Raw genomic sequence first — 56,368 nt, forward strand, 5'->3', positions numbered from 1 at the left:
CCCTTGAGCTCCTCGGGGAAACGGTCGTAGAAGATGTCGTCGGCCACCCTCTATCCACCCGAGGGCTTCGGCGCCCCCAAGCACCGCAAGGGCCACGCTACAGGCGATTTCGGGCTGCCCGCCGGCACCGAGATCTTCTCCGCGGACAACCACATCTCGGTGGCCGACGACATCTTCTACGACCGTTTCCCCGAGGAGCTCAAGGGCGCCGCGCCGCGCATCTGGTACGAGGACGGCGCCTACATGGTCGGCATGAAGGGCAAGGCCTGGACGGGGGGTGACTTCGGCCGGGTGCTGATGCAGTACGACGACCTCGCCGGAGCGGCGTCGAACAACATCGAGGCCCGCGTCCGTGAGCTCAAAGAGGACGGCATCGACAAGGAACTGGCCTTCCCCAACGCGGTGCTCGCGTTGTTCCACTATCCGGACAAGGCCCTGCGCGAGCGGGTCTTCCGGATCTACAACGAGCACATCGCCGATCTGCAGGAGCGCAGCAACGGCCACTTCTATGGTGTTGGCCTGATCAACTGGTGGGACCCCAAGGGCACCAGGAGCACGCTGGAGGAGCTGAAGTCGCTGGGGCTCAAAACGTTCCTGCTGCCGCTCAACCCCGGGAAAGATGACGACGGCAACATCTACGACTACGGCAGCACCGACATGGACGCGGTGTGGGACGAGATCGAGGCCGCAGGCGTGCCGGTCAGTCACCACATCGGCGAGACGCCACCCAAGACGCCGTGCCAGCACAACAGCGTCGTGGTGGGCATGATGGTCAATGTCGACTCGTTCCGCGAGCAGTTCGCCAAGTATGTGTTCTCCGGCATCCTCGACCGCCACCCGACGCTGAAGATCGGGTGGTTCGAGGGCGGTATCGCCTGGGTGCCAACGGCTCTGCAGGACGCCGAGCACATGCTCGCGTCGTACCGACACATGTTCAACCACCAGCTCGAGCATCCCGTGCGGCACTACTGGGACAACCACATGTGCGCGTCGTTCATGGTCGACCCGCTCGGCCTGGAGCTCATCGACAAGATCGGCGTCGACAACGTGATGTGGTCGTCGGACTACCCGCACAACGAATCCACGTTCGGATACTCGGAGAAGTCGCTGAAGACGGTCGTCGACGCGGTCGGACCCGAGAACGCCGTGAAGATCGTCAGCACCAACATCAAGAACTTCCTGGGGATCTCGTGACCACATTCGCACCACAGTCGGCGTCGATCGACATTCCGGACCTTCCCGACCTCGCCCGGATGTACCGGGAATGCGGTGCCCGGCTGCGTGATTCGATGAAGGACAAGGGTGTCGCCGCACTGGTGCTGATCGGCAACGGCAACGTCGTGTATGCGACCGGAATCAGCTGGCCGCTGCTCGACGCCGGGCTCTCACACGTGGAACGCCCGGTGGCGATCGTGCTCGCCGACGACCCGCATCCGCACTTGTTCATGCCGCTGCGCGAGGGGTCGTCATCGCAGTGCGAGGTTCCCGACGATCATGTGTACGGCCCGCTCTACCTCGAATTCGACGAGGGTGTCGAACAATTCGCGAAGGTGCTGGCCGACCTGGTTCCCGCGGGCGGCAAGATCGCGGTCGACGAGCTGACCGGCGCCATGCGCCGCGCATCCGCAGCTCTGTTCCCTTCGGGTCCGCCGTCGGACGCCGCGCAGGTCGTCGGGCCGGCCAAGCTGGTCAAGACGCCCGACCAGATCTCGTGCGTCCGCCATGCCTGCCGTATCACCGAAGAGGCGATGGTCGACGTGCAGAAGGCGCTCGCCCCCGGTGTGCGGCAGGTCGACCTCTCGGCGGCGTTCGTCCGGCGCGCCTTCGAACTCGGCGCGACCGCCAACATGCTCGAGGCCATCTGGCAGGTGATGCCCACGACGAAGACCAGCGGTTCGGTCTGGACCACCACTGGAGATCTGGCGCTGCCCCTGCTGACCACCGAACGTGAACTCGAACGCGGCGACGTGCTGTGGACCGACATGAGCATCACCTACAAGGGCTACTGCTCCGACTTCGGGCGCACGTGGCTGGTCGGCGACGAGCCGAACGACCGCCAACACGCGCAGTTCGAGAAGTGGCGCGAGATCCTGTCTGCCGTGCTGTCGGTCACCAAAGCCGGTGCCACGAGCGGTGATCTGGCCCGCGCGGCGATCGCCGCCAACGGTGGAACCAAACCGTGGCTGCCGCACTTCTACCTCGGCCACGGCATCGGCACCAACGCCGCCGAAATGCCGATGATCGGAACCGATCTGGGCCAGGAGTTCGACGACAACTTCGTGTTCCCCGCCGGCATGCTGCTGGTGCTCGAACCCGTGGTGTGGGAGGACGGCACCGGTGGCTACCGAAGCGAGGAGATCGTCGTCATCACCGACGACGGTTACCAGTCCATCACCGATTACCCCTACGCCCCTTACGGACGGAACTGAATGGCACTCCAGATTCTCCCTGACGCAGCCGATCTGCGGCGGGGCCGCCGCGAGCGCGCGCTGGCCCAGATGGAGGAACGCGACATCGACATCCTGGTGCTGGGCCGGCAGGCCAACGTGCGCTACGTGACCGGCGCCCCGCAGCTGTGGGTGGCGGGCACCCGCCCGTTCGGACCGATTTGCGAGGTGATCCGCTCGACCGGAGAGATCCACCTCAACAGCACCTGGGACGAGGGCATCCCCGACGAGATCCCCCACGACCACCTGTACGGGCTGGCGTGGAATCCGATGACGCTGGTCGAGGTGCTCAAGGCGCTGCCCGGGGCCGCCACCGCCAAACGGGTCGGAACCGATTCGCTGACACCGACGTTCGCGCAACTACTGCCGATGGCGTTTCCCGCCGCAGAGATCGTCGACGCCGAACCGGCGCTGAGGGCCGCTCGCCGCATCAAGACACCGGATGAGATCGCCGTGTTGCGCGGTGCGCTGGGCGTGGCCGAAGCGGCGCTCAACGCGGCCCGCGCCGAGTTGGCGGCCGGAGCCACCGAGAAGTCGCTGACGGGCGCGCTGATGGAGGCGATGGCGGCTGGCGGTGTCTGCACACCCGCCACCCAGGACGGCGCATGGGTGACGAGCAAGGAACATCCGTGGCGACGCGCCCGCAGCAACGGCCACATCGAGGACGGTGACCTGGTGGCGTTCTCGGCCGGTGCGCTGGCCGACGGCTACGTCGGCGAAGTCGGCCGCACATGGCCGGTCGGAGAGGTCGAGGGGTCTGCGGTCCCACAGCTTTACGATCGCTGGAACCGTCTGTGGGACAAGCTTCTAGACGCTTGTCAGCCGGGTCGTCCCGCGAGTGGCCTGCTCGCCGCCTACGAGGCGGTCGGTGAGCCGCTGCCCGCGATGCCCGTCGCCCACGGCCTCGGTCTGGGCTACGACTCGCCCGTCGTCACCCCGGCCCTGCGGGCCACCATCGCCGACGAACTGCTCGAACCCGGCATGGTGCTCGCGGTCAGCGGCTATGTCTGGCAGGAGGGCGTGGGCGCGGTCTTCAGCCGCGACGCTGTGCACGTCACCGCCGACGGGGCCGAGGTGCTGACCTCCAGTCCGCTCTGGAGTGGTGCGGGCGTCGGAATCGGTTGACGCGCCATGTCGGACCTCGGGAGTCGGCCCGCGCCTGAGGAGATCGTCCTCTACGAGAAGGATCCGGCGACCAAGATCGCGACCATCACGTTCAACCGGCCGGAGTACCTGAACGCGCCGACGTCGGCTGCGCGGTTGCGGTATGCCGACCTTCTGCGTGGCGCCACCGTCGACGACGATGTGAAGGTCGTCGTGATCCGCGGTGTCGGCGAGAATCTCGGCAGTGGCGCGGATCTGCCGGAGTTCATGGACGGTGACGACGACGCGCGGCTGGCCGAGCTGCGGGTGGACGATCCGAATGTCACCTATCCGCCAAAGGGATCGTTCCGGCACGGCGCGACGATGGGGCAGTGGTACGCCAACGTCGCGGCGGGCAACCGGGCGTTGCAGGAACTCAAGAAGATCAGCATCGTTGAGGCCAAGGGGTACTGCTACGGCTGGCACTTCTACCAGTGCGCGGACGCGGACCTGGTGATCTCCAGCGACGACGCGCTGTTCGGTCATCCGTCGTTCCGGTACTTCGGTTGGGGCCCGCGGATGTGGACCTGGGTGATGACCATGGGGCTGCGACCGTTTCAGGAGATGGTGTATACCGGTCGCCCCTTCACCGCCGACGAGATGAAGGAGTGCAACTTCCTCAACAAGGTGGTGCCGCGTCACCAGCTCGAGGCCGAGGTCGCCAAGTACGCCCACGCGTGTGCACGGAACCGACCGGTGGACAGTGTGTTTCAGCAGAAGATGTTCTTCGAGGTGGTCAAGCAGTTCCAGGGCGAATACCTCGGCAGCCTGCTGTCGGCGATGTTCGAGTCGATGGGCGGCGCGGCGCGGCCCGACGGCGACGACTTCATGCTTGCCGACGCGATCGATGTGGGCCTCGCGGACGCCGTCAACGACAACGACGACAAGTTCCCGCCCGAGTTCCGGTTGAGCAAGGCCAACCGCAGAAAGAAGGATTAGTGCCGGCGCTGGACGAGTACACCGTCGTTGACCTGTCGAGCGGAATCGCGGGAGGCTACGCCACCAAAGTCCTCGCCGACGGTGGTGCCACGGTGGTCAAAGTGGAGTCGCCGCAGGGTGATCCGCTGCGAACCTGGTCCGCGTCGGGGGCACGCATCGAGCCGGAAACTGACGGGGCGCTATTCAGCTTTCTGGCCTGCTCGAAACACAGCGTCGTCGTCGACCCGGACGTCGCCGCCGACCTGGACATGTTGCGCGGGTTGCTGTCAGCCGCCGATGCGGTCGTGTGGTCGCGCGGATCGGCGGTCGCCGAACTCGACGAGTTCACCCCCGCCGCCCTCGCCGATGCCTACGGTCATCTGACCGTCACCGCGATCACCCCGTTCGGGCTCGAGGGACCGTGGGCGGACAAGCCTGCCACCGAGTTCACCCTGCAGGCGTGGTCGGGTGGCGTGATCGGGCTGGGCCGGGGTGCACCGGATCGCGCGCCGCTGTTCGTCGCAGGCCAGATCGGGGAGTGGCTGGCGGGCGCGTACGCGGCCGCAGGTACGACGGCGGCCCCGGGTCTGGTCGACGTCTCGATCCTCGAGGCCCAGATTCTCTGCCTGACTTACTATTCGGTGTCGTTCAACGATGCGCTCGGACGTCCGTTCCGGGACCGCCGCCGGTTGACCGTGCCAGGTGTCGCGTCCGCGGCCGACGGGCTGGTGGCGTTGGGGTGCGGCACCGCGCAACAGTGGTTCGACCTGTGCGCGATGGTCGGCCACGACGAATGGATCGACGAGGGCGGTGACCTGTCGATCACCGAACAGGCCAACATCCACGCCGAGCAGATCTACGAGTGGGTGAAAGAGAACCGCGTCGAGGACATCCTCGAGCTGTCCAGCGCCTTCCGGATTCCGAACGCACCGGTCGGAAACGGCGCCACTGTCACAGATTTCGACCAGTTCGTCGAACGCGGCACGTTCGTCACCAATCCTCGCGACGGCTTCACCCAGCCCGGGCCGCCGTACCGCACCACGCCGTCGCTGCTGCGCGCGCCGCTGCCCGCGCCCCGGCTCGGCGAGCACACCGCCCTGTATCGTTCGCGAACGGTACAACAGGGTCGCGATTCTGCCGAGATCACGACCCTGGGTGGGGTTTCGCGAACATCGTTCGAGGGGCTACGGGTGCTCGACATGACGAGCTTCTGGGCCGGCCCGTCGTGCACCCACATGCTGGCGTTGCTGGGCGCCGAGGTGATCCACATCGAGTCCACCGCGCGACCCGACGGCACGCGGCTCATCGCCGGGGTGCCGATCACCGAGGAGCAGTGGTGGGAGCGCTCGCCGATCTTCTCCGGCTTGAACACCAACAAGAAGAGCGTCACGCTCGACATCCGTTCCGAGCGCGGCGTGGAGCTGCTGCGCCGGCTCATCACGACCTGCGACGTCATTGTCGAGAACTACACCCCGCGGGTGCTCGACCAGATCGGTCTGGACTTCGATGCCGTGCACCGGCTGCGCCCCGACGCGATCATGATGCGCATGCCGGGATTCGGGCTCGACGGGCCGTGGCGCGACAAGCCCGCGTTCGCTTACGTGATCGAGGACTGCTCCGGAATCACCTGGCTGACGGGGCATCCGGATCAGAACCCGGTCGAGCCGTATTCGGTCGGCGATCCCAACGCCGGGGTGCACGGTCTCAACGCGCTGTTGCTCGCGCTGGCGCACCGGCGACGGACGGGACAGGGGGTGCGGATTGAGGCCGCGATGGTCGACGCCGCGCTCAATGTCGCCGCCGAGCAGGTCATCGAATACTCGGCCTACGGAAATCTCCTGCAGCGGCAGGGCAACCGCGGGCCGACCGCCGCGCCGCAGAACCTGTATCGCACCAGCGAGCTCGACGAGTTCGGCCGCCCCGACGACTGGGTCGCGATCGCGGTGGCCACCGACGAGCAGTGGGCAGGCCTGGTCGATGCCCTCGGGCGGCCGGCGTGGGTGACCGACGAGCTCGCCACGGCCGACGGCCGTCGGCGCAACCAGGACACCATCGATGAGCACCTGGGCGCATGGTGCGCCGGCCGCACCGGTGACGATATCGTCGAAACGCTCTGGGCGGCCGGGGTTCCGGTGGCCAAGGTGATGCAACCGCACCGCGTCGGCGACCTCGAGCAGCTGGTGCACCGCGGCTTCTACGAGGAGGTCGACCATCCCGTCAACCCGCCGGCCCGACACAGCACGCTGCCCATGCGTATCGCGTCCGTCCGGAGTTTTCATCGCAGCCCCGCACCGCTGCTGGGACAGCACAACCGCGAGGTACTGACCGCGCTCGGGCTCAGCGACGACGAGATCACGGCGCTCGAGGAGGAAGGGGTCATCGGAAACGCGCCCGCGGGTCTCACCATTCGCACAACCAAGACCGGTTGACGGGCGCAGGAATGACCGCAACCAGCGCCTAAGATTGCAGCCAGCGCTGTGGGCCTGTGAACGACCCTCACCGCAATGTCGGTGCTAGGCGCGTAGCGAGTCGCTAGCCTCGACCGATGGCCATCGATCCGTCGAACATTCTGCTCACCGGCCGCGTGGCGGTCGTCACCGGCGGTGGCGCGGGCATCGGCAAGGGAATCGCCGAAGGGCTCACCGCCTTCGGGGCGTCCGTCGCGATCTGGGAGCGCGACCCGGAAACCTGTGCGGCGACGGCCTCGACGATCGGCGCGCTGGGCATCGTCACCGACGTGCGTGACAGCGCTCAGGTCGACGCGGCGCTGCAGCAGACCGCCGATGCGCTCGGCGAGGTGTCCATTCTGGTCAACAACGCCGGTGGCACCTTCTTCTCGCCGATGCTCGAGACCACGGAGAACGGCTGGGATGCGCTGTACAAGGCGAACCTTCGTCACGTGCTGCTGTGCACCCAGCGGGTCGCGCGCCGTCTCGTGGAGGCCGGCAGGCCGGGCAGCGTCATCAACGTGACGTCGATCGAAGGTGTGCGCGCCGCACCGGGATACGCCGCATACGCCGCCGCCAAGGCCGGCGTCATCAACTACACCCAGACCGCCGCGTTCGAACTGTCCCCACACGGCATCCGGGTCAACGCCCTCGCCCCGGACCTCACCTTGACCGAGGGCCTGATGCAGATCTCCGGCGGCACGCTGAGCCCCGACGTCGCTCCCGGCATACCGATGGGCAGACCGGGGCATGTCGACGAAATCGCCTCGGCAGCAGTGTTTCTGGCCTCCGGCATGTCGAGCTACCTCACCGGTCAGACGATCCACGTCGACGGCGGGACCCACGCGGCGGGCGGCTGGTATCACCACCCGGACACGGGTCGCCCGACACTGGGGCCGGTCTAGCCCGGTCGCGTCGCGAGACTACGGTTTCTGACGAAATTCGCACGCTTTTCGTCAGAAACCGCCGTCTCGGCAGAGTTCCCGTCAGTGGGTCCAGCCCGCGGCGGACTGGTCGTCGAAGGTGCGGTCGATGCGCTCGAAGCGGCGTCGAATCGAGCCGCGTGCCGCGTTGTGTGGTAGCACGTAGAGCCGGTTGGCTTCGATCGCGTCGGCGGTCAGGCGCGCCACCTCGTCGACGTTGAGCACGGAGTCGTCGCTCGGATCCGACGCCAACTGCTGAACCGAGTTTGCGCCGGACGCGGTGGCCGGACCGTAATCCTCACTGCGCACGCGTTCGGTGTTGGCGAGCAGATTCGTGTCGACGATCATCGGGCACAACACCGTCACCCCGATGCCGTTAGCGCGCACCTCGCGCGACAACGTCTCCGCGAGCGCGACGACGCCGTACTTGGCGACGCAGTAGGGGCCCAGGCCGACGTTGGGAATCAGCCCGGCGAACGACGAGGTGAACGCGATGTGGCTGTCGGCTTCCTGGGCGATCAGCCGGGGCAGGAACGCCTCCACGCCGTGGATCGGGCCCCACAGGTCGACGTCGATGACGAATCGCCAGTCGTCGTGGCTGGTCTGCGCGATCGGGCCGGCGTAGGCGATCCCGGCGTTGTTGAACACCAGGTGCACGTCACCGAACACGCCGAACGCCTCGTCGGCCAACCGGTTGACGTCGTCGAACTTCCGCACGTCGCACACCACGCCGTGCGCGTCGACGCCATCGCCGCGCAGATCGGCTACCGCGCGGTCGAGCGCCGTCGAATCGATGTCGCTGAGCATGATGCGCGCCCCGCGTCGGGCGAACTCCTGAGCGGCGGCGAACCCGATACCGCTCGCGCCGCCGGTGATGACCGCTGCGCGTCCGTTGAACGTCTCCACCCGCCGAAGACTAGGCCGTCAGGACAGATCGCGGGGTCGATCCCACGCCGGCTCGCCCAGCCGGGCGCGGATCGCGCCCCACGGATCGGCGTAGGTTCCGGGTGTGTTCCGGTAAGCGCCGCGGCGTTCGAGGAGCGCGCGCAGTAGCGGCGCGAGCGGGGTCAGCAGACGCATCACATAACGCGTCCAACCGGCATTGGCGGCGGCCTCGGCTTGCATGTCGGGCCACGAATAGTGCTGGAACTGAAGCGCTTCCTGCGCGCGGGTGGTGTCCATCCAATCGGTGACGAACCAGGTGTCGTCGCGGTCGGGGTCACCGGGCCGACCGGGCGGCAGCACCCCGGGCAGGCCGCGGGCCGCCGCCAGCGCCGCGCCCACGTCGCCCTGGCGGATGCGGTGCGAGTCGTCGCCGGCGATCAGCAGGATCTCCCCGACGACGTCGGCGGTGGTCGCCGCGGCGAAGGCCCACGCGACATCGCGGACGTCGACGGTGTGCAGCCGGCCGTCGGTCGGTAGCAGGCTCTCGAAGTACAAGGCGTCGGCGCTCATCGGCATCGCGTTGGGATCGGTGCTCAGCACACCACCCAGGCGCAGCACCACCCACGGCAGTTTCGAGGCCCGCACGATCGCCTCGGCCTCCGCCTTGGTGCCGCTGTAGAGGTCGCAGGGCCGCATCGGGTCGTCAGCGCGCACGGGCGCCGCGGCCGTGTGCGGGTTGCGGGCACCGTAGACCGCGTTGCTCGATGCCTGGACGAAGCGCGGCGGCGCCGACTGCTGTTCGGCGATGCGCACCAGCGTCGCGGTGGCCTCGACGTTGACGCGCCGCGCCAGGCCCGGGTTCTTGTAGATCGGTGGCGGGATCACGGCGGCCAGATGAATGATCGCCTCGGGTGCGACGTCGCTGACCAACCGCTGCACCGCAGCCTCATCGGTCAGGTCGGTCCATCGCACGGTGACGCCCCGCGGCAGCTTCGCCTGTGCTTTCCTGTTCGCCGGGGTGTCCAGGTCGGCCACCACCACGGAGCGTCCGAGTTCGGCCAGCCTGCGTGCGGTCGCCGAACCGACCAGGCCGAAGCCGCCGGTCACCAATATCGCCCCCGCCATTACGCCTCCCACCTGCGAGTATGACATTCTCTTTTTGCGAAAGTAGCATATTCACGTGGCGGGGAGGGCGGGTGCGGGTATGACAGGTGCGACATGAGTAGCAATGGGGCGCAAAAGCCGGAAGTCGCGAAGTGGGACCCCGCGTTCACCCGGGGCATCATCAACACGGTCGGCCCACTCATCAAGCGATACTTCCGCGCCGAGGTGCGCGACCTGGACGCCATGCCCGCGGCCGGGGGAGCGTTACTGGTGTCCAACCACTCGGGCGGCATGCTCACTCCCGATGTGCTCGTCTTCGCCCCGGCCTTCTACGCAAAGTTCGGCTTCGACCGTCCCGTGTACACGCTCGGGCACGACGCCATCTTCGTCGGGCCCGTCGGCACACTGCTGCGTCGCGCCGGCGTCATCGGTGCCAACCGGGAGAACGCGGCGAAGGCGTTGCGCGAGGGTGCGGTGGTGCTGGTCTTCCCCGGTGGCGACTACGACTCCTACCGGCCGACGTTCAGCGAGAACGTCATCGACTTCGCCGGTCGCACGGGATACGTCCGGACCGCTGTCGAGTCCGGCGTCCCGATCGTGCCCATGGTGTCGATCGGCGCCCAGGAGACACAACTGTTCCTCGCGCGTGGCGACTCGATCGCCCGGCGCATCGGTCTCAAGCGTTTACGCGCCGAGATCCTGCCCATCAGTGTCGGATTCCCGTTCGGGGTGTCGGTGTTCTTCCCGCCGAACCTCCCACTGCCCGCCAAGATCACCACGCGGGTGTTGCCGCCGATTAATGTGGTCGAGCAGTTCGGAGAGGACCCCGACGTGAAGGAGGTCGATGCGCACGTGCGCTCCGTGATGCAGACCGCGCTCGACGAACTGGCCGCCGAACGCCGGTTCCCGGTACTGGGCTGACCGATGGCTGACGTTCTCGGACTCGTGCAGACGCTGTGGCGGGCCGGCTTGATCGCGCCGCTGCGGCCCGATAAGTACCTGCGGATGGGCGCGGCGATGCGGCGCGTGGGTATGACCGCGACGGTCGGCTTCGCCGCGGCCGCGCAGCGCTGCCCGGACCGCCCAGGACTCGTCGACGAGCGCGGCACCCTGACCTGGAAGCAGATCGACGATCGCTGCGACGCGGTGGCCACCGGGCTGCAAGCCCTACCCGGCGGCACGCCGAAAACCGTTGCCGTGATGTGCCGCAACCATCGCGGCTTCATCGAGTCCCTGGTGGCCTCGAACCGAATCGGCGCCGACGTGCTGCTGCTCAACACCTCGTTCGCGGGTCCGGCCATGGCCGAGGTGGTCGATCGGGAAGGCGCCGACGTCGTCATCTTCGACGAGGAGTTCGCCGAGATCGTCGACCGGGCCATGGCCGACAAACCCGACGCGACGCGGATCCTCGCCTGGACCGACGAAGCTACCGACGGGCTGACCCTCGATCAGCTCATCGAGTCCAATCTCGGCAAGCGGCCCGCCGCCACCGAACGCAACAGCGACATCATCCTGCTGACGTCGGGCACCACGGGAACCCCGAAAGGCGCCAAACGCGGTCAAGGCAGTGGCGGCGCAGGCGATCTCAAGGCGGTGCTGGACCGGACCCCGTGGCGCGCCGAGGAGGCCACCGTCATCGTCGCGCCGATGTTCCACGCGTGGGGCTTCTCGCAGCTGCTGTTCGCCGCGCTGCTCGCCTGCACCATCGTCACCCGCCGCAAGTTCGACCCCGAGGCCACGCTGGAACTGGTCGACCGGTACAAGGCGACCGGTCTGGCGGTGGTGCCGGTGATGTTCGACCGGATCATGGACCTCCCCGACGAGGCGTTGAACCGCTACAGCGGCAAGTCACTTCGCTTCGCGACGGCGTCAGGTTCGCGGATGCGGCCCGATGTCGTGATCAAATTCATGGACCGGTTCGGCGACGTGATCTACAACAACTACAACGCCACCGAAGCGGGCATGATCGCCACCGCGACGCCGTCCGACCTGCGAGCGGCTCCCGACACGGCCGGGACCCCCGCCGACGGCACCGAGATCCGCATCTACGACGCTGAATTCAACGAACTTCCCGCCGGGGAGACGGGTCAGATCTTCGTCCGCAGCGGCACGTTGTTCGACGGGTACACCTCTGGCCAGACCAAGGACTTCCGCGACGGTTTCATGGCGTCGGGAGACGTCGGTTACCTCGACGAAGCCGGGCGGTTGTTCGTGGTCGGCCGCGACGACGAGATGATCGTCTCCGGCGGAGAGAACGTGTACCCGATCGAGGTGGAGAAAACGCTGGCCCAGCATTCCGATGTCAAGGAGGCGGTGGTGCTGGGCGTCGACGACGAGCAGTACGGTCAGCGCCTCGTGGCCTTCGTCGTGCTCAACGAGGGCAAAAGCGCAGGCCCCGACGACCTCAAACAGCACGTCCGTGACAACCTCGCCAACTACAAGGTGCCGCGGCAGATCACCGTCCTCGACGAGCTCCCACGCGGCAACACCGGCAAGGTGGCTCGGAAGGACCTGCTCGACCTGGTCGACTAACGGGCCGCGGGGGCCGGTGCCATCGCCGTGCCCACCACGGACAACGCGGGAAGCCCTGCCGCGGAGCGGATCTCGTCGAGGCCGTGCACCATGGCGTCGGTGGCCTCGTGGATGTCGTCGAAGGTCACGTCGTCGGACAGGATCGAGATGTCCACCTGGTCGACGTAACTCCACACCGTCATGTTGAACGCGCTGCCGGCCGACAGCACGCCGATCGAGTAGATCTCGCTCACGGGGGCGCCGCCGATGTGGCCGCGGCGGCGTGGTCCGGGCACGCTCGACACCGCGACATTCATCAGGGGGTTGTGCTTGGCTCGTTGGCTCTGCCAGCGGAGGAGCGTCGGTGTCAGCGGGGGAGGGAGGTACTCCATCAACTGTCCCTGCAACTTGGGGCCGAGCAGTTCGTAGTTCTCCTTGGCTCGCGCCGTCGCCACGGACGTCAGCCGGACTCGTTCGAGCGGATCGTCGATATGAACGGGCAGCGATACCGACAGGCCACCGATCTCGTTGCCGGTGACCCGGTCCGGGGACAGATCGGTGCTCACCGGCACCGACGCCATCAGGGGCCGGTCAGCGCGCCCGTCGTATCGCAACAGCAGTTCGCGCAGCCCACCTGCAGCGGTGGCCAGCACGATGTCGTTGAACGTCACCTTCAGTTGTTTGGCCGTCTCCTTGACCTCGGCCAGCGACAGCGACGCCGTGGCGAACGTGCGCCCCGGCGAGACCACGTGGTTGAGGAACGTCGGCGGTGTGCGGAACATCTTCGCCAGGTCCGGTTGATCGGTGCGCTCCTTGGCACGGCGCCGCAACTTGGTGAACCCGCGCACCGCGTCGCGAGCGAGCGTGGGCAGCGCGGCGACGTTCGTGGCGTGGTCACGCACCGCGACCTTCACCAGATCGGATCGACCCGGGGCGTCGCACACGGCGTACTCCTCGCGCTCGTTCTGCGTGCCGTCCGCGAGATCCATCAGCCGCGCAAGCAGATTCGCCGACGCCACACCGTCGGCCAGGGTGTGGTGCACCTTCCCGATGAGCGCGAAGCGATTGTCGGCCATCCCCTCCGCGAAGTGGAACTCCCACAGCGGGCGGCTGCGGTCGAGCGGCGTGCTGGCGATCCGGCCGATGACCTCGTCGAGCTCGCGGCGACCACCCGGGCTCGGCACGTGGACGCGGCGCAGGTGGTAGTCGAGGTCCACCGGGCAGTCTTCCAGCCACATCGGGTGATGCAACTTCCACGGGATGTCGACGAGCCGGTAGCGCAGGGGGTCGAGCAGGTGCAGTCGCCGGGCGATGGTCCGACGGAACAGGTCGAAGGTGAATTCACCGTCGAAATCGGCGGCGTTGATGATGGCGACCTTCAACGTGTGCGTGTGGAGGTTGGGCGTCTCGCTGTAGAGCAACATGGCGTCCATGCCGTTGAGTCGCTTCACATCCCCACCCCCTGCGGACCGTCGGTGTCCAAGGGTCCATCGAACCACTCCGACGGCCATGATCGGGGGGTTTCGGTCGGCGGGAGCCAAGCGCGTGTCCCTGGCTATTGTTAGTTGGTCGAACGATTGGAGTGGGCCGATGAGGGCGATCGTGTGCCGGGAGTACTGCCAACCCGAAGATCTGGTGCTCGACGAACTTCCCGATCCGACACCGAAACCCGGTGAGGTTGTGATCAGGGTGCGCGCGGCCGCGGTCAACTATCCCGACGTGTTGTTGATCGGCGGCAACTATCAGGTCAAGGTGCCGCCACCGTTCAGCCCCGGCAGCGAGATGGCCGGAGAGGTGATCGCCGTCGGTGACGGCGTCGACTGCCGCGTCGGTTCCCGGGTGACGGCGACGACATTCGTCGGCGCATTCGCAGAGCAGGCGGTGGTGGACGCGCGCGCGGTGTCGCCGATTCCGGACGGCGTCGACTACGCCGAAGCCGCGGCGTTCGGTGTCACGTATCGGACTGCGTTCTACGCCTTGCGTACCGTCGCGCCGGTACAACCGGGTGACTGGGTCGTCGTGCTCGGTGCGGCCGGCGGCGTCGGAATCGCCGCGGTCGATATCGCGCGACTGCTCGGCGGCAGGGTGCTGGCGGCGGCTTCGGGTCGAGAGAAGCTCGATCTGTGCCGCGAGCGCGGCGCCGAAGCATGTGTGGACTACGACCGCGAAAACCTGCGCGACCGGATCAAGGAGATCACCGGCAAGGCCGGCGCACAGATCGTCGTCGACCCCGTCGGCGGACCGTACTCCGTGCCCGCGCTGCGCGGCCTCGGGCGGGGCGGAACCTTCGTCACACTCGGCTATGCGGCCGGCGAGATTCCATCTGTTCCGCTCAATCTGGTGCTGCTGAAGGGTATTACAGTCCGCGGCATGGAGATCCGCACCTTTGCGTCGGACTACCCGGAAGAGGTGGTACGCGACGACGAGGAACTACACGCCCTGTACGCCGAAGGCAAGCTCCGTCCCTACATCGGCGCCCGGTTCGCGCTCGACGACGCCGCGGCCGCCTTGCGTCACGTCGCCGAGCGCAAGGCGTTGGGCAAGGTCGTCATCGACATCTAGGTCGTGCGCCTAGTCCAGAGCCGCCAGCGCGGCGCGGGTGTCGAGGTCGATGAACGCGGCCGAATACCGTTGCGCCAGCGCCAGACAGATGTCGGCGCCTTGCCACGCGTCGCCGCCGGAGAGCGTCGCCATCCAGATGGCCAGCCCGTGTGCGACCGACGCGCGGTACCGCAGCCACACTTCCTCGGCCGACGGGAGTTCGGCGGCGGGCAGAGTGAGCGCTGCGCGGTACTCATCGAGCAGGTCGCGTTCGGCCCGCCTGCGGTCCTCGATCGTCAGCGCCCCCTGCAGGAAATAGCCGAGATCCAGGGACCAGTTACCGCGTCGAGCCATCTGCCAGTCCAGGAACCCCACCTCGTCATCGGGCAGCACATAGGTGTTGCCGATGTGCGGATCGCCGTGCAGCAGGGTCGGGGCGGACGTCGAAGATCCAGTCAGGGTGCCGATGTAGCGGGCCCAGATGTCGACGAACAGGTCGGTGCCGCTGAGGCCGAGTATCTGAGAGGAGACGGTGTCGCCCAGTCGATCTCGGGCGATGTCGAGTGGCGCATGCTCGAGTCCTTCGAAGGCGACGAACGGCTCGAGCCAGTCCAGCGCCGGGTTCGCGGTCAGCCGCTCACCCCAGAACTGGCTGTGCATGCGCGCCAGTCCGCGGACGCCCTTGGCAACCTGCTCGACCGACATCGGCCGGGTGGAGTCGCGTGGGTCGGCGCCGCGCGCGACGACGTCCTCCATGATCATCACAAAGTTCGAGCCGGGCTCGTCGATCAACGCGGCGTAGACGGTCGGATGGTCAAGCGGCAGCGACACACCCGAACTGAACAGCCTCGGCTCGTGGAACAGGCCGCTGGTGAGAGCGACGAGTTCGGCGTGGTCGGGATCGACGGCCTTGGCGAACACCGTCTTCGGACCCGACCCCGTCGAATACTTCAGCGCCAGCCGCGCCCGGCGATTGGTGCCGTCGTCGCGCAGCGCGACGCTGACGTCCTCGACGGTGGCTCCCGGGAAGTGCTTCCCGAGCGCCGCCGTCATCCACCCCGGTGTGATCTCCTCCCAGCTGCGCGGAACCGACAGCTCGGCAGCGGTCATCTGGGTGCCTACTTGAGGCAGCTGCCGCCGTCGACCGGCAGCGTCACCCCGGTGATGTAGCGGCTCTCGTCGGAGGCCAGGAACAGCACGGCGTTGGCGATGTCCTCGGGCTCGACCCAGCCGATCGGCAGCGTGTGCATCATCTGGCCGACGACCTTCATATCGTCGGGACCCGGATTCTCCAGGTCGGGACGGAACAGTTTCATGGTGCCCTCGTTCATGAACAACGGGGTGTTCACGTTGGTCGGGTGCACGGAGTTGACGCGGATGTTCTGGGCGCCGAGCTCGACGGCGAAGGTTCGCATCAGGCCCACCACACCGTGTTTCGCGGCAACGTAGTGGCCCGTGTGCGGGTAGGCCTTCAGGCCGCCGACCGAGCTGGTGAGGACGATCGAACCGCCGCGTCCACCGGCCAGGATGTGCGGCACGCCCGCCTTGACGGTCTTCCAGACGCCGGCGAGGTTGACGTCGATCATGTCGGTCCAGTCTTCTTCGCTGGTCTTGTCCAGCGTGGCACCGCCGTTGCCGATGCCGGCATTGGCAACGATGATGTCCAGCCGGCCGAGTTGCTCCACGCCGGTGTCGACGGCGGCCTTGAGTGCTTCGAAGTCGCGGGTGTCGACCTCGGCGGTGTAGATGCGGCGGTTGAGGCCCTTCACCAGATCGGCGGTCTCGGCGAGGTCTTCGGGGGTCGACAGTGGAATCTGCACGCTGTCGATCTGCTTGCAGATGTCCACGGCGATGATATCGGCGCCTTCCTGCGCCAGCCGTACGGCATGGGCGCGGCCCTGGCCGCGGGCGGCGCCGGTGATGAAAGCGACCTTGCCTTCAACGCGTCCGGTCATCGGTTACCTCAATTCGTTGTCGTAACAGGGGGTTTGGGTTCTATTTGGAGTTGACAAAGGTGGGCATGGTTTCCCAGCCGCGGACCGCGGTGGTCGGCGATGGGCGCGCGTTGGGCCAGTCGACCTCCCAGGTCGGGAATCTCTTGAGGATTTCCTCGAGCGCGATCCGGCCCTCCAGGCGTGCCAGCGCGTTACCCATGCAGAAGTGCGTTCCCGCTCCGAACGTCATGTGGGAGTGCAGCTCTCGGTGGATATCGAAGTCGTCGCCGTCCGGCGGGAAGCGGCGATGGTCGCGGTTGGCGGCGCCCACCAGCATCAGCATCGCCGATCCCTCCGGCACCGTCTGACCGTAGTATTCGACGTCGCGCGTCACGTACCGGGCGATCTGCAGCGCCGGCGGTTCCCAGCGCAGGATCTCCTCGATCGCTTGCGGGATGAGGGCCGGGTCGGCGACCAACTCGGCGCGCTGGTCCGGATAGTCGGCGAGTGTCTTTCCGGCCCAACCGATCAAGCGTGTCGTGGTTTCGCTGCCCGCGGTGGCGATGACCGTCAGGTACATCAGCAGTTCCTCGCGGCGCAGTCGGCGACGGGTGCCGGTCTCGTCTTCGAACTCGGCGTTGAGCAGGTCGGTCATGATGTCGTCGGAGGGATGCTCGGTGCGGTAGTCGATGAATTCGGCGAACACCTCACCGCTGGCCATCAGGTCGACTGAGTCGCTCTGCAACGTCGCCTCACCGTGCTCGGTGACGCGGCGCTGGTCGGCTTCCGGTATGCCCAAGAGCATTCCGATGACCCGCATCGGCATCTGCGCGCCGAGATCGTTGACGAAGTCGAATTTGTCCGTGCCGGTCAACGGGTCCAGGCATCCGGCGGTGAACTCGCGGATCTGGGGTTCCAGCGCCTGCACCTTGCGCGGGGTGAACACCCGGGACAGCAGGTTGCGGTGGATGTTGTGGATCGGCGGATCCTCGAAAATCAGTGTGCCCGGGGGGATCTCCATCCCCGACTTGATGATCTCGAGCAACGCGCCGCGACCCGAGATGAAGGTCTGGTGGTCGATGACGGCCTTGTTGACATCCTCGAACCGGCTCAACGCGTAGAAGTCGTGTTTGGCGTTGTAGTACAGCGGGGCCTCTTCGCGCAGGCGCGCGAAGACCGCGTACGGGTTCATGTTGAGTTCGATGCTGTACGGGTCGTAGTACAACTCGTCCTGTTCCGCATCGTGCACGTCGGGATTTTCAGCGCTGATCGTCACCGGATCGCCTCTCGCCGGTCAGGTCGCGTAAGACAGTGGGCTGGCATTTGTCTCACAACTCTGGCATTCGTCATGAAGGAGTGTCAACAAGGGATTCAAATCGGAATATTTAAGCTCTTCGCTCAGAAGAATACGATTCTCCGCACCGCTTGTCAGGCACCGTTCCGGGGCGCGGTGGGAGCGAGAACGCGATTCTCGCGCCAGAGGTGAGAACGGAGTTCTCCGCCTACTGGGCGGCAAATCCGTGCGAGACGAAGTCCCAGACCTCGTCGGCGGTGATCGGATGCGTGGTGCCGTCCTCGGCACCGTTGGACTGTGCCACGAACATGACCGTCTGCATGGTCATGGCCGCCATCCGCTTCGGGTTGATGCCCTCCCGCAGCTGGCCCGCCTCACCGGCCTCTTCCATCAGCTCGGTCAGCAGCGCGAGCAGCGGCGCGTGTGCGATCTTGACCTCGGCGGGGTGCGAGAGCAGGAGCCGAGGGGCGAAGTCGGTGAACAGCGGGCGCTTGGCCGTCGGGTCCGGACGCGAGGATTCGAAGAGCAACTGCACGGCGACCTTGAGTCGCTCGATCGGCTCGTCCTCGGTGGTGGTGGCGGCGCGGATCTGGTCTGCAGACCGACTCAGTGCGTCCTCGAAGAGGGCCAACAGCAGCTCGTGCTTACCGTCGAACTGCAGGTAGAAGCTGCGTAGCGACTGCCGCGAGCGGTCGACGACCTCTTGGACGGTGAAGTCGGTGCTGCCCTTTTCGATGATGATCGCCTGCGCGGCGTCCAGGAAGCGCTGCACGCGTTGCGCCGCCCGTAACTTCGCGGTTTTGATCGACCGTTCGACCGCGCGCTGCTTCCAGGCAGGCTCCTCGCTGGGGCTCGTCACCGGCGGCTCAGACGCCGGCCGGGTGGGGAGAACATGAACTGACTGTACCGGAGAACGTCTCGCCATTGCGGTCCTCGACCCCCTCGCGGCCAACGTGTCAGAGATTGTAACTTTCTCACGATGAGAATAGTATTCTCATTTTGGAGATAACAATAGTCCTACCAAAGATTTGATCCGGCGGGAGTCCCGTGCAGCTCACCTTCGATGCTGATGTCGAGGCGTTCCGCGCCGAATTCAACGCCTTCCTCGACGAACATCTTCCCTCCGATGCCGTCGCCCTGGAGCGGTCGCGGTCCAGCAGCGACGTGCCGGGCTGGGCCCGCGACTGGCAACGGCTGATGTTCGACAACGGATGGCTGCTGCCGGGCTACCCGCCGGAGTTCGGCGGGCGCAACGCGACGATCCTGCAGCAGTACGTCCATCAGGAGGAGCTGGCGCGCCGGCGGGTGTATCTGACCTACAACCCGCAGGGTGTTGGCATCATCTCGGCCTCGCTGATCTCGTTCGGCACCCCCGAACAGCAGCGCCGCTGGGCGGTCCCGATCCTGCGGGCCGATATCACCGCATCGCTCGGGATGAGCGAGCCGGGCGCCGGATCGGACCTGGCGTCGCTGCGTTCCACCGCGGTCGCCGACGGCGACCATTTCGTCGTCAACGGCCAGAAGGTGTGGACCTCGGGGGCACACGACGCCGACGTCCTGCTGACTTTCGTTCGCACGGATCCGAAAGCGCCCAAACACAAGGGCATCAGCGTGCTGATGATCCCGACGGACCTCCCGGGCGTGGTGCGGCGGCCGTTCGCGTCGCTGTGTGACGCCGACGACCTGGATTTCAACGAGGTCTTCTTCAACGACGTGCGGGTGCCCGCCGAGAACCTGGTGGGACCGTTGAACGAGGGCTGGCGGGTCGCCAACGGTTCGCTCGGACACGAGCGAAACATGTTGTGGCTCAGCTATGCGGACCGCCTGCAAGAGCTGGTCGAGGACTACCGTCCCACCTCGGTCCTTGATCGTGACCGGTACGCCGGGCTGGTGATGGACAACCAGGCGCTGCGCCTTCTCGGCTCGGTGGCACTGGCCCGCGCCGCGCGTGGCGACGAGGACGCGGCCGCGCTGTCGGTGCTCAAACTGTTCGGTTCGGAGGCGTCGCAGGCGGCGACCGAGTACGCGCTGGGCGCCGCGGGCGCCGACGCGCTGGATCACCCGACGTTCTCTGGGCCGTACAGCGCGCAGCATCTGGAGCTGTACCGGTGCGGGTGGTTCGAGCGGTACGTCCGCACATTCGGCGGCACCATCGCCGGTGGCACCTCCGAGATCCAACGCAACATCATCGCCCAGCGGTTGCTGGGACTGCCTCGAAACTAGAAGGACTGCAACATGTACATCGAGTACGAGGTCGCCGATCGCATCGCGACCATCACCCTGAACCGGCCCGAGGCCGCCAACGCGCAGAACCCGGAGCTGCTCGACGAACTCGACGGGGCATGGACCCGCGCGGCCCAGGACCCCGAGGTGTCGGTGATCGTGTTGCGTGCCAACGGGAAGCACTTCTCGGCCGGACACGACCTGCGCGGCGGCGGACCGGTACCGGACAAGATCACGCTGGAGTTCATCATCGAGCACGAGGCGAAGCGCTATCTGGAGTACACGCTGCGCTGGCGCAACGTGCCCAAGCCGTCGATCGCCGCGGTGCAGGGCCGGTGTATCTCCGGAGGGCTGCTGCTGTGCTGGCCGTGCGATCTGATCATCGCCGCCGACGACGCCCAGTTCTCGGACCCGGTGGTGCTGATGGGCATAGGCGGTGTCGAATACCACGGCCACACTTGGGAACTCGGACCGCGGAAGGCCAAGGAGATCCTGTTCACCGGCCGCGCGATGACGGCCGAGGAGGTCGCGGCCACCGGCATGGTGAACAAGGTGGTGCCTCGCGATCAGCTCGACTCGGAGACCAGGGCGATGGCCGAGCAGATCGCCAAGATGTCACCGTTCGCGCTGCGCCAAGCCAAGCGTGCCGTGAACCAGACGCTCGACGTGCAGGGGTTCTACGCCGCCATCCAGTCGGTGTTCGACATCCACCAGACCGGCCACGGCAACGCGCTCAGTGTCGGCGGATGGCCGGTGCTGGTGAACCTCGACGAGATGAAAGCCAGCATTCAGTAATCCTTTGTGCCGCGAGCGTGCGTGTTTGCACACAACATGCCGCCAGTTTTCGTCACTTTGCGCGCGCTCACGCGGCGCGAGCGTGACGAAGTTGTCGATCGACCCTCGCTACGAGATCCGATGGCCGGTGTCGCACATCGTCGAAGACGATCGCGATGACGGTCCAGCCGACGTCCTGCAAGGCGAGTTGACGCCGACGGTCGTTGCGCAACGCGTCGGGTTCGGTGTGCCAATCGATGCCGTCATACTCGACCGCGACGCCGAAATCGGGCCAGGCGAAGTCGAGACGTCGTAGCTGTCCGTTGCCGTCGACGACCTCGTACTGCAGTTCGGGCATCGGCAAGCCACCGTCGATCATCGCAAGTCGCGCTTCACTTTCCATCGGCGACTCGGCGCGCGCGTCGGCGAGAGGCAGAAGGTCGCGCACCGCGACGATGCCGCGCCGACCGGCCTGTCGAATTGCCGCGCGCCACAACTCCGCCCGGTTGCAGGTGCCTGAGCGGAGCGCGGCGTCGAGCGTTGCTAGCGCACGCGGCCGACGCAAGGCGCGGGCCACCTCGATCGCGGTCCACGCCGGGGACGTGGCGATCCGCCCGGCGGCCTGCACCAGCGGCGCGCCGTCGCGGCGGTGCACGACCAGACCGTCTGCCTTGCGCAGCTGGTGACCGGGCGGATTGAGGACGTGAAGTTCGTCGGGTTCCTCGGTGTCGAAGCCGAACAGAGCGGCCGCGGTCGACAGGCATACCGGGACCCTTGTGCCACACAAGAGGTCCAGGCCCCGCAACCGCATGTCGTCGGTCGGCTCGCCCAGACAGTAGATGCCGTGCCAGAGTCGCTCGAGATACTTGGCTTTCAGTACCGATTCGAACGTGTATCGAGGAATGATCGCCAGGATCTGGCCGCTGGTCGCCACTCCACCTTGCTCGTCGAACAACTGCCTCAGGGCGGTATCCATGACGACGATCGTCGCGCCGACGCGTCAACACCTCGGACGCGAAGAATGCCGTCTGTGGATGAATCTGATGTTGTGAACCGTCGCGGCTGCACGAGCGTGCGCAAAGCGTCGAAATTCCGCGGCGCGTCGTGTGCAGACGCGCACGCTCGCGGCAAGGGGAGCTAGAGGTGGGCCAGCCTCGGGACGGAGCCTCTGGCCCGCAGGCCGGCTCCGGCTCTCTTGGTGAGTTCGCGTGAGCTACCGAGCAATCCGTCGAGCACAAGTGCGCGTTTGATGTGCCGATGCAAATCGTGCTCGGCGGTGAAGCCGATGCCGCCGAGCACCTGCTGGCAGTGCTTGGCCGCCGTCATCGCCGCCTTGCCCGCCGCCGCCTTGGCCAACATCGCGGTGAGGTCCGCGCTTTCCGTCCCGGGTAGGCCCAGCGTCGCCTCGGCGCCTTCGATCGCCACGAGCGTCTCGGCCAGCCGGTGCCGGATCGCCTGGAACGACGCGATCGGCTTACCGAACTGGACGCGATCCAGTGCGTGCTGACGGGCCAGCGCCAGCATGCCCCTAGCCGAACCGACCAGCCACCAGCCCACCGCGCGACGGGCCTCGCCCATCCGCATCAACTCGCCGTCGGGCACGCGGCGAAGCGGCAGGTCACCCAGCGTCGGCTCGGCGTTCGCAGTGCGCTCCCACACCACCCAGCCACCGCCGGTGTACGGCATCGGCGGTGTGCCGCCGGGCAGTCCGCCGATGGTCTCCAGCAGCACATCGTTGAGAACAGAAGCGTGCGAACCGGTTTCACCCAACAGCCGGAACACCAGCGGAATCGCCTGGTCGGGCGTGTCGGCCAGCATCTCGGCCCAGCCGAGTTCCGCGAGTGCGGAATCCAACTCCGCCCCGGAGACCGACAGCATCGTCTTGCGCAGGGTGTCCTCGAGCATCGCCAGTGATTCGGCGTCCAAACCGGATTCCACTCCTCACTCCTTACCGAGATCGAGCAGGCGACGGGCGATGATGTTGCGTTGCACCTCGGCAGTTCCGCCGTAGATGCTCGCCGCCCGCGAATACAGGTACTCGGTCCGCCACGTGTTGTCTTCGAGTTCGATGCGCCCGGGCAGCAGGTCGCGCACGGTGTCGAAGAGCCGCTGTTCGGCGCCGGCCAGCAATACCTTGTCGATCGAGGTGTCCGCGCCCAGTTTCTCTCCCTCGCCCAGCCGGTGCTGGGTGGCGCGCGAACGGCAACGCACTGTGTGCAGCGCGAGGTACACCTCGCCGAGGTCGGAATCCGACGCGGTGCCAAGGCCTTTGACTTCGTTGACGAGATCGTCGAAGCGCGAGTACAGGTAGGCGATGCGCTGCCAGAAGCAGGTGGAACGCTCATAGGGGAGCAGGTCCATCGCCAGCTTCCAACCGTCCCCGGGATTGCCCAGCATGCGATCCGCAGGCACCACGACGTCGTCGAAGTACACCTCGCAGAACTCGTCGACGTCGTGCATCGTGCGCAACGGGCGCACCGAGACACCCGGGGAATCGAGGTCGACGAAGAACGCGGTGATCGCCTCGTGATTGGGCGTGTTCGCGTCGCCGGTGCGGGTGAGCAGGATGCACCGCGTCGCGTACTGCGCGAAACTGGTCCACACCTTCTGGCCGTTGATCACCCAGTTGTCACCCTGGGGCACAGCGCGGGTCGTCAACGACGCCAGATCACTGCCGGAACCGGGTTCGGAAAAGCCTTGGCACCATGACTCTTGACCCGACAGCAACCGCGGCACCATCTCGGCGGCCAGGCCGGGCCGCGCGTAGTCGATCATGGTCGGTGTCAGCACGTCGAGCATCGAGTACGGACCGGGGTGGTCGAGCCCTCGTCCGACGACCTCCTCGCCGACGATGGCGCGCAGGATGTCGGGTCCACCCAGCCCACCCGCCGTCTCCGGCCAGCCGTAGCGCATCCAGTCGGCGTCATACAACGCCTTGAGCACTCGCAGGTGCTGGGCTTGATGCGCGTCGAGCGAGTCGTCGTCGGCGGGCGGGGTCAGGTCGTTGGCGTCGAGCCATTCCCGCAGCGCCGTGCGGAATGCGGCGGGCTCGAAGAGCTCTGTCATCCTGCTTCCGGCCTTCCGATCGCATGGGGGCGGCCGGAGTCGTGGTCACCGCTGCGCCGAATGAACGTCATGGCACGGGTTTTCAACCGCCAGCCCTCATCGCTGCGGACGTAGGTGTCGTTGTAGTAACCGATGCGCATGTCGTGCTTGGAATGCTCGATGAAGCACAGCGGCTGAGTGCCCGACGCCTTGTCGGGGTCGTCGGGGTCGAGATGCACCAGCGACGTGCCGGTCATGAACAGGCCCTTGGGCGCGGCCTCGACGAGCTCGGGGAACCGGTTGAGCGTGTAGGTGGAGCCGAACGCGCTGTACGTCCCGTCGGGGGTGAACACCGATGTCAGGCCCTCGATATCGCCCTGGGTGATGGTGACGGCGTACTTGGCCAGCAGCTGCTGGATCTCGACGAGATCATCAGTTCGAGTCATGTCGGAAGACCTTACCGCCCTTCATTACAAACTTGACATCCCGTGTAACCCCGATGTCGGCGAGGGGATCACCGGGGACCGCGATGATGTCCGCGAGGTACCCCTCGGCGATGCGGCCCAGGTCGGTTCTGTCGATCAGATCGGCGGCGACGACGGTGGCCGCGCGCAGCACGGCGGCGGGTGGCATGCCCCAGTCCACCAACGTGACGAGCTCGTCGGCGTTCTTGCCGTGCGGAATGGCCGGAGCGTCGGTGCCGACCGCGATTTTCACACCCGCTTCGTATGCGGCTTTGATCGACGTACGCGCCTTGGGGAACATCTCGGCGGCCTTGTCCTGCAGCGCTTTCGGGGCCCGGGATACATCCATGGCCTCGGCGAGGCGACGCGTGGTCACCAGAAATCGGTCGTTGTCGACGAGCATCTGGATGGCTTCGTCGTCCATCAGGAAGCCGTGCTCGATACAGTCGATACCGCATGCGACGGCGTGCTTGACCGCCTCGGCTCCGTGGGTGTGCGCGGCCACCTTCAGTCCACGCCGGTGTGCCTCGTCGACGATGGCCTGCAGTTCCTCGTCCGAATAGTGTTGTGCGCCGGCCTCTCCGGTCAGCGACATCACACCGCCGGACACGCAGACCTTGATCAGCTGCGCGCCGTGCTTGATCTGGTAGCGCACCGCCTTGCGAATCTCGTCGACACCGTTGGCGATGCCCTCCTCGACCGTCAGTTCCAGCGCGCCGGGCATGAACGCGGCGAACATCGTCGGATCGAGGTGGCCTCCGGTCGGGGTGATCGCGTGGCCCGCCGGGACCACCCGCGGACCATCGATCCAGCCCGCGTCGATCGCCTTGCCCAGCGCGACGTCGAGCAGGTACCCGCCGGTCTTGACGAACAACCCGAGGTTGCGAACCGTGGTGAAACCCGCCCGCAAGGTGCGCCGGGCATTGCCGACGGCCCGCAGCACCCGCGTCGCGGGGTCGTCCTGGACCTGGGACAGGCCCGGGTTCTCGCCCCGGCCGCCCATCAGGAGGTTGACCTCCATGTCCATCAGGCCGGGCAGCAGGATGGCGTCACCGAGGTCGATGACATCGCCCTCGGCCGCGCCGCCGACTCCTGTTGAATTGTCGGCTGCGCCGACGCCTGCTGAATTGTCGGCACCGCCGACGGCTGCTGAATTGTCGGCACCGCCGACGCCGACAATCCGGTCGTCGTCGATCCGGACAATTCCCGGCCGGACGATTTCGCCGGCGTCGACGTCGAGCAGACCCGCGGCTTTGAGGGTCAGCATCGATGAGCCGCTTGCGCGAAGTGCATCTGCACCGTCAGACCACCGGCTCCCTGATGCAGGTGATGTAGGTGGCTCCGCTGTCGAGCACGCGGGGCTGCTTCCACACCTCGATCGGGAACGACACGTTGACCAGCGACTGCATCATGTGGATGAGAGCCTTTGCGTCCTCGGGCATTCCGTCCAGCGGGAAGCGGGCGTCGCAGTACTCCATGACGGCCTCGAGGCGCTCCATGCCGGCGTCGTAGAACTCCTGCATCTCCTCCATCGTCGAGGACAGGCGCTTCTGGTAGCGCTCCTCTTCGTTGGGCAGGCACCAGTCGGTGAACCGCTCCAGGTCGGCGAATTCTTCCGGCAGCTTAGGCATTGATCGCGTCCTTCTCGCTCGCGGTTGCGGCGGCCTGTCCGTTGGTGAGGCCCTTTTCCTTCTTATAGGCGTTCACGTGGTCCCACGCGGTCTTGTGCAGGTGACGCAGCAGCACCTCCTGGTCGCACAACGGGAAGTCCTTGACGACACGGGTGTTGATCATCGTCTGGGTGGCTTCGAGGGTGTTGGCGTCCTGGAACGCGTACTCCTTGAACGTCACGGCCGCAAGCTCGTGGGCGAGTCGCTCGCGCGTGTTCGTCGCGGGCACGAAGTACAGGGTGCACTCGAAGATGTGCTTGTCCACGTCGGTGGGCCAGTAGTGGTAGGTCAGGTACCAGCCCGGCGCCCACAGCAGCAGCGTGAAGTTCGGGAAGAACTCGAAGGAGTCCTGACCCCAGGCGTGGTGCCGCGACGGGTTGACCGCGGGCGGAAGTTCTTCGGGCAGAATGCCCTTGATCTTCGGCCGGTCCCACGGACCGAACAGGCCGCTGTGCAGGATCCGTTCGATGGGCTTGACCATGTTTATGTCCTTCGGCGGGCTCATCCCGCCCCACGAGGACACCATGGAGTGCCTGCCCTTGATGTCGTAGGCCAGTGCCTCGAAGCCGTAGCTGGCCAGCTTCTCGGCCTCCTCCTTGACCGCCTGCTTCATGTGCAGGATCGGCGCGTGATAGAACTCGACGAACGCGTCGATGAACAGCTTCCAGTTCGAGTTGACCTCGGCCCGATAGGAATACGTCTCGGTCATCTCGTGGAAGGGATAACCCTCCAGCCCCTTGGCGAAGTCGCCCAGGTATTCGGTGAGCGGTTCGGCGTCGTTGTCGAAGTTGATGAAGATGAAACCTTCCCACACTTCGCAGCGCACCGGCACCAACCCGTAGTCGGCCTTGTCGACGTCGAAGAACTCGCCCTCCTGCTGGATGAAGGTCAGATCACCCTTGAGGTTGTAGCGCCAGGCGTGGTACTTGCAGGTGAACTGGCGGCACGTGCCCGAGACCTCCTCGCCGGGGTAGTCGTTCCACACCAGCTTGTTTCCACGATGGCGGCACATGTTGTGGAATGCGCGCACCTCGTCGCCGTCCTTGACGATGATCACCGAGGTGCCCGCACCGGCCGACGGCATCTCGCGCGTGAAGTAGCTGCCCTTCTTGGGAAGCCGCTCCACTCGTCCCACGTTGAGCCAGCATTTGCGGAAGATGGCCTGCTGCTCGAGCTTCCACTGTTCCGGGTCGATCGAATCGGTGTAGTCGACCGGCGCGGTGCCCAACTCGGGCCAGTGCTCGGTCCAGCTACCCTCTTCTGGTTTCGGGAAAAATGCCACGGTGTCTACCTCTCTGCGAGATTTTCGGAGTCTGGTTCTACGCCGAAAGTGTTGATGGCCATGGCCAGTGCGCCATAGCAGCCGATGGTGAAGACGAGGTCCATCAGCTGACGTTCCTCGAGGTGTTCGGACAGGGCGGCCCACGTCGCGTCGGAGACATTGGCGCTGTCCTGAAGTTCGTCGACCGCACGCAGTACGGCCCGGTCGAGCTCATCTGACGCCTCACCGCGTTGGACGGCGTCGATGACCTCGTCCGTCAGGCCCTCGTCGCGGCCCATCTCGACGTGGTGGCGCCACTCGTACTCGCACGTGGTCAGATGCGCGACGCGTAGGACCGCCAACTCGCGCAGCCGCGGCGGCAGCGTCGACCCGTACAGCAGGTGGAAGTTGAACCGCAGGAAGGCGCGGGTCAACTTCGGATGGCGGACCATCGTCGCCAGCAGGTTGCCCGCCCGCTCGGGATTGCGCCGTTCGGGAGACATGCTCGACAGGGCCTGCTCGACGGATTCGTCCCACTCTGCTGCGGGCAGCGGCGGCACGCGCAAGGCGTCTCCTTCCTGTGTGCTCTCGATGATGAGAATCAGGTTCTCATATTTCGCCAATAGATTTCCACCTTTCTTGCCGATGGTCAACGTTCGAGGCCATCGGTGGTGGTCACACGGGTGCCCCGCAGGGTCTAACTGCCCTGACAGGAGGCCATAGGGTGGCTTTCGGACATTGATTCTCGTAGGGTGAGAAGATAGTTTCCTCACACTGAGCACAGTCCGGATAGTTAGCCTCGGGGGACGCGACGAAAGGAACGGGCATGAACAAGGACGACATGATCTTGATCAGCGTTGATGATCACATCGTCGAACCGCCCGATATGTTCAAAAACCACCTGCCCAAGAAGTACATCGACGAGGCGCCGCGGTTGGTGCACAACCCCGATGGTTCGGACACCTGGCAGTTCCGCGACACGGTGATTCCGAATGTGGCGCTCAATGCGGTGGCGGGCCGGCCGAAGGAAGAGTACGGCCTGGAGCCGCAGGGACTCGACGAGATTCGGCCCGGCTGCTGGCAGGTCGACGAGCGGGTCAAGGATATGAACGCCGGCGGCATCTTGGGGTCGATGTGCTTTCCGTCGTTTCCGGGTTTTGCGGGCCGGTTGTTCGCCACTGAGGATCAGGAGTTTTCGCTGGCGCTGGTGAAGGCCTACAACGACTGGCATGTCGAGGAGTGGTGCGGGGCTTATCCGGCGCGGTTCATCCCGATGACGCTGCCGGTGATCTGGGATCCGACCGAGTGTGCCAACGAGATCCGGCGCAACGCCGAGCGGGGTGTGCATTCGTTGACGTTCACCGAGAACCCGGCGGCGATGGGGTATCCGAGTTTTCACGATTTCGATCATTGGAAGCCGATGTGGGATGCGTTGGTCGACACCGAGACGGTGCTCAACGTGCACATCGGTTCGTCGGGGCGGTTGGCGATCACCGCTCCGGATGCGCCGATGGATGTGATGATCACGCTGCAGCCGATGAACATCGTGCAAGCCGCGGCCGATCTGTTGTGGTCGCGTCCGATCAAGGAGTACCCGACGCTGCGGATCGCGTTGAGTGAGGGCGGCACGGGGTGGATTCCGTATTTCCTGGAGCGGGTGGATCGCACCTATGAGATGCACTCGACGTGGACGGGTCAGGACTTCGGTGGCAAGTTGCCCAGCGAGGTGTTCCGTGAGCACTTCCTGACCTGTTTCATCGCTGATCCGGTCGGGGTGGCCACCCGCAACGCGATCGGGATCGACAACATCTGCTGGGAGGCCGACTACCCGCACAGCGACTCGATGTGGCCCGGCGCGCCCGAGCAGCTCGACGAGGTGCTCACGGCCAACAACGTGCCCGACGACGAGATCAACAAGATGACGTTTGAGAACGCGATGCGCTGGTATCACTGGGATCCGTTCACCCACATCAGCCGCGAACAAGCCACCGTGGGTGCCCTGCGCAAAGCCGCCGAGGGTCACGACGTCTCCATCCAAGCCCTGTCGAAGAAGGAGAAGACCGGCGCGTCGTTCGCGGACTTCGCGGCCAGCGCCAAGCAGGTGACGGGCAACAAGGACTAAAGAGGTCTGCAAGTATCGGAAGTTCCGGCCGCGGGGCCGGAAGGAGCGTCTTCCAGTGCGCCGGTGCGGAAGTTGCCTTCACGCGCCGGCGCACTGCTCTGCGAGACGATGACAAGAGGAGAACCACCGTGCCCGGCGGGATGAGTTTCGAGCTGACCGAGGACCAGGAGCTGATCCGCAAGTCCGTCCGTGAGTTGGCGAGCAAGTTCGACGACCACTACTGGATGGAAAAGGACCTCGCGCACGAATTCCCGCGGGAGTTCTACGACGCGATCGCCAAGGGCGGCTGGCTCGGGATGACCATCCCCGAGGAGTACGGCGGGCACGGCCTGGGCATCACCGAGGCGACGCTGTTGCTCGAGGAGGTGTCGCGCTCCGGGGCCGCGATGAACGGCGCCAGCGCCATCCACCTGTCGATCTTCGGGATGCAACCCGTCGTCAAGCACGGCTCCGATGAGCTCAAAGCCGAGACGCTGCCGCGGATCGTCAACGGCGATCTGCACGTCTGCTTCGGCGTCACCGAACCCGGTGCGGGCCTGGACACCTCGCGCATCACCACCTTCGCCAAGCGCGAAGGCGACAAGTACCGGGTGAACGGGCGCAAGGTGTGGATTTCCAAAGCGCTGGAGTCCGAGAAGATCCTGCTGCTGACTCGGACCACCCCGTTCGATGAGGTCACCAAGAAGACCGACGGTATGACGCTGTTCCTCACCGACCTCGATCCCGACCGCGTCGACATCCGGCCCATCAAGAAGATGGGGCGCAACGCGGTCAGCTCCAACGAGGTGTTCATCGACGACCTGATGGTGCCCGTCGCGCACCGGGTCGGCGAAGAAGGCAAGGGCTTCAAGTACATCCTGGACGGCCTCAACCCCGAGCGGATGCTGATCGCGGCCGAGGCGCTGGGCATCGGTCGGGTCGCGCTGGAGAAGGCCGTGAAGTATGGCAATGAGCGGCATGTGTTCAACCGGCCGATCGGGATGAACCAGGGCCTGCAGTTCCCGCTGGCCGACTCCCTGGCGCGCCTCGATGCGGCCGAGTTGGTGTTGCGCAAGGCCACCTGGCTCTACGACAACGGCAAAGCGTGTGGGCGCGAAGCCAATACGGCCAAGTACCTGTGTGCTGACGCCGGTTTCGGCGCGGCCGACCGGGCCCTGCAATTGCACGGCGGCATGGGTTACTCGGAGGAGTACCACGTCTCCCGCTACTTCCGCGAGTCGCGGCTGATGAAGATCGCACCCGTGAGCCAGGAGATGATCCTCAACTTCCTTGGCGAGCACGTTCTCGGGCTGCCGCGCAGCTACTGACGATGGAGTCCTGACTGATGGTCAACTATTTCGACTTGTCGGGCCGTTCGGCGCTGGTGACCGGTGCCGCCGGCGGTATCGGCTCGGCCGTCGCGCAGGCCCTGGCCGACGCGGGCGCCGCGGTGCTCGTCACCGACATCGACAAGGATGCCGCAGCTGCGGTGGCACAACGCATCTCAGCCGGCGGTGGGCGCGCCGAGGCCGCCGCGCTCGACGTCGCCGACCGGGACTCCGCCGATGCCGCTGCCGCACAGGCGGCCGCTCTGGCCGACGGTGCCCTGCACATCCTGATCAACAACGCCGGCGTGACCAAGCCGGCGATGTTCGAGAAGACGACGCAGGAGTCGTTCCGCCTGTTGTTCGACATCCACGTGATGGGCGCGTTCAACGTCACCCAGGCCGCGCTGCCGCACATCCCGACCGACGGCACCGGCCGCATCGTCAACGTCACCTCGGCGGCCGGCCTGACGGGCACGCTCGGCCAGGTCAACTACTCGGCGGCGAAGGCGGGCATCATCGGATTCACCAAATCCCTTGCGCGCGAATTGGCGACCAAGAAGATCATGGTCAACGCGCTGGCGCCGCTGGCAGCGACCCCGATGACCGAGACCATCCGCACCAATGAGAAGTTCTCGGCGAACATGATGAACCGCATTCCGATGAAGCGGTGGGCGCACCCGGAGGAGGTCGCCGGCGCGTTCGTGTTCATGGCGTCCGACGCCGCCTCCTACATCACCGGACAGGTGCTGCCGGTCGACGGCGGAATGGTGATGTGAGCGCCGCAGCGCCACTGAGCGGCGTCACGGTCGTCGCGATGGAACAGGCCGTCGCCGCGCCGATGTGCACCCGGGTGCTCGCTGACTTCGGCGCCCGCGTGATCAAGGTGGAGAACCCCAAGGGGGGTGATTTCGCCCGTGACTACGACGACGTGGTCAACGGCCCCGGTGGGTTGGCCGCACACTTCGTCTGGTGCAACCGCGGTAAGGAGTCGGTGACGCTGGACACCAAGGCGCCCGAGGGTATGGACCTTCTGCACCGCCTGCTGGATCGGGCGGACGCGTTCGTGTCCAACCTCGCGCCGGGAGCCACCGCGCGGATGGGTCTGGCCCCGGCCGACCTTGCGGCCCGTCACCCCAACGTGATCCCCGTCGAGATCGACGGTTACGGCCCTGGTGGTCCCATCTCGCACAAACGGGCCTACGACCTTCTCGTGCAGGCGGAGTCGGGATCGTGCGCGGTCACCGGCTATCCGGGAATGCCGGCCAAACCGGGACCCGCGATGGCCGACTTCTCGACGGGCCTGTATGCGGCGATCTCCATCCTGGCGCTGCTGGTCGGACGAGCCAGGGGCGATGCCGGGGCCGCGAGTCCGTCTGTCGCGCTGAGCCTGTTCGACGTGATGACCGACGTGATGGGTTATCAGTTGACCTACACCCAGCATTCGGGCATCGACCAGGAACCGCTCGGCGTCGGCTCACCGGCGGTCGCGCCCTATGGGGCGTTCCCGACGCATGACGGGCAGACGGTGGTGCTCGGCACCACCAACGACCGGGAATGGCAGCGGGTGGCCCGCGAGATCATCGACCGTCCCGACCTCGCCGAGGATCCCCGCTTCGCCACCAACCCCGACCGGTGCGCCCACCGCGAGATTCTCGAGGAGGCCATCGGATCCTGGTGTGCTCAACGTGATCTCGCCGAAATTCAGAAGATCGCCGACGACGCCGGAATCGGCAACTCGCGATACAACGTGCCCAGCGAGGTCGTCGTGCATCCCCACCTCGCCGCTCGGGACCGGTGGCGCACCGTCGCCACGCCCAAGGGAGACATCCGCGCGCTGCGCCCGCCGCCGGTGATCACCGGCTTCGAACAGCCGATGGGGGCGGTGCCCGGTCTGGGTCAGCACACCGACACCGTCCTCGGCGAATTAGGCCTCACGGCAGAAGATCTCGCGCGGTTACGCGCAGACGGAGTGATCGGACCCGCGTACTCGTGAGCGATGACGTGCTGTTGACCTCCGACAGCGGCGGGGTGCGGACCCTGACGTTGAACCGGCCTGACCGCAAGAACGCGATCAACGCGCAGCTGTGGGAGGAACTGGCCGATGCGCTACGGGCGGCCGCCCGCGACACCGCACTGCGCGCATTGGTCATCACCGGTGCGGGTGGGGCGTTCTGCTCGGGCGCCGACATCGGCGTACCCGAGGACATCCACCCGCGGCACAAGCTGCGTCGGCTCACCGACGTCGCGCTGGCGCTGCACGAACTGTCCGTGCCCACCATCGCCAAAGTGACCGGGGTTGCCGTCGGGGCGGGCTGGAACTTGGCGTTGGGCTGTGACTTCGTGGTGGCGACACCGGAAGCCCGGTTCTGCCAGATCTTTTCGAAGCGCGGCCTTTCGGTCGACCTCGGCGGTTCATGGCTGCTGCCCAAGATGGTGGGTCTGCAGCAAGCGAAGCGCCTGGTGCTGCTGGCCGACATGATCGACGCCGAGGAGGCCCACACGCTGGGATTGGTCACCTGGGTGAAGCCCACGGACGAGATCGACGGCTTCGTCGCGGATCTGGCGGCACGCCTGGCAGCCGGCCCACCGGTCGCGTTGGCGCAGAGCAAGGCGCTGCTCAACGACGGGGCCAACGCCACGCTGCGGGAGGCGCTGGCCAACGAGGCCCGCGCCCAACCGGGCAACTTCGCCACCGCGGATTCGACGGAGGCCTATGCCGCGTTCGCCGGGAAACGCGAGGCCGTATTTACTGGTCGATGGGCGCTCGGGCCCGGATCGGAGAAGAACAATGCGTGAAACCGTGATCGTGGAGGCCGTGCGCACGCCGGTCGGAAAGCGCAACGGCGGACTGGCGGAGATGCATGCCGCCGACCTGTCCGCGATCGTGCTCAACGCGCTGGTGGAGCGTGCGGGTATCGATCCCGAGATCGTCGACGACGTGGTGTGGGGTTGCGTGTCTCAGGTCGGCGACCAGTCCAGCAACATCGGCCGCTATGCAGCACTCGCTGCGGGCTGGCCCGAAACCATCCCCGGCACGACGGTCAATCGCGCCTGCGGCTCCAGCCAGCAGGCGCTCGATTTCGCTGTCCACGCGGTGATGTCGGGTCAGCAGGATGTCGTCGTCGCCGGCGGGGTCGAGGTGATGAGCCGGGTGCCGCTCGGTTCGGCTCGCGCCACCGGTATGCCGTACGGCCCCAAAGTCCTGGAGCGCTACGCCGATTTCTCCTTCAACCAGGGCATCTCGGCGGAGTTGATCGCCCAGAAGTGGGGTTTCTCGCGCACCCGGCTCGATGAGTACTCGGTGCGCTCACACGAATTGGCTGCCACCGCGCAGGACAAGGGTGCGTTCGAATCGCAGATCATGCCGGTGTTCACCGACGGTGAGCCCGTCGTGGCCGACGAAGGCGTGCGGCGGGGGAGCACGGTCGAGAAGCTCGCGGGGCTCAAGCCGGCGTTCAAGGACGACGGCGTCATCCACGCGGGTAACTCGTCACAGATCTCCGACGGTGCCGCAGCACTGCTGGTGATGGCCGCCGACAACGCCGTGGCGCTGGGCCTGAACCCGATCGCGCGCTACCGCGCTGGTGCGGTCACCGGCGCCGACCCGGTGCTGATGCTGACCGGTCCGATCCCGGCGACGGAGAAGGTTCTACACAAGGCCGGAGTAGCCCTCGACGAGGTCGGTGTGTTCGAGGTGAATGAGGCGTTTGCGCCGGTGCCGCTGGCATGGCTGGCCGAGACCGGCGCCGACGAAAACAAACTCAACCCGCTCGGCGGGGCAATCGCATTGGGACATCCACTCGGGGCTTCGGGCGCGGTGCTGATGACGCGGATGCTCAACCATATGCGCGACAACGGGATTCGGTTCGGCCTGCAGACCATGTGTGAGGGCGGCGGAACCGCCAACGCCACGTTGGTCGAACTCATCGCGTAGCGACCATCGCCGAGCGGCTTGATAGCACCCATCGCTGGCGATGGTGAACCAACACGTCGCCTGACTTCACGGGAGGACCCGCGTGCAAAGAAGCCTGTTCACCGACGACCATGAGGCGTTCCGCGAACTGGCCCGTGACTTCGTCGAAAAGGAAGTGGTCCCGCACTATCCCGAGTGGGAGAAGGGCGGCCGCATGCCCCGCGAGGTTTTCAAACAGATGGGGTCGCTGGGCATGCTCGGCATGGCCATCCCTGAGGAGTACGGGGGAGGTGGTACCTCCGACTACCGCTACAACGTTGTGCTGCAAGAGGAGGCGGCGCGCGCACTGGTCACGCTGTCGACCGTGCGCACGCAGCTCGAGGTGATCCTCCCGTACTTCCTGCACTATGCCAACGAGGAGCAACGGAAGCGGTGGTTTCCCGGACTCGCCGTCGGTGAGCTGCTGACCGCCGTCGCGATGACGGAACCGGGCACCGGATCCGATCTCGCCGGTGTGCGCACCACCGCGGTCCGCGACGGTGACGACTGGATTCTCAACGGCGCCAAGACGTTCATCACCGGCGGTATGCAGGCTGACCTGGTGATCGTGGTGGCGCGGACCTCGACCGATCCCGACAACCGGCGCAAGGGGCTCACACTGTTCGTTGTCGAGGACGGAATGCCCGGGTTCACCCGAGGTCGCGAGCTGGAGAAAATGGGCTGCAAGGTCCAGGACACCGCCGAACTCTCGTTCGTCGACGTCCGCGTGCCGGCAGCCAACATGCTGGGCGCAGAAGGCGAGGCCTTCAGCTACCTCGGCCACAATCTGCCCCAGGAGCGGCTCACCGTCGCGGTCGGATCGGTCGCGCAGGCGCGCTCGGCGATCGTGGCTGCGATCGAGTACACCAAGAGCCGCAAGGCATTCGGGACTCCGGTGGCGTCATTCCAGAATACGAAGTTCGAGTTGGCGGCCTGCTCGGCGGAGGTCGAGGCCGCACAGGCGATGCTGGATCGCGCGGTGGCCGTGCACGTCGACGGCGAGTTGTCGGGCGCGGATGCGGCCCGCGTGAAGCTGTTCTGCACCGAGATGCAGCAGCGTGTCGTGGACCGCTGTCTGCAGTTGTTCGGCGGCTACGGCTACATGATGGAGTATCCGATCGCGCGGTTGTACACCGACGCCCGCGTTGCGCGCATCTACGCCGGCACCAGTGAGGTGATGAAGGTGATCATCGCCAAGTCGCTGGGCCTCTAGCGATTTCGGTGCACTTCGGGTCGCTGAGCGATACGTAGTGCACCGAAATCACTAGGGAAGCTGCGGTTTGATCTCTTCGATGACCCACTGCGCGTAGTCGAGGTACTCGTCGACGCCGCTCACTGGCGGCAGGGGAACCGCACTGACGGTGACGCCTTGTTGCGCGAGCCAGCCCAAGCGGTCGACGATCTCGGCGGCGCTCATGCCCGGTCGGCCATCGGGGTCGTCCTGCACGGTGTGGCCTTCGCCCACCCGGTTCGTTCCCAGCCCGTGCACCACGTCGAACCGGCGTCCGTCGTAGCCCGGCTGGGACTTAATGAAGTCGAGGCGCTCGGCGATCTTGTCGGGCGGAGTGAGAAACGACCACCAACCCGACGCGTACTTCGCCGCCCTGCGCAGGGCCGCGTCGGCATCGCCACCGATCCAGATCGGCAGATGCGGCTTCTGAATCGGCTTGGGCTCGAAGGCGATGTCATCGAAGGACACATACGTGCCGTCGAAGCTGGGCGAGTCGCTGGTCCACAGTTCGACGATCGCAGCCAGATATTCGTCGGCGATGCGGCCGCGTTCGCGGAACGGCACACCGAGCAGGTCGAATTCGCGTCCCAGCCAGCCCACTCCGAACGTCACCATCATGCGGCCGCTGCTCATCCAGTCGGCGGTGGCCAGCGACTTCGCCAATACGATCGGATGCTGCAGCGGCAGCACCGTGATGCACGAATTAAGCATGATGCGCTGCGTGGCACCGGCGAGATACGCCTGCGCGACAGTCGACTGCAGATAGTGCGGACCGGACAGCTCGACGTGGTCGTTGGGGATCGCGAAATGCTCGGGCACCGCGATCATGTCGTAGCCCCACTCGTCGGCGCACTTGGCCATCCGCGTCTGGTCGGCACCCGTCACCGATGCTTCCCACGGCTGCATCATGGCCTTGAGCCGCAGCATGTGCGGGAGGTTGAACACAAGCTTCACACGGACTCCTATCACGGGATTTGGGTGCACTTCGAATCGCTGAGCGATACGTAGTGCACCGAAATCGCCCCGGGCTACTTGAGCATGCTGCCAGCGTCAATCGTCACGGGAAGGCCAGTGATGTAGCGCGACTCGTCCGATGCGAGGAACAAAACGGCGTTGCTGACATCCTCGGGCTCCACCCAGCCAACCGGTAACACGTGCATGAACTGGGCTGCGACGGCAAGATCGTCGGGTCCGGGATTCTCCAGATCGGGACGGAACAGCTTCATGGTCCCCTCGTTCATGAACAGCGGCGTGTTCACGTTCGTGGGACAGACGGCGTTGACCCGGATCGAGTGCTGACCCAGTTCGACGGCGAACGTGCGCATCAAGCCGATCACGCCATGCTTGGCGGCGATGTAGTGGCCGGTATGGGGGTAGGGCTTGAGGCCGCCGACCGAGCTGGTCAGGATGATCGAACCGCCACGCCCGCCGGAAAGAATGTGGGGGACCGCGGCTTTCACGGTCTTCCACACGCCGGAGAGGTTGACGTCGATCATGTCGCGCCAGTCGTCTTCGCTGGTCTTGTCCAGCGTTGCGCCGCCGTTGCCGATGCCGGCGTTGGCGACGACGACGTCGAGTCGGCCCAACTGTTCGACGCCGCCGTCCACGACCGCCTTGAGTGCGTCGTAGTCACGCACGTCGACCTCGGCGGTGACGATCCGGCGGTTCAGGTTCTTGACGAGATCGGCCGTCTCGGCGAGGTCATCCGGTGTCGCCCAGGGGATGTCGTCGTTGCTGGAGATCTGCTTGCAGACGTCCACGGCAATGATGTCGGCGCCTTCTGCGGCGAGGCGTACCGCGTGGCTGCGGCCCTGACCCCGTGCCGCGCCGGTCACGAACGCGACTTTGCCCTCGACTCGTCCACCCATGTGTCCACCTTCTGGCCGCTCGAAATATTGGTCGATCGATCAGGAGCGTGGCACCGATCGGCCCACGTGTCAACAGTCGGGCCTCATGAGAGGTCTTGCGCCCTGTGGATGCCGCGTCAGCCAGGCGGAGGCCGCGAGCCGCCGGTCGTCAACGATTCCGTCAGCGATTGCATCCAGCGCTGCATGAAGTCGCGCATCTCGTCGTGTCCGAGCGTGACGCCGACCGCCTCCTCGTTGCACAGGCTGCGCGCGATCTGCACGATCAGCATCGAAACGGCGACCGGCGGGTAGTCGTCGAGATCGACGCCGTGAGCACGCAGGGCCACGGTGACCGCGGCCGTCTCGATGTCGCGTACGCGCTCCGCATAAGTCTTCAGTTCGGCACGAATCACCTTGCGGTGGTTCGCCAATGCCATGAACTCGGTGTTCAGGCCGGTCCGACGCAGATCGCTGTTGATCAGCCACAGCGTGCGCAACGGGTCGTCGTCGGTGAGCGCCGCGCGCATGTTCTCCAGGGACGTCTCCGCGCCGGCCCGCAGCACCTCGACGAACAGGTCGTCCATCGTCGGGAAGTAGTAGTAGACCAGCGCCTGTTTGACCCCGGCTTCGGCGGCCACGCGTCGCGACGTCGCCGCGGCATAACCCTCGTCGCGCATGACCTTCGCCGTGGCCTCGATGAGGCGTTGCCGTGTTCCCGCTTCGACTGGTTTCACCTTCTCGGCGCGCGGCATCAACGACCCTCCGCCCGAATGCTTGACCCTCTGTCACGGCCCGTGATAGGCATGGCGCATCCTAACAGTTTGATCGATCGATCAGATTGATTGCGGGCGCCAGGACCGGAAGGACGGCCGTTGATGACCGATCTCGCCTCGGTGGACTACTTCTCCGACCATGCGATCAGTCAGGATCCCTACGACTACTGGGACCACCTTCGCGGGCAGGGCCCGGTGTTTCGGGAACCCAACTACGGCGTCGTCGCCGTCACCGGCTACGCCGAAGTGGTGGCGGCCTTCAAGGATCACGACTCCTTCTCGGCGGTCAACGCGATCGGCGGGCCGTTCCCGCCGCTGCCATTCGTCCCCGACGGCGACGACATCACCGAACAGATCGAGGCGCACCGCCATCTGTTTCCCATCCACGAACACATGGTCGTGATGGACCCGCCGGCCCACGAGCGGGCCCGGTCGCTGCTGACCAAACTCCTGACACCACGCAGGCTCAAGGAGAACGAGGACTACATGTGGGAACTGGTCGACAGTCAGATAGACCAGATCATCGGCCCGGAGTTCGGACAGGGGCGCTGCGAGTTCCTCTCCGAATACGCCAAGCCCTTCGCCACGTCGGCGATCATCGACCTGCTCGGCGTGCCCGAGGAGGACCGTCCGGAGTTTCTGGCCGCGCTCGGCGTCGAGGAGCGCTACGGCACGCGCGTCGGCGCGCTCGACGGCGCGCCGGTGGGGCGCGACCCGCTGCAGTATCTCGACGACAAGTTCGCCGGCTATCTCGCCGAGCGTCGCCGCGAACCGCGCGGCGACGTGCTGTCGGGGATGGCCACGGCGGTGTTCCCGGACGGCTCGACACCGGAGCTGATCGAGGTGGTCAAGCCGGCGACGTTCCTGTTCGCCGCGGGGCAGGAGACCGTCACCAAGCTGCTCAGCGCGGCGGTGCAGACCCTCGGGGACCGGCCGGACTTCCAGCAGATGCTGCGCGAGCACCCCGAGCGGATACCGGCGTTCATCGAAGAGGCGCTGCGCATGCACTCACCGACCAAGGTCGACTTCCGGCTCGTCCGCAAGAGCACCACGCTGGGCGGGGTGGCGCTGAAGGCCGGCACGATCGTGATGCTGTGCCTCGGCGCTGCCAATCGAGACCCACGCAAGTTCGACGATCCGCACGAGTTCCGACCGGACCGCAAGAACGTGCGCGAGCACATCGCGTTCGGTCGCGGGATCCACTCCTGCGCGGGCGCGCCGCTGGCTCGAGTGGAGGGCCGCATCACCGTGCAGAGGTTGCTCGAACGCATGCGCGACATCCGGATCAGCGAGTCGGCCCACGGTCCGGCCGGTGAGCGCCGCTACGCCTACGAGCCGACTTTTTTGCTGCGCGGGCTGACCGAGCTGCACATCGAGTTCACGCGCCGGTAGGAGGCGGGCGCGCGGCGGTGATGGCCGACGGTCGAAACAGCCCTTGACCTGCTGCTGTGATGGCCGTCTAAACCGATTTTGGCTGAGACGCTTGTCACAGCGCCCAAACCTACCTACTGTGTGTTCACTAGGTTGGTTGAACGAAGGAGTTCGGTGTCCGCCACGGAGTCCGCGCGGCCGTATGCCACGCTCCTCGCCAAGGGCGAGGATCGTCGTCAGCGCATCCTCGCGGTGGCCGAACGCCTGCTCGCGCGCAACGGGTGGCGCAACACGTCGCTGGCCCAGATCGCCAAGGAAGCCGGGGTCACGCCCGCCGGTCTGCTGCACCACTTCGAGTCCAAGGAGCAGCTCCTCAACGCGGTGCTCGACGCCCGTGACGCCGACGACGCCATCCACGCCGACTACCGCTCCGGCGACCTGGTCACCGAGCTCGGCCGGGTCCCCGAACGCTTCGACCGCGCGCCCGAACTCGTCGGGACCTTCACCGTGCTGCTGGTCGAGAACATCGCGCCCGACGCGCCTCTGCACGACCGCCTTGTCAAGCGTTACCGCGACGCGGTCGACATCATCACCGCGATCATCGAGCGCGGTCAGCGCAGCGGCAAGTACCGCCAAGACCTCGACGCGGCCACCAAGGCCGTGGAAATCCTCGCCTTCACCTATGGAATGGAGACCCTATGGTTACTCGACCCATCGATTCAATTGGCCGAGGTGTTCAAGGGGTACGCCGAGTCGCTGGGACGCGAATTGGCGCCGCGGAGCTCGACATGAGGTACCGGCTCGACATCGTCGCCCCGACGGTGACGGACGCGGTGAAGTATGCCGGCGGCTGGATCTACGACCGGGTGATGGCCGGGTGGGACGTCACCGTGCTCGTCGGTGGCGACGAAGACGTTCGCCCGTTGACGATCCTCGGAGCCGAGACCCTCGACCTGGAAACGGTTCTCGCGGAGTGGGAGGAACGGCCGCATCCGGCCACCGTCGCCGTCGCGGCCAACATGATCGACCGCGACGCGCGGGTTCTCCAGCATGTGCGCAACGCGCTCGATCAGGGTGCGACCGAGGTGACCCTGTGGGGTGAGCGGGTGCCCGCCGAGCTCGACAGCAGCGTCGATTCCGTCGAGCACCGCCTGAGCGCGGCGGCCAGAGCGTTCAAGGCCAAGGCGCTGGCCGCAGCCGGCGATCCCGGAGCCGCCGAAGTCAGCGGCTGCGAGATGTTCCGCTGCGGGATGATGGTCTCCGTCGCCGCGGATCTGGTGCCCGCCAGCTGATTTCGGCAGGCGCCGGCCGCGTCACCGATAGTCGCTGGATTCGGCCAACTCGGCGGCCGAGCGCATCAACTCGACGATGACTGGGCCGTACGCGAGCAGCTTCGGGTTGTCGCCCGCGCGCTGGAAACCCTGTTCGAGCACGATGGCGAGCTTCCACTTCGCCAGCACCAGGTAGTAGTCGAGGTCGTCGACCTGGCGCCCGGACACCTTCGCATAGTGATCGACTACGGCTGCGCGCGAAGGCATTCCGCGCATGTCGACATAACCCATTTCCGAATCCGTCGGCGCCGCGGTGTCCTCGGGCCAGCTCTGCACCATCCAGCCCAGATCCAGCTTCGGGTCCCCGACGGTGCCCATCTCCCAGTCGACGATCGCCGCGAGCCGCGCGGGAGCGCCGTGCCGATACATCACGTTGGCGAACTGGTAGTCGCCATGCATGAGCCCGGGGACGTAGTCCAGCGGGCGGTGCGTGCGCAGCCAGTCGGTGGCGACGTCGAGGCCGTCGATCTCACGGCCCTTGATGCGCTCGAAGAACGCGGTCCAGCGGTCGACCTGGCGTTCGTGGAAGCCGTCGGGCCGACCCAGATCGTGCAGACCCTTTGCCTTCCAGTCAACTTGGGACAACAGCGCGATGCCCTCGGCGAGTTGATACGCCAGGTCCCCGCGCGCAGACAAGTCGGAGTCGAACGGTTCGGGCCACTTCCGATCGTCGAGATCCATCGGCGACCACCCGTCAACGAAACCCATCAAATAGAACGGGCGGCCGAGCACCGCGGCATCCTCACACACCGCGACGGCCTCGGTATGGGGAACGTCGGTGCCGTCGAGCGCCTCGATGATGCGCCACTCCCGCAGGATTCCCTTGTCGCGGTCGGGCGGGGTGCCCGGCGGCGGCATCCTCAGCACACAGCTGTGTTCCCCGCGGCGCAACTCGTAGATGACGTTCTGGGTGCCGCCCGACAAGAAGCGGGTCTGCAGCGGCTCACCCTTGCCGGGCAGTTCGGCCGCGTCCATCCAATCGGTCAGCCGCGCAACGTCGATCGCGGTGTCGCTCACAGGTTCCCCACTTCATGGTCCAGATACTCGGCGAACTTCGCCCTGGCCTTCTCCCGCTTGGCCGGGATCCATTCGCTGGGCCATGTGTCACTGCTCGGCGCATAGTCGCGCAGCACCTGCTTGGCCACCGTCGTCTTGTGCACCTCGGTCGGCCCGTCGGCCAGTCCCATCACCGCGGCGCCGGTGACCATGCCCAGGAACGGCATCTCGTTGGTGACGCCCAGCGCTCCGTGGACCTGCATTGCGCGCCAGGCGATATCGTGCAGCACCGTCGGCATCACAACCTTGACAGCGGCGATGTCCTTGCGGACCTTCTTGTAGTCGTTGTACTTGTCGATCTCCCATGCGGTGTAGAGCACCATCAGCCGGAACTGCAGTAACTGTGCGTACGAGTCGGCGATGTAGCCCTGCACGAACTGCTTCTCAGACAGCCTGCTGCCCTGCGTCTCCCGGCTCAGCGCGCGTTCGCACATCATGTCCAGCGCTTTGCGGGACAGTCCGATCGTGCGCATCGCGTGGTGGATACGGCCGCCGCCGAGGCGGGTCTGGGCGATGACGAAAGCCTGGCCTTCGCCGCCCAGCAGCGCATCCGCGGGCACCCGCACGTTGTCGTAGTGGATCAGCGCGTGCGAACCTTCGTCGTCACGCTCGCCGTGCAGTCCGACGTTGCGGACGATGTTCACGCCCGGGGTGTCGGTGGGCACCAGGAACATCGACATGCCCTGGTAGGCGCTCACGTCGGGGTTGGTGACGACCATGACGATCAGGAACGAGGCGGTCCTGGCGTTGGAGGAGAAGAACTTCTGACCGTTGATCACCCAATCGTCGCCGTCACGGACGGCGGTGGTGTTGAACAGCGTCGGATCGGCACCAGCGTGTGGTTCGGTCATCGAGTAACAGGAGAAGATCTCACCCTCCAGCAGCGGACGCAGATAGCGCTCCTTCTGGGCGTCGGTGCCGTAGTGGGCGATGATCTCGGCGTTGCCGGTGTCGGGTGCCTGACAGCCGAACACGATCGGTGCCCACTGGGAACGGCCGAGGATTTCGTTGAGCAGCGCGAGCTTGAGCTGGCCGTGACCCTGTCCGCCGAGTTCGCGGCCGAGGTGGGTGGCCCACAGCCCTCGTCGACGCACTTCGTCCTTGAGTGGGTCGATCACCTTGCGGCGGTTGGCGTCCAGGGGCACGAACTGCTGGTCGGGAAACGCCAGGTCGAGCGGTTCGACCTCCTCCCTGACGAATTCGTCAGCCCAGTCGAGAACCTTCTGGTACTCGGGGTCGGTCTCGAAATCCCACGCCATCGTGGTCTCCTTTCGTGCTGGATCAATCTTGAGCTGAGTGCGGTGTCGGTGTTCTGGTGTTGAACCCGGCGATCAGCGCCGCGATGTCGTCGGTGACGACGTCGGCGAACGAGCGATCGCCGAAAGTGCCGCTCGCCCAATGTCGGACGCCTTCGCTGACGTGCATTCCCGCCAAACGGGAGAGGTGCTCGACGTCGACATGCGCGCCGATCTTTCCGTCCCGCTGCGCCCGGGTGAACAGTTCGCCGAACATGTCGGCGTCGGCGGTCCCGTCGACGGCCTCACCCGCGAGGATCCGGTGTTCATGCCGGTAGCCCTCGAGGATCGTCTGGATGATCAGCTCGCGCGGATTGCGCGCCATCGACCGTTCGAGGCTGCGCAGTGCCTCGCCAATGACGGCCTCGACGTCGTAGTCGGCGCGCAACAGCATGCGCACCTTGTTCTGCGCCGACCGGGTCGACAGCAGACCGACCTCGAAGAGGATGTCCTCTTTGCCCGGAAAGTAGAAGTAGAACAGGCCCCTCGACACGCCCGCGGCCCGGCAGATGTCGGCGACGGTCGTCTTGGCATACCCGTTCGTGCGCCACAACGCCATGGCCGCCTGTACGAGCGCGCGCTTCGTCTCATGCGAACGAGCCCGCTGAAATGACGCGCGTCGTTGACCAGCGTCAGCCATGACTTCGCCGCTGGACTTGGACACTCCGGCACTGTAACAGGGCACTTGAGGCTTGCAAATAGTTGACGTTTGTCCAACTATCTAGTGATGGTCGCGACACTGGACGGCAGGCGCATCTTGGTGACCGGCGGCGCCACGGGCATCGGCGCGGCCGCGGTGCGCGTGCTGACCGAGGCTGGCGCACGCGTAGTGGCCACCCGCCACACCACGGCGCCACCCGACGTGCCCGGCGTGTCCTGGGTGCACTGCGACGTGCGTGACGCCGAAGCGGTCGACCGGACCGTGCAGGCCGTCGCCGACGAGATGGGTGGACTCGACGTACTGCTCAACGCGGCCGGACTGTGGCAACCGGGCATCCCCGGTCAGATCACCACCGACGATATCGAGATCCTCTTCGACACCAACGTCAAGGCCACGATCCTGACCAATCAGTCGGCGTATGCGGTGATGCGGGAGAACGGCGGCGGGCGCATCATCAACTTCGGATCCGCCGAGGCGGTGATGGGCAGTCCGCTCTCGGCGGTATATGCGGCGACGAAGGGGGCGGTGGCCGCGTGGACACGCTCGGCGGCCAGGGCATGGGCCGCCGAGAAGGTATCGGTGATCGCGCTGGCGCCCGCGGTACAGACACCGGGCGCCGACCGGCTGCGCGAATTCCTCGGACCGGCAGCCGAGTTCATGGATGAGCAGCTGAAGACCTCGATCCCGCTCGGCGGAGCGCTTGGTGACCCCGTTCGTGATCTCGGCCCCGCGCTGGTGTTCTTCTGCAGCGAGGGGTCACATTTCATGACAGGACAACTCGTCGCCGTCGACGGCGGCCTGAACATGCTGGGGTCGTAGACCCACGAAAGGCGAGACATGCCCAACCTGCACCACGTCGTCATGCGCAGCCATTCCGCGCACACCTTCACCGCGTTCCTGACCGAGGTGATGGGGATGGCGGTGCAGTTTCGGATGCACGTCCCCGGTGAGGTGCTGCAGAAGACGCTTGGATGGCCGGCGTCGGACGGTGCGGAGGTCACCATGCTCGGCACCGGCGACACGGGGCTCATCGAGGTGCTCGACGTTCCCGAGCACCTTCGTGAACTCGTGCCCGAGGGGTTGGCAGCACTGTCGTTCATGGCACCCGACTTCGCCGAAACACGCGCGAAGGCCGGCGCTTTCGTTGACAACGTCACGATGCTGGACACCGGTGTGCCTGGCGTGGACCTGTTCTTCTGCACGATGGGCGGGGTGCCTATCGAGTTCATGGGAAGCTATGTCCCCGAGGCGAACTCCGAAGCCAGCGACGCGACGAACTCCTGAGTGCGCCTGCGCGACGCCTGGCGCTGGGCGGCATCCCGTCCGAGCGGAACCACGCGCGCTGCCAGATCGGTGACGCCGGCGTCGCGGTAGCGGCGCAGCCGGGCCTCAACGGTCGCCTCGTCGCCCGCCGCCATGGTGTCGCCGACGTCCTCTGCGTCACCCTGTTCGAGCAGGCGTACGTAGTTGGGGGAGAAGTCGGCGTGCCCCAGCACCTCGCTCGCGTACGCCCGGGCATCGTCGACTTCACCGTCGGCGCACAGCGCGACGGGGACACCGGCCACGATGCGGACACCTTCTCGGCCCGCCTCTTTCGCCGCTGCGGTGATGCGCGGCGCCACGTAGTCGCCGATCGCGCGTTCGTCGGCCATCCACAGGATGGTTCCACCGGTGCGTTCGCCGGCGATCCGGAGCATCGTCGGGCCGAGCGCCGCCACCAACACCGGCACGGTGAAGGCATCGGTGACGTCGACGGGGCTGTGTATGTGGTAGGTGTCGTTGTCGACGGCGATCGCGCCAGGTCCGCTGAACGCGGCGTCGAGCACCTCGAGGTAGTCGCGCACCAGCCGCGCGGGTTTGTCGTACGGCAGGCCGAGCTGGTCGGCGATGATCCAGTGGTGCGAGGGACCGATCCCCAGCGTGAACCGTCCCTCGCAGGCGATCTGAGTGGTCAGTGCCTGTTGGGCCATGATGAGCGGATGGCGGGTCTGGATCGGCACCACGGCGGTTCCGATCTCGATGCGGTCGGTAGCGTTTCCGAGTAACGCCACGGCCGTCATCGCGTCGAGATAACCGGGCACCTGCGGCATCCAGAAGGTCGCGAAACCCTGCTTCTCGGCGGCTCTTCCGTCGTCGATCAGTCCACTGAGCCGATCGCTGCGTGGGCGCTCCTTGTCGGACCATCAATCCGATGCGCATTCATACCTCCGGTCACGGCACATAGCGGTCCCATTCGTAGGGGACGACGGTGTGAAACGGTGCGGCGAAAAGCGGTTCGACGCCATCGCCGTCCCATCGGACCTGCAGCACCGGTCGGAGCCGCTCCGCGACCGCCACGGGGTCGTCGTCGAGGAAGCAGTACGTAATCGTCTGCCCGGCAGGGGCACTGGCCAGACGGCCCTCGACGGGCAGCGACGTCGCCGCCCACGCGCCCGCCACCCCGTCGACGTCCACCAGTTCGTCCGGAGAAGCTGCGCCTCGTTCCAGCAGTAGATACACGCCTCGACTCGGCCACCACGGCAGCACGTCGGCGCCGGCCTTGATCCGTGGCGCTGCGGCGCGCCGCCGGACGTCGTACACACCGCGTTCGACGGGCGGCAGCAGCGGCAGTTTGCGGCCCGCATCACCGAGCGCCTTGGACAGCGCGAGGAATGGTTCCATGCCCTCGACCCCGGTGAAGAAGTACGTCATCACGTGATCGATCTCGTCGTAGGGAGTTTCACCGGTTTCGCGTGCGGCGCGGCACTGCGGGGTGGACACCAGGCGCAGGGATGCGCGCACCGCCGGCATTCGGTGCTGTTCGGGCCGATGGTCCAGGGTGTGCCAGCGCAGATAGTCCGCGTCCGCGCCGTCGGGATGGCGTCGCGCCATCGAGACGAACACGGTGGTGATATCCCCGTCTCCGTTGGCGAGCACCTCGGGAACCTCGTCCGACGGTCTGCCCGGCAGTTGCATCGACGTCTCCTCTACACCGAATCCGGCTGTGGCAGCGGGATTTCGGGGTGGCGGGCCTCGATCATCCGGCGGAAACCGTCGCGCCAGCCGACCGTCGTGCGCCCCAGCACCTCGTGCATGCGGTTGACGTCGGGCCACAACGGCGTGTGGGCCTCGGACGTGTACTCGAAAATCGGATCGACGCCGACCAGTTCTCCCATGTACGCGCAGTACTCCTCGACGCTGACCGTCTCGCTGCCGGCCCAGTTGACCACGACCGGTGGCGTGTCGGCTGCCTCCATCGCCCTGATCCCCAGCGCGACGTAGTCGTCCTCGTAGATCGGGTTGTAGTTGTTCGGCCGGTCCGGGTGCAGCCTTATCGGTCGCCGAGCCAGCATCGCGTCGAGACGGTCGGCGGGGGCGCCGCCTTCGGGCCCGTAGGTGGAACAGATCCTGATGATGGTCAACGGAATCTCGTACTGTCGGGCGACCCACGTGCAGACCGCCTCGGCGGCGACCTTGGAGAAGCTGTAGTTCGCCCGCAACGGCACCCCGGGCGGATCGGATTCGATCAGCGGCCGCTGACCCTGGTACGCGTAGATCGAGCCGGTCGAACACAGTACGAAGCCTTTCGCGGCGCGGTACCGGTGCAGCAGGTCGCCCGAACGCTGAGCGTTCGTCTCCAGGCAGCGCGTCCAGTCCTCGGCTCCGGGATCGACCGCGGCGTGGAAGACATAGGTGAAATCCTCGGGCAGCGCGGAGAAGTCGCCGTCGCCGATGTCGAGGGCGACCGGAATGACACCGGCGGCGCTCAGCCTGTCGCGGCCGGCCGGCTCGCGCAGCCGGGCTGCACCCCACACCTCGTTGTTGCGTGCCAGCTTCCGCGCCAAGGGGAACGCGATCTTGCCGGTGGCGCCGGTGATCAGGATCTTCTCGCCGTCGAGCATTCCTTAAGTCTTAGCGCACCGCGCGTCAAATGTTAAGTACTTGATATGTTGGCGGGATGCAGCTCACCTTCGATGCCGAGGTGGAGGCGTTCCGCGCGGAGTTCGTCGCCTTCCTCGACGAGCATCTGCCACCGCAGGCCGAGGCGGCGGAGCGGTCCCGATCGACGGCCCATGTGCCGCAGTGGGCACGCCGTTGGCAGCGGCTGCTGTTCGATCACGGATGGTTGCTGCCGGGAAACCCGCCGCAGTTCGGTGGCCGCAACGCGGGCGTGCTCGAACAGTTCGTCCACCGCGAGGAGCTGGCGCGACGTCGGATCTACCACGCGTTCAATCCGCAGGGCGTCGGGATCATCGCCGCGTCGCTGCTGTCCTTCGGCACCGAGGAGCAGAAGCAGCGGTGGGCGGTGCCGATTCTGCGTGCCGAGATGACCGCATCGCTGGGCATGAGCGAACCCGGGGCCGGTTCGGACCTGGCGGGCCTGGCGACACGAGCGGTGCGCGACGGTGAGAATTTCGTCGTCGACGGGCAGAAGGTCTGGACTTCGGGCGCACACGACGCCGATGTCATCCTCGCGTTCGTGCGCACCGACCCGGATGCGCCCAAGCACAAGGGGATCAGCGCGCTGTTGATCCCCACCGACCTACCCGGAGTCGAGCGCAGGCCGTTCGCTTCGGTGTACAGCCGTGAGGACCTGGACTTCAACGAGGTGTTCTTCTCCGGCGTTCGGGTGCCCGCCGAGAATCTCGTCGGTCCTCTGCATGAGGGTTGGCGTGTGGCCAACGGATCGCTGGGCCACGAACGCACCATGATGTGGATGGCGTTCGCCAATCGGCTGGATCAACTACTGCAGGACTTCCGCCCGGCGGGAGCGGTGAACCAGGACCGCTACGCGACCATTGCGATGGACTATCAGGCGCTGCGCCTGCTCGGATCCGTCGCACTGGGGCAGGCGGCGCGGGGTGAACGCGACATCCCCGGCGTCTCGGTGTTGAAACTGTTCGGATCGGAGGCCGAGCAGAAGGCGCTCGGGTATGCGCTCGACGCCGCCGGCGCAGAAGGCTTACGCAGTCCGGGGCTCACCGCGCCGTACAACCCCTACAGCCCAGGCCTTTTCACCGCCGACTGGTTCACCCGTTACATCAGCACCTATGCCGGGACCATTTCGGGCGGGGCGTCGGAAATCCAGCGCAACATCATCGCGCAGCGGGTGCTGGGGTTGCCTGCCCGCTGACGTCTCCCGGAAGAAAACCGGCGCTCAGCGCGGTGCGGGGGCCGCCAGCTCCCGCAGTGACGCCATGAACAACTCGTCCATCCGCGGGCTGAGCTCCGCCAACGAGGCGGCACCGGCATGGCCGACGGAACCGAAGACGCGGTCCAGCGCATCGGCACTCGCTGAGGAACCGATCGAAAGGCACAGGCATGCAACGCCGTCGGCGCGCAGTTCCTCGAGGGCCTTGTGCGCGTCGGCCTCCGCATAGCGGCCTTCGTAACCGTCGTCGTAGGGGTGTCCGTCGGACAAGACGAGCAACAGCTTGTTGGGGGTGCCCGCCTCTTCCTTGAGGATCTCGGCCGCGCCGCGGATCGCCGCGCCGAGGCGGGTGTAGCTCGACGGTTGCAGTTGGTTGAGACGAGCGCGTCCGACCGCCCCGAAGCGCTGATCGAACTTCTTGATCGCCGGAAGGTGGACCGCATGGCGGCCCCGGGACCGGAACGCGTAGACCGCGACCCGATCGCCGAGGTCCTCGAGCGTGGCCGCCAGTGTGGCGGCCGCTCGCCGCTGGTGCTCGTGTACGGCCAGGCCGTCCGGGTCGGCGTCGGTCACCGAACCGGACGCGTCGAGCAGGATCAGCACCCCGAGGTTCCTGGCGACCTTGCGGTGCTCGGTGAAGATGTGCTCAGGCGGGGAGAATCCGGAACGCAGGTCGACGGACAGGTCGACGAGGGCTTCGATGTCGAGTTCGTCGCCGTCGGGTCGGCGCCGCAACACCCTGGGGCCCAACCCGATCCGGGAAAGCCTGCGGCGCAGGGCGTCGTCGCGGGCGACGGCGGCAGCGGTGACGTCGGCGGGCGTGGTCAGGGGGTAGTCGATCACCCGGCACCAGTCCGGCCGGTACCGGCGGCGGAAGACGTCCCACTCGGGATGCAGCGCTCCGCCCACCCCGACGGCGGCACCTGGGCGTTCGTCGTCGGTGAAGTGGATCCGGTGGGGCAGCGGCCTGGCGTGCGGGCCGCCCGCGCGGACCCGCCGCACGGCTTCGGCCTGCGGATCCCCGCCGGCACTGTTGCCGGACGATCCCGATGTGCCGAGCAGTTTGCGCAGGAAATCCCCGACCGTTTTCGAGTTGAACAGCGGGTTGTCGAACATCTTGAGGATCTTGCTTTCCTCAGACGGTCCCTCGTCGTCGTCATCGTTTCCGTCGTCCACCGGTATGGCGGCCGGATCGGGTGTGAACCGCAGGTCGGCGTCGGAGGCACGGGCGCCCGGTTCGGCGGCCGTGCTCAGCAGTGCCGACGGTTTGAGGAGGCCGAACCAGTCGGGCGCTTCGCTGACTCGTGTTCGGCTACGCGCGATTTCGAGGGACTCGGCGGCCGATGTGGAGCCATGCGGATCCTCGGGTTCCAGGGCCGCGGCCAGCGGCAGCCGCCGGGCCAGGTCGACGAGCACCCGGCGTCCCTCGACCGCCAGGTAGCGACGCGCGAGGGCCGGACGCGTACGCAACGGACGGATCAACGGCTCCTGCAGGCTGCCCGCCCCGATGAGCGCGCTGTGCAACAGCACTTCCCGCCGAATCTGCTCGTCCGAACCGCTGCCGGTGACGAAGATGGCCGTGCCGTTGGTGTGGGCGGGTTGGCCCTCCGGCGCAGCCGCGACGTCGATCGACCGACCGGCGACGAACGTCGCCAGAAACCGGAACCGATCGAGTTCGGCTGCGCCCGAGGCACTCACGGGCTCGGTAGCAGCGCATCGACGAGTTCACCGAGCGCGCGCACGACGTCTCTGTCGTCGGACAGCGCCTCCACGATCGCGGCCTGCACGGCGCGCCGCAGACCGAGCCCCTCGGCAGCCAGGCCGCCGGCCAGGATGAGCATCCGCGTCGAGGACGCCTCGCGTAGCGGTGAGCCGTCGATGCCGCGGATCGCGTTGCCGATCGCCACCAGGGTCCGTGCCGTGTCGGCGTCGATTCCGGCCTCGTGCGCGACGATCTCGGTTTCCACCTCGGGCGGAGGGAAGTCGAGTTCGATCGCGATGAATCGTTGGCGCGTCGACTCCTTGATGTTCTTCAGCACGCTCTGGTAGCCGGGGTTGTACGAGATCACCAGTTGAAACCCGGGCGCCGCGGACAGGGTGGTACCGAGCCGGTCGACGGGCAGTTCGCGGCGGTGGTCGGCCAGTGGGTGGATCACGACGGTGGTGTCCTGGCGTGCCTCGACGATCTCGTCGAGGTAGCAGATCGCCCCTGTCCGAACGGCTCTGGTCAACGGTCCGTCGACCCAGACCGTCTCGCCGCCCTTGAGCAGGAACCGGCCCACCAGATCGGCCGACGTCATGTCCTCGTGGCCGGCGACGGTGATCAACTCGCGGCCCAGTTCGTGCGCCATCGCCTCGACGAACCGAGTCTTACCGCATCCGGTGGGACCCTTGAGCAGCACCGGCGAACCTCGCCGCGCCGCGGCACGAAACACCTCGACCTCATCGCCGATGGGCCGGTAAAACGGTGCCCGCGACCGGTTTTCGAGCATCGGAGCGTGGTTGTTTGCCGACACCTCATTCGCTCCGCTCGTGCGGTATGACGGCGGGCATCTCCACGCCCTCCGGCAGCACGAATTCGCCGTCGGTGTTGATGTAACCCGAGTGTCTGGTCGGGATCGGCAGCGACGGGTCGGGGCACGGCCGGTCGGTACCTTCGCCGCACAAACCTGAGGTGAAGTAGGAACGCTTCTGCACATCCTCGGGCCACGGGTCGGCATGGGTCGCCATGAATTGCGCGGGGATGATGTAGAAGACGAAGAACGATGCGCTGATGGCGGCAAAGATCGCGAGGAAACGCACGAACTGCTGTTTGGCGAATCCGCCCCGGACGTTGTCCAGGCCGCGCTCGACGACCGTGCGGCCGCGGTCGTCGGTGAAGAACCGCAGGCAGCACAGCGCGGCCTGCACGCCGCCCCACATCAGGCCCTCGTAGATCGGCCACTGGTAATAGGTGCCCGCGTTGATCGACAGCGCCTGGATGGCACCGGGGAACGTGTACATCCCCAGCGGCATCAGGACCAGGCCCTCCATGACGAAGTCGAACACGAAACCCCACGCAAAGGCGACGCCGATCAGACCCTTGGTGCCGAGATTCGGCCACCGCTGCTGGGCCTTTCGCATGACCCAGCAGCCCAGGATCGTGCACAGCAGCACGCCGTATGCATATCCGGAGACGTTGATGCCCAACGGTTCTGCCACCTGGGCGCCCGGCCTCTCGGGTGAGAGCCATCCCGGAACGTGCGGAGCCCACGACCCCATGTTGAACGCCCACGCGTTGTAGGTGCACCACGTGTTGATGTAGTTCAGCAGCGGGTCCTGGAAGAAGAACAGGCCCGTGGACACCATGATCATGCCGTCCAACGTGATGCGACGTTCGCGTCGCCAGGGCCGGATGATGAACCACCAGATGGCGACCGGGAAGAGCACCGGTGAACCGATCTGCCACATCATCAGTGCGACCTTCATGAAGGTCGGCGGCTCCGTCGGACCGGGATCGACCGGCGTGAAGTACGGGCCGGTGATCCACCGGATCCAGACGTAGATCTGGAGGACCAGGATCACGCCGCCCAGGGTCGCCCAGATCTTGACCCGGTTCGACGGCCGTGGCGACGCCTCTTCGAGTCGTCCCACTGTGCTGAGCGACTCAGCGGATGGCTTGTTCGACAGTTCGCTCACGACGCCTCCTCGATCGCGCCTCGTCATCGCGATCTCGAGAAATATACCGGTCGGTATCTGGAGAACTCAATGGGATCTTAGATTCTTGTGGCAGAATTCCGGCATGGCGGAGCGGTGGACCCGGGAGCGGCGGCTCGAGCACACCCGGTCCCTGCTGCTGGACGCGGCCGAGAACGTGTTCGCCGAAAAGGGTTTCACGGCAGCCACTGTCGACGACATCGCCTTTGAGGCCGGTTATACGAAGGGCGCCATATACAAGCACTTCGCCACCAAAGAAGAGCTGTTCTTGGCCGTCAGCGACCGCTACTGGCGGCGCTACTTCAACAACTTCGCCGAGGTGATGTCGTCGTCGAAACAGGTGGGAGCCCGCGAGCGCGACGACATCGCGCAACGGTGGCGTCAGCTGAGCCAGGACCGCGGTGCCGAGCATGCTGCCCTCGGCCACGAGTTCACGTTGTACCTGCTGCGCAATCCGGATGCGCGAGAACGCGTGGTCGGCAAGCGCGCGGAGGTGGTCGAGGCGTTGGCGAAATTCATCGTCGACGGCATCGATCGGCTCGGCGCAACCCTGGTGATCCCGCCGTTGACGTTCGCCCAGGTGCTGATCGCCACCAGCGACGCCATCGTGCTCGGCAGTGAACTCGACGACGTCGACCTGTACCGGCCGATCATCGACATGTACGTCTCGGCGATCAAATTCCCATGACGTGAGCCGCCGAACGGACCGAAACCTAGGCTGTGGCAATCGATATGGATTTGGTGTCGGTGTACCCGTCGATGCCCTCGCGTCCGAGTTCGCGGCCGTATCCGCTGTCCTTGACGCCGCCGAACGGGGCGAACGGATCCATCGTGTAACCCTGGTTGACGCCGAACGTCCCGGTGCGGATGCGCTCGGCGACGGCGACTCCGCGCTCGGTGTCGGTCGTCCACACCGATCCGGCCAAGCCGTAGTCGGAGTCGTTGGCCACCGCCACCGCATCGTCCTCGTCGGCATAGGCGATGACGGTCAGGACGGGCCCGAAGATCTCTTCGCGTGCGATGGTCATGTCGTTGTCGGCGTCGGCGAACAGCGTCGGCTTCACATACCAGCCACGGTCGAGCCCGTCGGGCATGTCGGCGCCCCCGACGACGAGGCGCGCGCCTTCTGACCGGCCGGTCTGGATATAGCCCCGCACGCGCTCCTGCTGACGTTGTGCGACGAGCGGTCCGACCTGTGTGGCCGGATCCGTCGGATCCCCCACGATGAGCGTCGTCATCTCGGCGGCCAGGGCATCGGTGAACTCAGCCGAACGTGCCGCAGGCACCAGAATCCTGGTGAGCGCGTTGCAGATCTGACCGCTGTTGGACAGGCTTGCCGAGCGGACGCCTGCGGCGACGGCCGCGGGATCGGCATCGGAGAGCACGACGGCCGCCGACTTGCCGCCGAGTTCGAGGCTGACGCGGCGCAGATCGACGGCGCACGCGGCGGCCACCGCCTTGCCCGCCGCGGTCGACCCGGTGAACGAGACCTTGTCCACCCCGCGGTGTTTCACGAGGTACTCGCCCGCGGACCGGTCACCCGGCAGCACGCTGACCACGCCGTCGGGCAGCCCGGCCTCGGCGATCATGTCGGCGAGCAGCAGTGCGTCCAGCGGTGATTCGGCCGCAGGCTTGAGCACGACCGTGCAGCCGGCGAGCAGCGCGGGGATCAGCTTGGTGACGATCAGGAACTGCGGCATGTTCCACGGCACGATGGCGGCGACGACACCCACCGGCTCGCGGCGGATACGGATATCGGTTCCATACATCCCCGGGCGGGATTCCTCCCACGGGTACGTGTCGGCCATATCGCAGAACGCCGACATCATCATCGTGGGCAGTCCTACCTGCGCGCGCTGGGCGAAGCTGATGGGCGCCCCGATCTCGGCGGTGATGGTCTCGGCCATCTCGCCGCGCCGTTCGCCGTACCGCTCGGCCAGCCGGCGCACGGCGGCGATGCGTTCGGCGGGGGTCAGGCGCGGCCACGGACCGGAGTCGAACGCGGAGCGTGCGGCGGCGACGGCCCTGTCGATGTCCGCGGGCCCGGCGGCGGCGACACGCGCGACGGGTTCCTCGGTGTGAGGGGAGACGACCTCGATGTGGTCTCCGGCGCTCGCTGGCGACCATTGGCCGCCGATGAACAACTCGTCCGATCGCATTGTCTGCTCACCCTTCCGCGCCGATGTCTGCACCACGGTTGTGGTCCGAATGGGAGCCCGACCGCGGTGCGGAAATCGGTGACGCTGCCCGGCCCCGGCCGGTCTGTATCAACTACTTGCGATTGTGACATGGAGCATATACCGTCGGCGCTGCAGCTCCCGGCACGGTCCAGGCCGGGCGGACAGGAGTAGGCAATGGCTCGCTTTCCCAAACCGCCAGAAGGAAGTTGGACGGAGCACTATCCCGAACTGGGAACCGATCCGGTCTCCTACGAGGACTCCATCAGCCCGGAGTTCTACGAGAAGGAACGCCACGCGATCTTCAAGCGCGCGTGGCTGAATGTCGGTCGGACCGAACAGGTTCCGCGCAAAGGCAGCTACTTCACCAAGGAGTTGAAGGTCGCAGGCACGTCGATCATCGTGGTGCGGACCACCTCCGGTGAGGTCAAGGCGTATCACAACATCTGTCGGCACCGCGGCAACAAACTGGTGTGGAACGACATGCCGCTCGAAGAGACCAGCGGGGTGTGCAGGCAGTTCACCTGCAAGTACCACGCCTGGCGCTACGACCTCGACGGCAACCTCACCTTCGTGCAGCAGGAGGGGGAGTTCTTCAACCTCGACAAGAGCCGCTACGGGCTGGTGCCGGTGCACTGTGAGGTCTGGGAGGGGTTCATCTTCGTCAACTTCGCCAAGGAACCCGAACAGTCGCTGCGCGAGTTCCTCGGTCCTATGATCACCGACCTGGAGGGCTATCCGTTCGACAAGATGACGTCGCGGTTCCACTACCGGTCCGAGGTCAAGGCGAACTGGAAGCTCTACATGGACGCCTTCCAGGAGTTCTACCACGCA

Annotated in this window: 53 protein-coding genes and 1 pseudogene (1 of these 54 cut by a window edge); 26 read left to right on the forward strand and 28 right to left on the reverse strand. The window is 66.3% G+C overall.

The features are described from left to right. The first annotated feature begins 33 nt into the window (after positions 1 to 33). The 6 genes from A5790_RS14205 to A5790_RS14230 all read left to right on the forward strand — a co-directional run bounded on the left by A5790_RS14205 (position 34) and on the right by A5790_RS14230 (position 7,860). Positions 34 to 1,194, forward strand: coding sequence for an amidohydrolase family protein (locus A5790_RS14205; protein WP_066845191.1), 1,161 nt, complete (start codon positions 34 to 36; stop codon positions 1,192 to 1,194). Positions 1,195 to 1,253: 59 nt separating this feature from the next. Then, positions 1,254 to 2,429, forward strand: coding sequence for a Xaa-Pro peptidase family protein (locus tag A5790_RS14210; protein ID WP_197696789.1), 1,176 nt, complete (start codon positions 1,254 to 1,256; stop codon positions 2,427 to 2,429). Continuing rightward, the gene (locus tag A5790_RS14215; protein ID WP_066845199.1) at positions 2,430 to 3,572 is read left to right on the forward strand and encodes a Xaa-Pro peptidase family protein; all 1,143 of its coding nucleotides are present in this window, start codon (positions 2,430 to 2,432) and stop codon (positions 3,570 to 3,572) included. It abuts the gene before it with no gap. Between the two features lie 6 nt (positions 3,573 to 3,578). Then, entirely contained in the window at positions 3,579 to 4,529 is a 951-nt protein-coding gene (locus A5790_RS14220) for an enoyl-CoA hydratase/isomerase family protein (protein ID WP_066845202.1), read from the forward strand. Continuing rightward, a complete protein-coding gene (locus A5790_RS14225; protein WP_066845203.1) occupies positions 4,529 to 6,937 on the forward strand; it encodes a CoA transferase in 2,409 nt (802 codons plus the stop codon). The genes A5790_RS14220 and A5790_RS14225 overlap by 1 nt, the downstream gene beginning before the upstream one ends. A gap of 116 nt (positions 6,938 to 7,053) precedes the next feature. Next, on the forward strand, positions 7,054 to 7,860 hold the full coding sequence (locus A5790_RS14230; RefSeq protein ID WP_066845205.1) for an SDR family NAD(P)-dependent oxidoreductase: 807 nt from the start codon (positions 7,054 to 7,056) through the stop codon (positions 7,858 to 7,860). 81 nt (positions 7,861 to 7,941) lie between these two features. Here the strand turns inward: A5790_RS14230 and A5790_RS14235 are convergent, their stop codons facing one another. Both A5790_RS14235 and A5790_RS14240 read right to left on the reverse strand, forming a co-directional pair. Then, positions 7,942 to 8,784 carry an SDR family NAD(P)-dependent oxidoreductase gene (locus A5790_RS14235; protein ID WP_066845209.1) on the reverse strand — a complete coding sequence of 281 codons (843 nt, stop codon included), beginning with the start codon at positions 8,782 to 8,784 and terminating at the stop codon, positions 7,942 to 7,944. Positions 8,785 to 8,802: 18 nt separating this feature from the next. Further along, complete coding sequence (locus A5790_RS14240; protein WP_066845212.1) at positions 8,803 to 9,888, reverse strand: NAD(P)-dependent oxidoreductase; 1,086 nt, start codon at positions 9,886 to 9,888, stop codon at positions 8,803 to 8,805. A gap of 93 nt (positions 9,889 to 9,981) precedes the next feature. Between A5790_RS14240 and A5790_RS14245 the strand changes: the two genes are divergently transcribed. Together A5790_RS14245 and fadD12 are read left to right on the forward strand one after the other, a co-directional pair. Beyond that, positions 9,982 to 10,788 carry a lysophospholipid acyltransferase family protein gene (locus tag A5790_RS14245; RefSeq protein ID WP_066845214.1) on the forward strand — a complete coding sequence of 269 codons (807 nt, stop codon included), beginning with the start codon at positions 9,982 to 9,984 and terminating at the stop codon, positions 10,786 to 10,788. Between the two features lie 3 nt (positions 10,789 to 10,791). After that, complete coding sequence (fadD12, locus tag A5790_RS14250) at positions 10,792 to 12,399, forward strand: acyl-CoA ligase FadD12 (protein ID WP_066845217.1); 1,608 nt, start codon at positions 10,792 to 10,794, stop codon at positions 12,397 to 12,399. Here fadD12 and A5790_RS14255 read toward each other — a convergent pair. Continuing rightward, positions 12,396 to 13,829, reverse strand: coding sequence for a wax ester/triacylglycerol synthase family O-acyltransferase (locus A5790_RS14255; protein ID WP_066845220.1), 1,434 nt, complete (start codon positions 13,827 to 13,829; stop codon positions 12,396 to 12,398). The two genes, fadD12 and A5790_RS14255, sit on opposite strands and share 4 nt — an antisense overlap. A 139-nt stretch (positions 13,830 to 13,968) precedes the next feature. On the opposite strand from A5790_RS14255, the gene A5790_RS14260 reads away from it, so the two are divergent. Next, positions 13,969 to 14,940: an NADPH:quinone oxidoreductase family protein gene (locus tag A5790_RS14260; protein ID WP_066845223.1), complete on the forward strand. Its 972-nt coding sequence runs from the start codon at positions 13,969 to 13,971 to the stop codon at positions 14,938 to 14,940. A 9-nt stretch (positions 14,941 to 14,949) separates the two neighbouring features. On the opposite strand, the gene A5790_RS14265 is transcribed toward A5790_RS14260, so the two are convergent. The 4 genes from A5790_RS14265 to A5790_RS14280 form a co-directional block, all read right to left on the reverse strand. Then, a complete protein-coding gene (locus A5790_RS14265) occupies positions 14,950 to 16,029 on the reverse strand; it encodes a phosphotransferase (protein WP_066845226.1) in 1,080 nt (359 codons plus the stop codon). 8 nt (positions 16,030 to 16,037) lie between these two features. Next, positions 16,038 to 16,874: a mycofactocin-coupled SDR family oxidoreductase gene (locus A5790_RS14270; RefSeq protein ID WP_066845228.1), complete on the reverse strand. Its 837-nt coding sequence runs from the start codon at positions 16,872 to 16,874 to the stop codon at positions 16,038 to 16,040. A gap of 40 nt (positions 16,875 to 16,914) precedes the next feature. Further along, positions 16,915 to 18,045 (reverse strand): cytochrome P450, encoded by a 1,131-nt coding sequence (locus tag A5790_RS14275; RefSeq protein WP_231987791.1) that lies wholly within the window; start codon positions 18,043 to 18,045, stop codon positions 16,915 to 16,917. 310 nt (positions 18,046 to 18,355) lie between these two features. Next, positions 18,356 to 19,072, reverse strand: a complete 717-nt coding sequence (locus A5790_RS14280) for a TetR/AcrR family transcriptional regulator (RefSeq protein ID WP_082961723.1) — start codon at positions 19,070 to 19,072, stop codon at positions 18,356 to 18,358. A gap of 122 nt (positions 19,073 to 19,194) precedes the next feature. Between A5790_RS14280 and A5790_RS14285 the strand changes: the two genes are divergently transcribed. Continuing rightward, positions 19,195 to 20,370 carry an acyl-CoA dehydrogenase family protein gene (locus tag A5790_RS14285; RefSeq protein ID WP_066845235.1) on the forward strand — a complete coding sequence of 392 codons (1,176 nt, stop codon included), beginning with the start codon at positions 19,195 to 19,197 and terminating at the stop codon, positions 20,368 to 20,370. Positions 20,371 to 20,382: 12 nt separating this feature from the next. Further along, on the forward strand, positions 20,383 to 21,165 hold the full coding sequence (locus A5790_RS14290; RefSeq protein ID WP_066845249.1) for an enoyl-CoA hydratase: 783 nt from the start codon (positions 20,383 to 20,385) through the stop codon (positions 21,163 to 21,165). Positions 21,166 to 21,232: 67 nt separating this feature from the next. Here A5790_RS14290 and A5790_RS14295 read toward each other — a convergent pair whose 3' ends face one another. The 8 genes from A5790_RS14295 to A5790_RS14330 all read right to left on the reverse strand — a co-directional run bounded on the left by A5790_RS14295 (position 21,233) and on the right by A5790_RS14330 (position 28,150). Beyond that, the gene (locus tag A5790_RS14295) at positions 21,233 to 22,120 is read right to left on the reverse strand and encodes a hypothetical protein (protein WP_066845257.1); all 888 of its coding nucleotides are present in this window, start codon (positions 22,118 to 22,120) and stop codon (positions 21,233 to 21,235) included. Between the two features lie 161 nt (positions 22,121 to 22,281). After that, positions 22,282 to 23,049 (reverse strand): acyl-CoA dehydrogenase family protein, encoded by a 768-nt coding sequence (locus A5790_RS14300; RefSeq protein ID WP_066845435.1) that lies wholly within the window; start codon positions 23,047 to 23,049, stop codon positions 22,282 to 22,284. Positions 23,050 to 23,085: 36 nt separating this feature from the next. Then, entirely contained in the window at positions 23,086 to 24,210 is a 1,125-nt protein-coding gene (locus tag A5790_RS14305; RefSeq protein ID WP_066845260.1) for an acyl-CoA dehydrogenase family protein, read from the reverse strand. Further along, the gene (locus A5790_RS14310; RefSeq protein ID WP_066845263.1) at positions 24,207 to 24,635 is read right to left on the reverse strand and encodes a nuclear transport factor 2 family protein; all 429 of its coding nucleotides are present in this window, start codon (positions 24,633 to 24,635) and stop codon (positions 24,207 to 24,209) included. The genes A5790_RS14305 and A5790_RS14310 overlap by 4 nt, the downstream gene beginning before the upstream one ends. Then, positions 24,622 to 25,920, reverse strand: coding sequence for an amidohydrolase family protein (locus tag A5790_RS14315; RefSeq protein ID WP_066845266.1), 1,299 nt, complete (start codon positions 25,918 to 25,920; stop codon positions 24,622 to 24,624). Before A5790_RS14315 ends, A5790_RS14310 begins: the two co-directional genes overlap by 14 nt. Before the next feature lie 34 nt (positions 25,921 to 25,954). Continuing rightward, positions 25,955 to 26,284 carry a hypothetical protein gene (locus A5790_RS14320; protein ID WP_066845268.1) on the reverse strand — a complete coding sequence of 110 codons (330 nt, stop codon included), beginning with the start codon at positions 26,282 to 26,284 and terminating at the stop codon, positions 25,955 to 25,957. Continuing rightward, a complete protein-coding gene (locus A5790_RS14325) occupies positions 26,277 to 27,605 on the reverse strand; it encodes an aromatic ring-hydroxylating dioxygenase subunit alpha (protein ID WP_064397149.1) in 1,329 nt (442 codons plus the stop codon). Before A5790_RS14325 ends, A5790_RS14320 begins: the two co-directional genes overlap by 8 nt. A gap of 5 nt (positions 27,606 to 27,610) precedes the next feature. Then, the gene (locus A5790_RS14330) at positions 27,611 to 28,150 is read right to left on the reverse strand and encodes a carboxymuconolactone decarboxylase family protein (protein WP_066845438.1); all 540 of its coding nucleotides are present in this window, start codon (positions 28,148 to 28,150) and stop codon (positions 27,611 to 27,613) included. A 260-nt stretch (positions 28,151 to 28,410) separates the two neighbouring features. On the opposite strand from A5790_RS14330, the gene A5790_RS14335 reads away from it, so the two are divergent. The 7 genes from A5790_RS14335 (at position 28,411) to A5790_RS14365 (ending at position 36,178) form a co-directional block, all read left to right on the forward strand. Next, on the forward strand, positions 28,411 to 29,706 hold the full coding sequence (locus tag A5790_RS14335) for an amidohydrolase family protein (protein WP_066845271.1): 1,296 nt from the start codon (positions 28,411 to 28,413) through the stop codon (positions 29,704 to 29,706). A gap of 140 nt (positions 29,707 to 29,846) precedes the next feature. Then, complete coding sequence (locus tag A5790_RS14340; protein ID WP_066845275.1) at positions 29,847 to 31,013, forward strand: acyl-CoA dehydrogenase family protein; 1,167 nt, start codon at positions 29,847 to 29,849, stop codon at positions 31,011 to 31,013. Positions 31,014 to 31,030: 17 nt separating this feature from the next. Beyond that, positions 31,031 to 31,789, forward strand: a complete 759-nt coding sequence (locus A5790_RS14345) for an SDR family NAD(P)-dependent oxidoreductase (RefSeq protein WP_066845279.1) — start codon at positions 31,031 to 31,033, stop codon at positions 31,787 to 31,789. Then, positions 31,786 to 33,006 carry a CaiB/BaiF CoA-transferase family protein gene (locus A5790_RS14350; RefSeq protein ID WP_082961724.1) on the forward strand — a complete coding sequence of 407 codons (1,221 nt, stop codon included), beginning with the start codon at positions 31,786 to 31,788 and terminating at the stop codon, positions 33,004 to 33,006. The genes A5790_RS14345 and A5790_RS14350 overlap by 4 nt, the downstream gene beginning before the upstream one ends. An 8-nt stretch (positions 33,007 to 33,014) precedes the next feature. Next, positions 33,015 to 33,809 (forward strand): enoyl-CoA hydratase/isomerase family protein, encoded by a 795-nt coding sequence (locus A5790_RS14355; RefSeq protein ID WP_082961727.1) that lies wholly within the window; start codon positions 33,015 to 33,017, stop codon positions 33,807 to 33,809. Continuing rightward, on the forward strand, positions 33,802 to 34,947 hold the full coding sequence (locus A5790_RS14360; RefSeq protein WP_066845285.1) for a thiolase family protein: 1,146 nt from the start codon (positions 33,802 to 33,804) through the stop codon (positions 34,945 to 34,947). Before A5790_RS14355 ends, A5790_RS14360 begins: the two co-directional genes overlap by 8 nt. An 82-nt stretch (positions 34,948 to 35,029) precedes the next feature. Beyond that, positions 35,030 to 36,178, forward strand: coding sequence for an acyl-CoA dehydrogenase family protein (locus A5790_RS14365; protein ID WP_066845287.1), 1,149 nt, complete (start codon positions 35,030 to 35,032; stop codon positions 36,176 to 36,178). A gap of 51 nt (positions 36,179 to 36,229) precedes the next feature. Here A5790_RS14365 and A5790_RS14370 read toward each other — a convergent pair whose 3' ends face one another. From A5790_RS14370 to A5790_RS14380, 3 genes are all read right to left on the reverse strand, one after another. Next, entirely contained in the window at positions 36,230 to 37,150 is a 921-nt protein-coding gene (locus A5790_RS14370) for a TIGR03619 family F420-dependent LLM class oxidoreductase (RefSeq protein WP_066845290.1), read from the reverse strand. A 74-nt stretch (positions 37,151 to 37,224) separates the two neighbouring features. Further along, the gene (locus A5790_RS14375; protein WP_066845293.1) at positions 37,225 to 38,064 is read right to left on the reverse strand and encodes a mycofactocin-coupled SDR family oxidoreductase; all 840 of its coding nucleotides are present in this window, start codon (positions 38,062 to 38,064) and stop codon (positions 37,225 to 37,227) included. Between the two features lie 116 nt (positions 38,065 to 38,180). Beyond that, positions 38,181 to 38,795: a TetR/AcrR family transcriptional regulator gene (locus A5790_RS14380; RefSeq protein ID WP_066845296.1), complete on the reverse strand. Its 615-nt coding sequence runs from the start codon at positions 38,793 to 38,795 to the stop codon at positions 38,181 to 38,183. Positions 38,796 to 38,918: 123 nt separating this feature from the next. Between A5790_RS14380 and A5790_RS14385 the strand changes: the two genes are divergently transcribed. From A5790_RS14385 to A5790_RS14395, 3 genes are all read left to right on the forward strand, one after another. Next, on the forward strand, positions 38,919 to 40,208 hold the full coding sequence (locus A5790_RS14385) for a cytochrome P450 (RefSeq protein WP_066845299.1): 1,290 nt from the start codon (positions 38,919 to 38,921) through the stop codon (positions 40,206 to 40,208). Between the two features lie 153 nt (positions 40,209 to 40,361). Further along, positions 40,362 to 40,979, forward strand: coding sequence for a TetR/AcrR family transcriptional regulator (locus A5790_RS14390; protein WP_064397130.1), 618 nt, complete (start codon positions 40,362 to 40,364; stop codon positions 40,977 to 40,979). Next, positions 40,976 to 41,479 (forward strand): hypothetical protein, encoded by a 504-nt coding sequence (locus A5790_RS14395; RefSeq protein WP_066845303.1) that lies wholly within the window; start codon positions 40,976 to 40,978, stop codon positions 41,477 to 41,479. The genes A5790_RS14390 and A5790_RS14395 overlap by 4 nt, the downstream gene beginning before the upstream one ends. 21 nt (positions 41,480 to 41,500) lie before the next feature. Here A5790_RS14395 and A5790_RS14400 read toward each other — a convergent pair whose 3' ends face one another. From A5790_RS14400 to A5790_RS14410, 3 genes are read right to left on the reverse strand one after another with little or no spacing between them, the layout of a single operon-like run. Further along, positions 41,501 to 42,493 (reverse strand): phosphotransferase family protein, encoded by a 993-nt coding sequence (locus A5790_RS14400; RefSeq protein ID WP_197696790.1) that lies wholly within the window; start codon positions 42,491 to 42,493, stop codon positions 41,501 to 41,503. 38 nt (positions 42,494 to 42,531) lie between these two features. After that, a complete protein-coding gene (locus A5790_RS14405; RefSeq protein ID WP_066845310.1) occupies positions 42,532 to 43,833 on the reverse strand; it encodes an acyl-CoA dehydrogenase family protein in 1,302 nt (433 codons plus the stop codon). 22 nt (positions 43,834 to 43,855) lie between these two features. Continuing rightward, the gene (locus A5790_RS14410; RefSeq protein ID WP_066845447.1) at positions 43,856 to 44,509 is read right to left on the reverse strand and encodes a TetR/AcrR family transcriptional regulator; all 654 of its coding nucleotides are present in this window, start codon (positions 44,507 to 44,509) and stop codon (positions 43,856 to 43,858) included. Between the two features lie 87 nt (positions 44,510 to 44,596). Between A5790_RS14410 and A5790_RS14415 the strand changes: the two genes are divergently transcribed. Beyond that, on the forward strand, positions 44,597 to 45,349 hold the full coding sequence (locus tag A5790_RS14415; protein WP_066845312.1) for an SDR family NAD(P)-dependent oxidoreductase: 753 nt from the start codon (positions 44,597 to 44,599) through the stop codon (positions 45,347 to 45,349). 18 nt (positions 45,350 to 45,367) lie between these two features. After that, positions 45,368 to 45,814 (forward strand): VOC family protein, encoded by a 447-nt coding sequence (locus A5790_RS14420; RefSeq protein ID WP_066845313.1) that lies wholly within the window; start codon positions 45,368 to 45,370, stop codon positions 45,812 to 45,814. On the opposite strand, the pseudogene A5790_RS14425 reads toward A5790_RS14420, so the two are convergent. The 3 genes and pseudogenes from A5790_RS14425 to A5790_RS14435 form a co-directional block, all read right to left on the reverse strand. Further along, positions 45,766 to 46,710, reverse strand: a pseudogene (locus A5790_RS14425) (LLM class F420-dependent oxidoreductase); the annotation flags it as partial. The gene A5790_RS14420 and the pseudogene A5790_RS14425 overlap by 49 nt on opposite strands. Before the next feature lie 31 nt (positions 46,711 to 46,741). After that, the gene (locus A5790_RS14430) at positions 46,742 to 47,485 is read right to left on the reverse strand and encodes a hypothetical protein (RefSeq protein WP_066845314.1); all 744 of its coding nucleotides are present in this window, start codon (positions 47,483 to 47,485) and stop codon (positions 46,742 to 46,744) included. An 11-nt stretch (positions 47,486 to 47,496) separates the two neighbouring features. Further along, complete coding sequence (locus tag A5790_RS14435; protein WP_066845315.1) at positions 47,497 to 48,411, reverse strand: NAD(P)-dependent oxidoreductase; 915 nt, start codon at positions 48,409 to 48,411, stop codon at positions 47,497 to 47,499. A 56-nt stretch (positions 48,412 to 48,467) separates the two neighbouring features. Between A5790_RS14435 and A5790_RS14440 the strand changes: the two genes are divergently transcribed. Next, positions 48,468 to 49,643: an acyl-CoA dehydrogenase family protein gene (locus tag A5790_RS14440; RefSeq protein ID WP_066845324.1), complete on the forward strand. Its 1,176-nt coding sequence runs from the start codon at positions 48,468 to 48,470 to the stop codon at positions 49,641 to 49,643. 24 nt (positions 49,644 to 49,667) lie between these two features. On the opposite strand, the gene A5790_RS14445 is transcribed toward A5790_RS14440, so the two are convergent. The 3 genes from A5790_RS14445 to A5790_RS14455 are packed head-to-tail and all read right to left on the reverse strand — an operon-like array spanning position 49,668 to position 53,339. Continuing rightward, positions 49,668 to 51,359 carry a nitric oxide reductase activation protein NorD gene (locus A5790_RS14445; protein WP_066845327.1) on the reverse strand — a complete coding sequence of 564 codons (1,692 nt, stop codon included), beginning with the start codon at positions 51,357 to 51,359 and terminating at the stop codon, positions 49,668 to 49,670. Beyond that, on the reverse strand, positions 51,356 to 52,153 hold the full coding sequence (locus A5790_RS14450) for a CbbQ/NirQ/NorQ/GpvN family protein (RefSeq protein ID WP_066845453.1): 798 nt from the start codon (positions 52,151 to 52,153) through the stop codon (positions 51,356 to 51,358). The genes A5790_RS14445 and A5790_RS14450 overlap by 4 nt, the downstream gene beginning before the upstream one ends. A 25-nt stretch (positions 52,154 to 52,178) precedes the next feature. After that, positions 52,179 to 53,339, reverse strand: a complete 1,161-nt coding sequence (locus A5790_RS14455; protein WP_066845450.1) for a spirocyclase AveC family protein — start codon at positions 53,337 to 53,339, stop codon at positions 52,179 to 52,181. Positions 53,340 to 53,442: 103 nt separating this feature from the next. Between A5790_RS14455 and A5790_RS14460 the strand changes: the two genes are divergently transcribed. Further along, positions 53,443 to 54,045: a TetR/AcrR family transcriptional regulator gene (locus tag A5790_RS14460; RefSeq protein ID WP_066845330.1), complete on the forward strand. Its 603-nt coding sequence runs from the start codon at positions 53,443 to 53,445 to the stop codon at positions 54,043 to 54,045. A 25-nt stretch (positions 54,046 to 54,070) separates the two neighbouring features. On the opposite strand, the gene A5790_RS14465 is transcribed toward A5790_RS14460, so the two are convergent. After that, entirely contained in the window at positions 54,071 to 55,516 is a 1,446-nt protein-coding gene (locus tag A5790_RS14465; protein WP_066845333.1) for an aldehyde dehydrogenase, read from the reverse strand. Between the two features lie 195 nt (positions 55,517 to 55,711). On the opposite strand from A5790_RS14465, the gene A5790_RS14470 reads away from it, so the two are divergent. Next, a protein-coding gene (locus A5790_RS14470) for an aromatic ring-hydroxylating dioxygenase subunit alpha (protein ID WP_066845336.1) crosses the window boundary here: on the forward strand, positions 55,712 to 56,368 show its 5' portion. It continues 609 nt past the right edge of the window; only the first 657 of its 1,266 coding nucleotides appear in the window; the start codon lies at positions 55,712 to 55,714; the stop codon falls past the right edge of the window.

This window comes from Mycobacterium sp. 852002-51152_SCH6134967, assembly GCF_001667105.1.
Classification (GTDB): Bacteria; Actinomycetota; Actinomycetes; order Mycobacteriales; family Mycobacteriaceae; genus Mycobacterium; species Mycobacterium neumannii_A.

What these genes read in the sequence shown, in the direction of transcription:
- A5790_RS14385 (WP_066845299.1), top strand. Translation starts at nt 38,919, where the DNA reads ATGACCGATCTCGCCTCGGTGGACTACTTCTCCGACCATGCGATCAGT.
- A5790_RS14265 (WP_066845226.1), bottom strand. Translation starts at nt 16,029, where the DNA reads ATGACCGCTGCCGAGCTGTCGGTTCCGCGCAGCTGGGAGGAGATCACA.
- A5790_RS14295 (WP_066845257.1), bottom strand. Translation starts at nt 22,120, where the DNA reads ATGGATACCGCCCTGAGGCAGTTGTTCGACGAGCAAGGTGGAGTGGCG.
- A5790_RS14450 (WP_066845453.1), bottom strand. Translation starts at nt 52,153, where the DNA reads ATGCTCGAAAACCGGTCGCGGGCACCGTTTTACCGGCCCATCGGCGAT.
- A5790_RS14210 (WP_197696789.1), top strand. Translation starts at nt 1,254, where the DNA reads ATGTACCGGGAATGCGGTGCCCGGCTGCGTGATTCGATGAAGGACAAG.
- A5790_RS14220 (WP_066845202.1), top strand. Translation starts at nt 3,579, where the DNA reads ATGTCGGACCTCGGGAGTCGGCCCGCGCCTGAGGAGATCGTCCTCTAC.
- A5790_RS14310 (WP_066845263.1), bottom strand. Translation starts at nt 24,635, where the DNA reads ATGACTCGAACTGATGATCTCGTCGAGATCCAGCAGCTGCTGGCCAAG.
- A5790_RS14440 (WP_066845324.1), top strand. Translation starts at nt 48,468, where the DNA reads ATGCAGCTCACCTTCGATGCCGAGGTGGAGGCGTTCCGCGCGGAGTTC.
- A5790_RS14340 (WP_066845275.1), top strand. Translation starts at nt 29,847, where the DNA reads ATGAGTTTCGAGCTGACCGAGGACCAGGAGCTGATCCGCAAGTCCGTC.
- A5790_RS14335 (WP_066845271.1), top strand. Translation starts at nt 28,411, where the DNA reads ATGAACAAGGACGACATGATCTTGATCAGCGTTGATGATCACATCGTC.
- A5790_RS14300 (WP_066845435.1), bottom strand. Translation starts at nt 23,049, where the DNA reads ATGCTCGAGGACACCCTGCGCAAGACGATGCTGTCGGTCTCCGGGGCG.
- A5790_RS14275 (WP_231987791.1), bottom strand. Translation starts at nt 18,045, where the DNA reads ATGAACCCGTACGCGGTCTTCGCGCGCCTGCGCGAAGAGGCCCCGCTG.
- A5790_RS14360 (WP_066845285.1), top strand. Translation starts at nt 33,802, where the DNA reads ATGCGTGAAACCGTGATCGTGGAGGCCGTGCGCACGCCGGTCGGAAAG.
- A5790_RS14290 (WP_066845249.1), top strand. Translation starts at nt 20,383, where the DNA reads ATGTACATCGAGTACGAGGTCGCCGATCGCATCGCGACCATCACCCTG.
- A5790_RS14395 (WP_066845303.1), top strand. Translation starts at nt 40,976, where the DNA reads ATGAGGTACCGGCTCGACATCGTCGCCCCGACGGTGACGGACGCGGTG.
- A5790_RS14215 (WP_066845199.1), top strand. Translation starts at nt 2,430, where the DNA reads ATGGCACTCCAGATTCTCCCTGACGCAGCCGATCTGCGGCGGGGCCGC.
- A5790_RS14320 (WP_066845268.1), bottom strand. Translation starts at nt 26,284, where the DNA reads ATGCCTAAGCTGCCGGAAGAATTCGCCGACCTGGAGCGGTTCACCGAC.
- A5790_RS14280 (WP_082961723.1), bottom strand. Translation starts at nt 19,072, where the DNA reads ATGGCGAGACGTTCTCCGGTACAGTCAGTTCATGTTCTCCCCACCCGG.
- A5790_RS14405 (WP_066845310.1), bottom strand. Translation starts at nt 43,833, where the DNA reads ATGGCGTGGGATTTCGAGACCGACCCCGAGTACCAGAAGGTTCTCGAC.
- A5790_RS14245 (WP_066845214.1), top strand. Translation starts at nt 9,982, where the DNA reads ATGAGTAGCAATGGGGCGCAAAAGCCGGAAGTCGCGAAGTGGGACCCC.
- A5790_RS14415 (WP_066845312.1), top strand. Translation starts at nt 44,597, where the DNA reads ATGGTCGCGACACTGGACGGCAGGCGCATCTTGGTGACCGGCGGCGCC.
- A5790_RS14435 (WP_066845315.1), bottom strand. Translation starts at nt 48,411, where the DNA reads ATGCTCGACGGCGAGAAGATCCTGATCACCGGCGCCACCGGCAAGATC.
- A5790_RS14230 (WP_066845205.1), top strand. Translation starts at nt 7,054, where the DNA reads ATGGCCATCGATCCGTCGAACATTCTGCTCACCGGCCGCGTGGCGGTC.
- A5790_RS14420 (WP_066845313.1), top strand. Translation starts at nt 45,368, where the DNA reads ATGCCCAACCTGCACCACGTCGTCATGCGCAGCCATTCCGCGCACACC.
- A5790_RS14270 (WP_066845228.1), bottom strand. Translation starts at nt 16,874, where the DNA reads ATGACCGGACGCGTTGAAGGCAAGGTCGCTTTCATCACCGGCGCCGCC.
- fadD12 (WP_066845217.1), top strand. Translation starts at nt 10,792, where the DNA reads ATGGCTGACGTTCTCGGACTCGTGCAGACGCTGTGGCGGGCCGGCTTG.
- A5790_RS14305 (WP_066845260.1), bottom strand. Translation starts at nt 24,210, where the DNA reads ATGACAGAGCTCTTCGAGCCCGCCGCATTCCGCACGGCGCTGCGGGAA.
- A5790_RS14430 (WP_066845314.1), bottom strand. Translation starts at nt 47,485, where the DNA reads ATGCAACTGCCGGGCAGACCGTCGGACGAGGTTCCCGAGGTGCTCGCC.
- A5790_RS14260 (WP_066845223.1), top strand. Translation starts at nt 13,969, where the DNA reads ATGAGGGCGATCGTGTGCCGGGAGTACTGCCAACCCGAAGATCTGGTG.
- A5790_RS14410 (WP_066845447.1), bottom strand. Translation starts at nt 44,509, where the DNA reads ATGGCTGACGCTGGTCAACGACGCGCGTCATTTCAGCGGGCTCGTTCG.
- A5790_RS14345 (WP_066845279.1), top strand. Translation starts at nt 31,031, where the DNA reads ATGGTCAACTATTTCGACTTGTCGGGCCGTTCGGCGCTGGTGACCGGT.
- A5790_RS14205 (WP_066845191.1), top strand. Translation starts at nt 34, where the DNA reads ATGTCGTCGGCCACCCTCTATCCACCCGAGGGCTTCGGCGCCCCCAAG.
- A5790_RS14240 (WP_066845212.1), bottom strand. Translation starts at nt 9,888, where the DNA reads ATGGCGGGGGCGATATTGGTGACCGGCGGCTTCGGCCTGGTCGGTTCG.
- A5790_RS14460 (WP_066845330.1), top strand. Translation starts at nt 53,443, where the DNA reads ATGGCGGAGCGGTGGACCCGGGAGCGGCGGCTCGAGCACACCCGGTCC.
- A5790_RS14375 (WP_066845293.1), bottom strand. Translation starts at nt 38,064, where the DNA reads ATGGGTGGACGAGTCGAGGGCAAAGTCGCGTTCGTGACCGGCGCGGCA.
- A5790_RS14315 (WP_066845266.1), bottom strand. Translation starts at nt 25,920, where the DNA reads ATGCTGACCCTCAAAGCCGCGGGTCTGCTCGACGTCGACGCCGGCGAA.
- A5790_RS14400 (WP_197696790.1), bottom strand. Translation starts at nt 42,493, where the DNA reads ATGGACGCGGCCGAACTGCCCGGCAAGGGTGAGCCGCTGCAGACCCGC.
- A5790_RS14465 (WP_066845333.1), bottom strand. Translation starts at nt 55,516, where the DNA reads ATGCGATCGGACGAGTTGTTCATCGGCGGCCAATGGTCGCCAGCGAGC.
- A5790_RS14380 (WP_066845296.1), bottom strand. Translation starts at nt 38,795, where the DNA reads ATGCCGCGCGCCGAGAAGGTGAAACCAGTCGAAGCGGGAACACGGCAA.